The 57,671-nt window shown below is 36.5% G+C and carries 44 protein-coding genes and 3 pseudogenes (2 of these 47 only partly in view); 9 read left to right on the top strand and 38 right to left on the bottom strand.

All coding sequences use genetic code 11. From position 1 onward, the window contains the following. From JFU24_RS28880 to JFU24_RS28865, 4 genes are all read right to left on the bottom strand, one after another. A protein-coding gene (locus tag JFU24_RS28880; protein WP_201250841.1) for a purine-cytosine permease family protein crosses the window boundary here: on the bottom strand, window positions 1-284 show its beginning. Its footprint begins 1,108 nt before the window's first position; 284 of the gene's 1,392 nt are visible here — the first part of the coding sequence; the start codon lies at window positions 282-284; its stop codon lies off the left edge, out of view. 130 nt (window positions 285-414) lie between these two features. Continuing rightward, window positions 415-1,401 carry an agmatinase gene (gene speB / locus JFU24_RS28875; protein ID WP_201224306.1) on the bottom strand — a complete coding sequence of 329 codons (987 nt, stop codon included), beginning with the start codon at window positions 1,399-1,401 and terminating at the stop codon, window positions 415-417. A gap of 99 nt (window positions 1,402-1,500) precedes the next feature. Beyond that, entirely contained in the window at window positions 1,501-2,865 is a 1,365-nt protein-coding gene (locus JFU24_RS28870) for a sigma-54 interaction domain-containing protein (protein ID WP_201250840.1), read from the bottom strand. A gap of 208 nt (window positions 2,866-3,073) precedes the next feature. Further along, window positions 3,074-3,214: a hypothetical protein gene (locus tag JFU24_RS28865; protein WP_201250839.1), complete on the bottom strand. Its 141-nt coding sequence runs from the start codon at window positions 3,212-3,214 to the stop codon at window positions 3,074-3,076. Window positions 3,215-3,332: 118 nt separating this feature from the next. Here JFU24_RS28865 and JFU24_RS28860 point away from each other — a divergent pair. Beyond that, window positions 3,333-3,446 (top strand): annotated as a pseudogene (locus JFU24_RS28860) (YjcZ family sporulation protein); the annotation flags it as partial. A 1,080-nt stretch (window positions 3,447-4,526) separates the two neighbouring features. Here the strand turns inward: JFU24_RS28860 and JFU24_RS28855 are convergent. The 8 genes from JFU24_RS28855 to JFU24_RS28820 all read right to left on the bottom strand — a co-directional run bounded on the left by JFU24_RS28855 (window position 4,527) and on the right by JFU24_RS28820 (window position 12,958). Next, window positions 4,527-5,486 carry a D-2-hydroxyacid dehydrogenase gene (locus JFU24_RS28855; protein WP_201250837.1) on the bottom strand — a complete coding sequence of 320 codons (960 nt, stop codon included), beginning with the start codon at window positions 5,484-5,486 and terminating at the stop codon, window positions 4,527-4,529. Window positions 5,487-5,582: 96 nt separating this feature from the next. Next, window positions 5,583-6,209: a fumarylacetoacetate hydrolase family protein gene (locus tag JFU24_RS28850; protein ID WP_201224291.1), complete on the bottom strand. Its 627-nt coding sequence runs from the start codon at window positions 6,207-6,209 to the stop codon at window positions 5,583-5,585. Between the two features lie 958 nt (window positions 6,210-7,167). Next, a complete protein-coding gene (locus JFU24_RS28845; protein WP_201224289.1) occupies window positions 7,168-8,661 on the bottom strand; it encodes an aldehyde dehydrogenase family protein in 1,494 nt (497 codons plus the stop codon). 52 nt (window positions 8,662-8,713) lie between these two features. Then, complete coding sequence (locus JFU24_RS28840; protein ID WP_242485412.1) at window positions 8,714-9,679, bottom strand: PDR/VanB family oxidoreductase; 966 nt, start codon at window positions 9,677-9,679, stop codon at window positions 8,714-8,716. A 5-nt stretch (window positions 9,680-9,684) separates the two neighbouring features. Next, on the bottom strand, window positions 9,685-10,206 hold the full coding sequence (locus tag JFU24_RS28835) for a hypothetical protein (protein ID WP_201250836.1): 522 nt from the start codon (window positions 10,204-10,206) through the stop codon (window positions 9,685-9,687). 13 nt (window positions 10,207-10,219) lie between these two features. Continuing rightward, window positions 10,220-11,209, bottom strand: a complete 990-nt coding sequence (locus tag JFU24_RS28830) for a heme-dependent oxidative N-demethylase family protein (protein WP_201250835.1) — start codon at window positions 11,207-11,209, stop codon at window positions 10,220-10,222. Between the two features lie 47 nt (window positions 11,210-11,256). Next, entirely contained in the window at window positions 11,257-12,669 is a 1,413-nt protein-coding gene (locus JFU24_RS28825) for a cytosine permease (protein WP_201250834.1), read from the bottom strand. Between the two features lie 85 nt (window positions 12,670-12,754). Continuing rightward, entirely contained in the window at window positions 12,755-12,958 is a 204-nt protein-coding gene (locus JFU24_RS28820) for a hypothetical protein (protein ID WP_141521338.1), read from the bottom strand. Window positions 12,959-13,152: 194 nt separating this feature from the next. On the opposite strand from JFU24_RS28820, the gene JFU24_RS28815 reads away from it, so the two are divergent. Next, entirely contained in the window at window positions 13,153-14,985 is a 1,833-nt protein-coding gene (locus JFU24_RS28815; RefSeq protein WP_201250833.1) for a sigma 54-interacting transcriptional regulator, read from the top strand. 315 nt (window positions 14,986-15,300) lie between these two features. Here the strand turns inward: JFU24_RS28815 and JFU24_RS28810 are convergent, their stop codons facing one another. Both JFU24_RS28810 and JFU24_RS28805 read right to left on the bottom strand, forming a co-directional pair. Then, window positions 15,301-15,546 carry an AbrB/MazE/SpoVT family DNA-binding domain-containing protein gene (locus JFU24_RS28810; protein WP_201185035.1) on the bottom strand — a complete coding sequence of 82 codons (246 nt, stop codon included), beginning with the start codon at window positions 15,544-15,546 and terminating at the stop codon, window positions 15,301-15,303. 150 nt (window positions 15,547-15,696) lie between these two features. Next, the gene (locus JFU24_RS28805) at window positions 15,697-17,214 is read right to left on the bottom strand and encodes a LysM peptidoglycan-binding domain-containing protein (RefSeq protein WP_342214733.1); all 1,518 of its coding nucleotides are present in this window, start codon (window positions 17,212-17,214) and stop codon (window positions 15,697-15,699) included. 1,245 nt (window positions 17,215-18,459) lie between these two features. Here JFU24_RS28805 and JFU24_RS28800 point away from each other — a divergent pair. Then, window positions 18,460-19,110, top strand: a complete 651-nt coding sequence (locus tag JFU24_RS28800; protein ID WP_201185038.1) for a 2OG-Fe(II) oxygenase — start codon at window positions 18,460-18,462, stop codon at window positions 19,108-19,110. A gap of 1,118 nt (window positions 19,111-20,228) precedes the next feature. Here JFU24_RS28800 and JFU24_RS28795 read toward each other — a convergent pair. The 8 genes from JFU24_RS28795 to JFU24_RS28765 form a co-directional block, all read right to left on the bottom strand. Continuing rightward, window positions 20,229-20,798 (bottom strand): hypothetical protein, encoded by a 570-nt coding sequence (locus JFU24_RS28795; protein ID WP_201250832.1) that lies wholly within the window; start codon window positions 20,796-20,798, stop codon window positions 20,229-20,231. Window positions 20,799-20,987: 189 nt separating this feature from the next. Next, window positions 20,988-21,188 (bottom strand): cytochrome P450, encoded by a 201-nt coding sequence (locus JFU24_RS31080; RefSeq protein ID WP_313888834.1) that lies wholly within the window; start codon window positions 21,186-21,188, stop codon window positions 20,988-20,990. 534 nt (window positions 21,189-21,722) lie between these two features. After that, the gene (locus JFU24_RS31430; protein WP_446728310.1) at window positions 21,723-21,878 is read right to left on the bottom strand and encodes a hypothetical protein; all 156 of its coding nucleotides are present in this window, start codon (window positions 21,876-21,878) and stop codon (window positions 21,723-21,725) included. A gap of 92 nt (window positions 21,879-21,970) precedes the next feature. Then, window positions 21,971-22,900, bottom strand: coding sequence for a nucleoside hydrolase (locus tag JFU24_RS28785; protein ID WP_053346272.1), 930 nt, complete (start codon window positions 22,898-22,900; stop codon window positions 21,971-21,973). Between the two features lie 23 nt (window positions 22,901-22,923). Further along, window positions 22,924-24,105, bottom strand: a complete 1,182-nt coding sequence (locus JFU24_RS28780) for a NupC/NupG family nucleoside CNT transporter (RefSeq protein WP_201224272.1) — start codon at window positions 24,103-24,105, stop codon at window positions 22,924-22,926. 128 nt (window positions 24,106-24,233) lie between these two features. Next, on the bottom strand, window positions 24,234-25,163 hold the full coding sequence (locus JFU24_RS28775; protein ID WP_201224271.1) for a pseudouridine-5'-phosphate glycosidase: 930 nt from the start codon (window positions 25,161-25,163) through the stop codon (window positions 24,234-24,236). Continuing rightward, window positions 25,164-26,258 carry a carbohydrate kinase gene (locus JFU24_RS28770; RefSeq protein WP_309559281.1) on the bottom strand — a complete coding sequence of 365 codons (1,095 nt, stop codon included), beginning with the start codon at window positions 26,256-26,258 and terminating at the stop codon, window positions 25,164-25,166. Window positions 26,259-26,416: 158 nt separating this feature from the next. Next, a complete protein-coding gene (locus JFU24_RS28765; RefSeq protein WP_201250985.1) occupies window positions 26,417-27,316 on the bottom strand; it encodes an EamA family transporter in 900 nt (299 codons plus the stop codon). Between the two features lie 412 nt (window positions 27,317-27,728). On the opposite strand from JFU24_RS28765, the gene JFU24_RS28760 reads away from it, so the two are divergent. After that, window positions 27,729-28,820: a carbohydrate kinase gene (locus tag JFU24_RS28760; protein WP_201185052.1), complete on the top strand. Its 1,092-nt coding sequence runs from the start codon at window positions 27,729-27,731 to the stop codon at window positions 28,818-28,820. A gap of 956 nt (window positions 28,821-29,776) precedes the next feature. On the opposite strand, the gene JFU24_RS28755 is transcribed toward JFU24_RS28760, so the two are convergent. The 11 genes and pseudogenes from JFU24_RS28755 to JFU24_RS28705 form a co-directional block, all read right to left on the bottom strand. Continuing rightward, a complete protein-coding gene (locus JFU24_RS28755; RefSeq protein WP_201250830.1) occupies window positions 29,777-31,051 on the bottom strand; it encodes an MFS transporter in 1,275 nt (424 codons plus the stop codon). Window positions 31,052-31,117: 66 nt separating this feature from the next. Beyond that, on the bottom strand, window positions 31,118-32,593 hold the full coding sequence (locus tag JFU24_RS28750) for an aldehyde dehydrogenase family protein (protein ID WP_201224268.1): 1,476 nt from the start codon (window positions 32,591-32,593) through the stop codon (window positions 31,118-31,120). 35 nt (window positions 32,594-32,628) lie between these two features. Continuing rightward, entirely contained in the window at window positions 32,629-33,795 is a 1,167-nt protein-coding gene (locus JFU24_RS28745; protein ID WP_201224267.1) for an acyl-CoA dehydrogenase family protein, read from the bottom strand. 22 nt (window positions 33,796-33,817) lie between these two features. Beyond that, entirely contained in the window at window positions 33,818-35,014 is a 1,197-nt protein-coding gene (locus tag JFU24_RS28740; RefSeq protein WP_201185060.1) for an acyl-CoA dehydrogenase family protein, read from the bottom strand. Window positions 35,015-35,053: 39 nt separating this feature from the next. After that, window positions 35,054-35,470, bottom strand: a complete 417-nt coding sequence (locus JFU24_RS28735; protein ID WP_056523585.1) for a Zn-ribbon domain-containing OB-fold protein — start codon at window positions 35,468-35,470, stop codon at window positions 35,054-35,056. Window positions 35,471-35,481: 11 nt separating this feature from the next. Next, on the bottom strand, window positions 35,482-36,645 hold the full coding sequence (locus tag JFU24_RS28730; protein WP_201224266.1) for a thiolase C-terminal domain-containing protein: 1,164 nt from the start codon (window positions 36,643-36,645) through the stop codon (window positions 35,482-35,484). 35 nt (window positions 36,646-36,680) lie between these two features. Continuing rightward, window positions 36,681-37,097: a MaoC/PaaZ C-terminal domain-containing protein gene (locus JFU24_RS28725; RefSeq protein ID WP_201185069.1), complete on the bottom strand. Its 417-nt coding sequence runs from the start codon at window positions 37,095-37,097 to the stop codon at window positions 36,681-36,683. A 95-nt stretch (window positions 37,098-37,192) separates the two neighbouring features. Next, a complete protein-coding gene (locus JFU24_RS28720; protein ID WP_201250829.1) occupies window positions 37,193-37,651 on the bottom strand; it encodes a MaoC family dehydratase N-terminal domain-containing protein in 459 nt (152 codons plus the stop codon). 7 nt (window positions 37,652-37,658) lie between these two features. Then, window positions 37,659-39,842 (bottom strand): acetate--CoA ligase family protein, encoded by a 2,184-nt coding sequence (locus JFU24_RS28715; RefSeq protein WP_201253587.1) that lies wholly within the window; start codon window positions 39,840-39,842, stop codon window positions 37,659-37,661. Window positions 39,843-40,355: 513 nt separating this feature from the next. Then, window positions 40,356-41,623 (bottom strand): annotated as a pseudogene (locus tag JFU24_RS28710) (transposase). A gap of 316 nt (window positions 41,624-41,939) precedes the next feature. Continuing rightward, the gene (locus JFU24_RS28705) at window positions 41,940-44,018 is read right to left on the bottom strand and encodes a helix-turn-helix domain-containing protein (RefSeq protein ID WP_201250827.1); all 2,079 of its coding nucleotides are present in this window, start codon (window positions 44,016-44,018) and stop codon (window positions 41,940-41,942) included. Between the two features lie 558 nt (window positions 44,019-44,576). Here JFU24_RS28705 and rocF point away from each other — a divergent pair. Together rocF and JFU24_RS28695 are read left to right on the top strand one after the other, a co-directional pair. Further along, on the top strand, window positions 44,577-45,530 hold the full coding sequence (gene rocF, locus JFU24_RS28700) for an arginase (protein WP_201250826.1): 954 nt from the start codon (window positions 44,577-44,579) through the stop codon (window positions 45,528-45,530). 397 nt (window positions 45,531-45,927) lie between these two features. Next, window positions 45,928-47,364, top strand: coding sequence for an amino acid permease (locus tag JFU24_RS28695; RefSeq protein WP_201250825.1), 1,437 nt, complete (start codon window positions 45,928-45,930; stop codon window positions 47,362-47,364). Window positions 47,365-47,834: 470 nt separating this feature from the next. On the opposite strand, the gene JFU24_RS30915 is transcribed toward JFU24_RS28695, so the two are convergent. After that, window positions 47,835-47,969, bottom strand: a complete 135-nt coding sequence (locus tag JFU24_RS30915; RefSeq protein WP_274606979.1) for a hypothetical protein — start codon at window positions 47,967-47,969, stop codon at window positions 47,835-47,837. Window positions 47,970-48,310: 341 nt separating this feature from the next. Here JFU24_RS30915 and JFU24_RS28690 point away from each other — a divergent pair, with 341 nt between their 5' ends. Continuing rightward, window positions 48,311-49,675, top strand: coding sequence for a C40 family peptidase (locus JFU24_RS28690; RefSeq protein WP_201185079.1), 1,365 nt, complete (start codon window positions 48,311-48,313; stop codon window positions 49,673-49,675). A gap of 398 nt (window positions 49,676-50,073) precedes the next feature. Here JFU24_RS28690 and JFU24_RS28685 read toward each other — a convergent pair whose 3' ends face one another. Continuing rightward, the gene (locus tag JFU24_RS28685; protein WP_201185081.1) at window positions 50,074-50,340 is read right to left on the bottom strand and encodes a hypothetical protein; all 267 of its coding nucleotides are present in this window, start codon (window positions 50,338-50,340) and stop codon (window positions 50,074-50,076) included. A 453-nt stretch (window positions 50,341-50,793) separates the two neighbouring features. Here JFU24_RS28685 and JFU24_RS28680 point away from each other — a divergent pair, with 453 nt between their 5' ends. After that, window positions 50,794-51,258, top strand: coding sequence for a GNAT family N-acetyltransferase (locus JFU24_RS28680; protein ID WP_201224258.1), 465 nt, complete (start codon window positions 50,794-50,796; stop codon window positions 51,256-51,258). 493 nt (window positions 51,259-51,751) lie between these two features. Next, window positions 51,752-53,083, top strand: a complete 1,332-nt coding sequence (locus tag JFU24_RS28675; RefSeq protein WP_201185083.1) for an oligosaccharide flippase family protein — start codon at window positions 51,752-51,754, stop codon at window positions 53,081-53,083. An 808-nt stretch (window positions 53,084-53,891) separates the two neighbouring features. On the opposite strand, the gene JFU24_RS28670 is transcribed toward JFU24_RS28675, so the two are convergent. The 3 genes and pseudogenes from JFU24_RS28670 to JFU24_RS28660 all read right to left on the bottom strand — a co-directional run. Continuing rightward, window positions 53,892-55,517 (bottom strand): acyl-CoA synthetase, encoded by a 1,626-nt coding sequence (locus tag JFU24_RS28670; RefSeq protein WP_201224257.1) that lies wholly within the window; start codon window positions 55,515-55,517, stop codon window positions 53,892-53,894. A 307-nt stretch (window positions 55,518-55,824) separates the two neighbouring features. After that, window positions 55,825-57,057 (bottom strand): acyl-CoA dehydrogenase family protein, encoded by a 1,233-nt coding sequence (locus JFU24_RS28665; RefSeq protein WP_201224256.1) that lies wholly within the window; start codon window positions 57,055-57,057, stop codon window positions 55,825-55,827. Window positions 57,058-57,300: 243 nt separating this feature from the next. Continuing rightward, a pseudogene (locus JFU24_RS28660) lies at window positions 57,301-57,671 on the bottom strand (MFS transporter) (it continues 945 nt past the right edge of the window).

Below are 57,671 nucleotides of genomic sequence, written 5' to 3'. Positions count from 1 at the left end.
GCACCAATAACACCAAATTGCGCCCGGCTTTGTATCATTTGAGGAATACCAAGTTTTGGTCCTTGCGCGGAGTGCGAGGCCATAAAAATGGCTCCGAGTAAATTTCCAGTAATAATTGCCATTACACTCCAGAAAAGATTTAATCCAAAACTAATGCATAAGGCTCCTGTAACTAGAGTGGTCAAATGCATTTGGGCACCAAACCAAACTGGGAATAGCCCTCTTGCTTTCCCATGCCGTTCATTTTCGGGAATATACTCAATGCTCCTTGTCTCTACTTTCATAGACACCCCTCCGGTTCTTTTTTGTAGGTTCCCTGTGATACGTCCGTCGAATCGATTGAAAAGATTTACATAGAAAGTCGTTTTCTATGTAAATCTAAGAGCCAAATAAACCAATGACATATTTTCTAAGTCATAAGGAAATTTTTTCTGTTTTAGTAGCACTCACTATTTCTCTTTCTTTTAAAATAAAACTCATTAAGTCTAAAGTAAGCCGTGTCGCTACTTGTCCAGTCATACCCGCATGGTCATATGGAGGTGCTACTTCGACCATATCAAACCCAATGACCTGCCCCCTTTTCGCAATCCCTTCGAGTAATTCATTTACTTCATCATAAATGAGACCGCCTGGAGAAGGGGTTCCCGTTGCAGGAGCTATCGAAGGATCCAAACCATCAATATCAATGGTAATGAAATAGCGTTCCCCGGCTGGAATTTGTTCTAAAACGCTTTCTATTCCCATTTTTCTCATTTGACGCGGTGATAATATAACACTTCCATATTCTCTTGCAGCATCGACATCTTCCTTTTTGCTGCTACTGATTCCTCGAATACCAAACTGAAAAATCTTATCCACATGATCCATTTCAGACAAACGACGTATGCAGCTTCCATGACCATACCGTTGCCCTGAGCGATGATCTGCCCAATCCAAATGAGCATCTATTTGAATAACATGGAAAGGTCCCGCTTCAGCTAATCCCTTTCCTACTGGAATCGTAATAGAGTGATCGCCACCTAAAATAACCGGCATCGCCCCTTTTGAAACGATTTTTTTTATTGCTTCTTCTGTATTCTCCATACACTGCAGTAAATCTCCATGTACCATATCCACATCGCCACAATCAACAACTTTCCAATCAGGACCTAAATACATAATATCTTTTTCGATATCATAGGCACCATCTAATCCGAAGCTATATAATGTAGATCCTTCACGTATTCCACGCGGCCCCATTCTCGCTCCTGATTTCCATTGTGTACCCATATCATTTGGAACACCAATGACAGCTACATCTGCATCAAGTTGATCGAGGTCAGTACAAATCGGGTATTTTCCAAACGTACAGATTCCTGTAAAGGGAAGATTAAGAAAATCTTTTTCTTTTCTATTAGACATGTTAATTGCCTCCTTCAAAATGTAATTACACTCAAATAAAAGCAATTTCCATGCCATTTTGAAAAGTCAGTATTCATGAGAGGATATAGTCAAAAGTGACTAGCGCTCTTCTATGTACTTTTGTATCTTTCTATTTGCTGTAGACTGGCTAATATTCAATTTTTCTGCAAGCTTAATACTACTTGGGTATTTTTGATACATGCGCATAATAAACTCCTTTTCGATAGATTCCATATACGTTTGCAAAGTGGTTTCTTTCATTCTCTTTTCTGAAAATTGTTCAAAATCTTCACCATCAATCTCGAGGTCAATCTCATCTTCGCCCGAGGTGATAACTGCTTTTTCAATAAAATTACGCAACTCTCTAATATTACCCTTCCATTCTTGTTGACCGAGCCAGGCAAGCATGGCTGGTGTAAACCGTTTATTCATGTCATATTTCTTATTCATTTCTTTCGTTATATCGAAAATCAAGGATAGGATTTCGTCCTTTCTCTCCCTAAGAGGAGGGATAATAATTTTAACAATATTTATACGATAATAAAGATCTTCCCTGAACTGCTTTGCATTTACAAGCTCTTCTAAATTTTGATTCGTGGCACAAATTATTCTGCAAGACAGCTGAACAGATTTATTCCCGCCTATTCTCATCAATGATTTGTTTTGTAAAACAGACAATAATTTCACTTGAAGGTTCATTGGGAGCTCTCCAATTTCATCTAAGATTAACGTCCCTTCCCCCGCAGCTTCAAAATACCCTTGTTTTCCACCCTTTTTTGCACCTGTAAAAGCACCTTCTTCGTATCCGAATAATTCAGACTCAATTAATGATTCCGGTATGGCGCCACAGTTTACTTCAATAAAAGGGTAAATGCTTCTTTTGGACATTTCATGAATCATTCGTGCGATTCGGTTTTTACCGACCCCCGACTCGCCAACTAACAAAACAGTTACATCCAAATCTGTTACTTTTGAAATGACATCAAGTACTTTTCCCATTTTTTCATTATTAGGAAAATATGTGTTAATAGCCTGTTTTTTTAATTTTTCAATTTCTTTTTTGTATAACTGCACAGCTTTTGCAACCTGTTCGTTTTCATTTTTTAAGTATTCAAATTCTGTTATGTCCCTTGAGAAACTAAGTGCTCCAATCAAAATTCCTTTGTCATCATAGATAGGATAGCCAGAGATGATAGTTTTCCTATTATGTATAGTTTCTTGAATAAGGGTTTCTTTTCTTGCGCTTCTCAATACATTCGCAATGACGGAGGGAGAAAACACGCCATCTTTTTCGAGGTCAAAGATATTTTGATGCATTTTTGGTTTACATGAAATTCCAAACATTTTTTCGGTGGTTTGACTTGTGTATAAAATATTACCCAATGCGTCAGCAATAAAGATTTCATCAAAAGAATGTTCCAAAATATGTTTTAAAAGTATAGAAACGTCTACTCTTAAATCCATGGTTTACCTCCTAGTCATTTCTGATTATCCATTATTCATAATTGACTGATAATTAAATCTATTCTTATACTAGCACAAAAATTAAATAAGCATTAATAACAGGTTACATCAGATAGTTCCCTACATTGCAAAGCAATAGAGTCGGTCTTTTATTAATGGAAAACCTTTTTTTAATGGGCTTCGGCGTCTCTGCATCGTAAGGGGGTTGTTAAGATCCACCAGTAGAGTGTGGGACATCTGAGATTGTGCCGAATGGGGGCGGATGTAGCTTTGAAACAAATACCTTCAAAAGGCCGCCTTTCCGATCTTCAGCTAACGCACCTGTAAGCTCATTAAGAGGTACCTCCAACATTTTATCCTATGAACAGAGATGGAGACCTTTGTGTCATTTTCCTAATTAGAGCATAAGGTGATTTAACCCATTTAATTAATTTCCTCCTTAAAAACAAATAGGGAGAGGTTTTTGTATGTCAGGTTGTGAATCAAGGTGTGACGACGGTATTGGATTTGGTGGAGGTTTCGCCTTTATAGTCGTTTTGTTTATACTCTTAATCATTGTTGGAGCTAGCTTTGTTGGTGGATGCGGCGGCGATTACGGATATGGAGCCTGTTGTTAAAAATAGTATGAAAAAAATTGAAGTTGGACAAAGGCTTCGTTTACTAAGCAGTAAATCGGTAACTGCTCGTTTCCATCTATATCGGAAGCTAATTCCGTCCAGATTTTGAAGTATTAATTGATTGCTTCGTATTTTTACTAGCGGAGGCCTAAGTTGAAGATCTGGCTACTATTGGCCGGAATTGTTCGTCTGGGGAAAAGCGTTTAAAAACTATGATGCGTACCTACGAGAAAAGGTAAAATCGCCCTTACTAGATGTTCATGAAGCGATGAATCAAGAATGTAGATTAGGCCGATGAAAAAATTTTTTAGAAATTTTCAGATAGGAAAAATAGTGTCTGAAGATGTAGATTAGTCTACAAATCTACTCGTCTACATGTAGATTGAAAAATTAGAAAACGAAAAAATCCTTTTTTAATAAAGATTTTAAGAGGTCTATAACCGTCAGTAATTATTGTTTCGCACAAATAAAAAAGCCATCCCCCTAATGTTTTAAGGGACAGGAATGGCTCTCAACAAAATATAGCTGCTCAATTGTCTAGTAAACAATAAAGCAATGGTAAAGTAAATGCCGTTCTACTAAAAAGTAGACAGACGTTGGTAATGTTGACCAAACTTCTATAAGGGGTCCCACCATCTTTTTGGCTAAAATGTACGCTAAGCGTTGAATTCTTGGAATAACAACAAAGTACCAATAACGTTCGTTTATAGTACTGTTCAAGATAAACTGAATTTAGTATGGAAATTAGTTCTAAAAGGCATTTCAAAATCAAAGTGCCTTTATGGAACTGCCTTAGCGTACGGAAATTTATCATTTTTATTGTCGAATAATGCTTTGCGTACAGTATAACTGCTAACAAAAATTAGCCCATTTGAGTCTAATTATTTCTATGGTAGTGAATTCAAAGCAAGTGAAGTTTTTAACTTTGTCCTAGAAGTCTTTCTCAACGGTTGTTTAACAAAAGGAAAATCTGAAGAGATAATAGACGACATGAATAAACCGTTTTGAATGAATTGATTCAAAGCGGTTTATTCATGCTTCTAGTTAATATCCTCGTTTCCGATCTACCAATCCATGTAACGGCTGTTCACTTAAAAATCGCTTTAAATTTCCAATAAAAAAACTGCTTACGCCTTCAATAGTACTCGGTCCTGACAGATGAGAAGTGACATATACATTCGGCATTGTCCAGAAGACATGGTCTTTAGGTAACGGTTCTGTCTCAAAAACATCAAGGATGGCTGTCTGAAGATGTCCTGATTGCATAACAGATATTAAATTCTCTTCATCAATTAATAATCCACGGCCAACATTGATAAGACAAGCTTTTGGTTTCATTGCTAAAAGGAGGTCCCTAGTCATAATATGATGTGTGGAATCCGTTAAAGGAAGGGTTAGGACCAAATAATCTAGATCTTTTACAAATTCACTCAATTGATCTGGAGTAAAGTGACAGTCCACTAATGATGCTTGTTTTCCGCTAAAGCTTAATCCATGTACATTCATATCAAACACTCGAGCTTTACGTACAATTTCGGCACCAATCGATCCGAGTCCGGCTACTCCGATTGTTTTCCCTTTCAGAGTTTCAGAAATGAAAGGATCCCATCTCCGTTCCATTTGTGATTGTCTCATACGGGGATTGTCTTTCACTATGTACAAGAGAAACGAAAATACATATTCAGAAATATAAGTACCAAATTGGTTGACAATTCGGGTTAATATAATGCTCTCAGGTATAGATTTGTCTTCAATTAAATCATTGACTCCGGCTCCCATTGACTGAAACCAGCGGACAGATGAGGCAATTGGTTTACTTAGTAGATGTGTGGGGAAGTTCCATCCCAAAATAACTTCAGTACCAGGTAAATATTTTTCAACTTCATCCAAAGTTGTAGCTGTCTTTACTGACATAAACCCATCATTGCGAATACTTTCAGCATAAGTCTCAACATCTGTTTGCATAGGGCTAAAGACAAGAATATTAGGTTGGATTATACTCATTAAATCGCTCCTTTTTAAATACAAATACGCCACACAGCGAGATCTAGAATCTCATATTATGATAAATTTAATAGTTAAAAATATAAGAAAACTGAATTAAGCTAATTTAATACAACATTCACCGAGAACTTTATTATCCCATACCAATGATAAATGATCTCCGTCTAAAACTGGTCCAACTCCTTCAGGTGTTCCCGTAAAGATTATGTCACCTTCACCCAATCCAAAGTGTAGGGCCGTGAAATCCACGATTGTCTGCAAATCAAAAATCATATTTTTAATATTTCCTTGCTGAACCTTCTCCCCATTTTTAATTAGCATGAAATCTACTTTTTTTATTTCTTCTATTCCTGGAAAAGCAACGAATTCACTCACAATAGCCGAATTAGGGAACCCTTTTGCAAGTAACCATGGATGCCCCTTTTTCTTAAGTTCACTTTGAACTTCCCGTAAAGTAAAATCGATCCCAATCCCCATACTTTCTATCACTTCATCTACCTTCATGCCTACTTCATGTTGTCTTCCAATCTTTATGACAAGTTCAGTTTCAAAATGGACAGAACCACGATTGCCAGGCAGGTAAATCTCTTGACCATTTGCTTCCATGTAGGCATGGGTAGGCTTAGAAAATAGAAATGGGGAAGTAGGTACCTCATTATTTAATTCCTTTGCATGTGCTACGTAGTTTCGACCAACGCAATAAATATTTCTAATCTCATTCATGTTCTTTTCCCCTTTCTATAAATGTAGTGTTATAGCTTTTAATTCTAAAATGTTACTCTTTATCTAAGTTTCTCGTTAGAAAATAAGAGACAGTGTATGCTAATGTCTTTATTGTAACACACAAAAAAATCTAATAATTATGTGTAAAGACTACGAATAAGCGAATAGAAAACATGCATTGTTAAAGTCTTGAGCTCTGGCTACATGTTTGAATTTTGCGATACCGACACCGACAAAAAGTGTTTCAGAAGTAATTTAAGAGATTTTTTTATTTTGGTTATACTTCATATTTGGCCTCCTGGTTTTGATGTATTTATCCGTTTCGCTGGCGAGCTTTGGGACACTTCCATCATATCAAGAGGTCTTTTTGTGTTCAAATCTCATTTTCATTCATAACAGGAAAACTGCCCCTTTAATTGAAGAAATAAATTGTTTAGATTTCTTTTATCAATCGCCTATCCAAAAAAGGACTACCCCAGCTATAAAAAGAAAAGGGAACATTATAGTTATCCCCCAAATGCTGTACTTCGATTTATTTGGTTTCTTGATACTTAGAAAAATAGCTATTATTATTCCAATTACTAAAATAATTACTGCGTATGTCATCTCTCATCCTCCTCCCTTAACGTGAATTACCACGAAATCCCAATAGATTGTCGAACTATCCTGCCCCGATAGTTATATAAAGAAGTTAATGCCTTAAAGACAGCTCTGATCTTCAGGCCCGTTTGTGGAATAATTATCTTCTTAATAAGCTTATGTATGATTTTAAACTGGATCTAAAATACATATAGTTGCCCTCAGTTATTAATAAGATTAAGAAATATTAAGAACATCTTTAACTTCCTTTTTGAGGGCTTTAAAAGGTTTATCGACAATTTGAAAAAAACCTAATCCGTATTTGGATTAGGTTTTTTGATTTGATTAAATTGATTGCTACTTCTCAAATTTTATATACTTAATTTGGAAACCATCCGACCGGCTTTACATCGAGATTAATGTTGATTTGTTTAATTTCTTGGTATTCGTCTAAGCCGTATTTTCCTAAACTGCGTCCAATCCCGCTCTGTTTGTAACCGCCCCATGGCGCCTCGACATATGTGGGATGATAATCATTTACCCATGTAATGCCTGCCCGTACTTTCTTGATCACACGAAGTCCTTTAGCCCCATCGTTAGAGAAAACGCCGCCTGCAAGACCGTAGTCTGTATCATTTGCAAGTTTAATAGCTTCTTCTTCATCTTTAAACTTTTGGATGACAACAACTGGACCAAAGATTTCCTCTTGTACGATGCGCATGTCAGGTGTTACATCGGTGAAGACAGTCGGTGCAATGAAGAATCCTTTGTCAAGGCCCTCATCAACAAGACGGTAACCGCCTGCTGCAAGTGTCGCACCTTCCTGTTTCCCGATTTCAATATAGTTCAAAATGCTATTCATTTGCGCTTCGCTGACAATTGCCCCCATATTGCTGTCTTCTGCAAGGCCAGGTCCAACTTTGATTTTATTTGCGCGTTCCACATAGCGTTTTACATATTCATCATAAATACTTTCTTCAACTAGAATTCGGCTACCTGATGAACATACTTGACCGGCACCGAAGAAGATGCCAAATAATCCGTAATCGACGGCTGTCTCTAAATCTGCATCTGCAAAAACGATGTTAGGCGATTTACCGCCAAGCTCAAGGGAAATTTTCTTTAAGTTGCCCGCGGCCGCTTTCATGATAGAGCGGCCAACATCCGTACTTCCTGTAAATGAAACAATGTCAACATCCTTACTTTCTGCAATGGTCTGACCGACAACAGTGCCGCGGCCCATCACCATATTAGCCACACCTTTAGGGATACCTACTTCCTCTAGGATTTCAAATAATTTCATTGCTGTTACAGGTGTCAATTCAGCCGGTTTATATACAATGGTGTTACCTGCCGCAAGGGCGGGTGCGATTTTCCAGACACTCATTAAAAGAGGGAAATTCCAAGGTACAATCAAACCGGCTACACCTACTGGCTCACGAACAACCATCGCTTGCACGGGACCGGGAACTTGGTAAGTTTCACCTTCTGGATGAAGGATTAAGCCAGCGTAGTAACGGAAACACGCGGCGGCATCGGCAATATCGAAGCCCGCCTCTGCTTTAAGTTTCCCGTTGTCCATTGTTTCAAGAATCGTTAACTCTTCCGCACGTTCATCAATTTTATCCGCAATTTTATATAGGTAGGAAGCACGCTCCTGTGCTGTTAGACCTGACCAGATTCCACTTTCAAAAGCTGCTTTCGCTACTGAGATTGCATTTTCTGTATCTTCCTTGGTAGCACGCGGAGCCCTTGCAATGACTTCCTGTGTTGCAGGATTAATTACCGGGATTACTTCATATGAAGATGAGGTCTGCCACTTACCGTCGATGTAATTTTTAAGCTCTAAAACTGCCGTTTCTAAAATTGTCATGTTTTATGCCTCCGGTTTTCATTATTTTTTAAATTTTACCTGTACGGAATCGTTAAAGTTTTAAGACAAGTCTGTCGTCCTTCGCACGTGAGCAGCAAGTCAGGATTGACTTGCGTGTTTGACGGTTTTCTTCGCTAAGGAAGTTATCCCGGTGATCCACTTCACCTTCTGCAACATCTATCTCACAACTTCCGCACCCGCCCACTTTACAAGAATAAGGTGCATCAATTCCTTCCCTTAAAAGCGCATCAAGCAGTGTTTCACCTTCATGAACGTGAATGGACCGATCGCTGTCTGTAAGATCGACAATGAAAGGTTCTTGCGGCCCATCATTTTTTGTCGCAAATAATTCGAAGTGGATCGCGTGTTCCGGATAACCATATGAACTGGCAGCTTTTCGATACTCTTGTACCATCTCGAGTGGTCCGCAAAAATATACATGTGTGCCAATGCGATGATCCATCATCGTCTCTGGTAACATTCTGCGTTTGTCTTCTGCCTGCGAAAAATAAAAGGTACATTGATCAGGATATTTGGCTTTCAGCAGATCATAAAAAGGACATAATTCCGGTGTGCGTGCTGCATAATGGAGTTCGAAGGTTTGCCCATCGGCAGCCATGTCTTCCATCATTGCCAGAAATGGGGTGATGCCAATTCCAGCTGCATAAAAAGCATGATGCTTAGCTCGAAAGCTGAGAGGGAAGTTGTTTTTAGGGAAACTGACTTCCAACCTGGAATCTACCTTTACATGTTCATGCCAGAAAGCAGAACCTCCGCGTGACGTCTCATCACGCCGAATGGAAATTGCATATTTTTTACGGTCCCTTGGGTTGCTGATAAGGGAATATTCTCTCTCGAAAATCGTATCCCTGGCCGGCATGAAAGTGGTCAAATGCGCACCGCCTGTAAATGCAGGCAACGGTTTTCCATCAACTGGAATTAACTCGAACTGTTTCACGAATGGAGTTTCTTGAATGATCTTATTTACTTTCATTTGAATATTTCCTACTACCCGCATGATGTTCAGCTCCCTACTTCTTCTTCTTTTCCGATTGGGATGAATGGGTAACCAATATAGCCTTCCCGTACGATTGAATAAAAAGGACCTATTTCAAGACTGGCTCTGCAATGGTCACATTCTGCAATCTCTGCTTCTTCTTCGACTTCCGACACTTCGAAACATTTCATGCAATATACGTAACGTCGTTTAGGCCCGATAATCACCGTCTGGATCTCAGCTTCAGATAGACCAGCTTCTACCCCCAGCGAGAAGACCATAACGGCATTGTTCCATGCAGCCGCAATATAAAATTGTGTGCCCATCTTTTGTGACAAGATGAATCTCTTAATCTCCTCTTTATCTTGCATTCCGTTAATAGAAAGATATTCGACAGGCACTGTACCTGCGATTTCAGAAGTGAAACTCTTAGCCCTTTCGTATCCGGCTTGATCTGAAATGACGACAAACTTTCTTCGTTCATTCCGAGGAGTAAATTGATTTACGATCGTAACAGATTTATCAAACAATACTGGACTATTGTACAAGGCCCTCTTCCTCCTACTTATTGTTTATTTTTGCTTTTTGTTCTTCATCAATGCGTCTCAAATATTCGACTGATTGCGGAAGAAACGGGGCGATCCCTTTGTATTCTGCCATAGGTTCTGGAATATCCTGCAGCACGCTATATGTCAGATCAAACCACTCCTTGCGCAATGTCAAATCTTCAAGTGGCAGGAACTGTGTGTTCAATACGAATAGAATGGCATTGCTTCGTGGCATGCGATAAAATTTTTGTTCTTCAACACGCAAACGAACCAGCTTTCCTGCATTTTCTGGTGTTATCTCAGAACGCTGCGGCTCCCACACATCCATCGTTTCATAGTTGACATCCCAACGGTTCGCCATCAGGTTCCAGTTGATGCGTGTCCATGGCTTTCCTGGCTCGATGGATAATAAAAACTTACGAACGCGATCTGCCAGTTCATCACCTTTCCGCGATACAAATGGAACAGGTGCATGGATTTCATCGAAAGACATGCCTTTATTCCAGTTAGCCGAGAAGAGTGCGGCGTATGAAACCTGCCCCACTTCCAAATAGAAATTACTATCGCGATGAACCATTAAAACAAAATCATTGTGGAAATGGCGGCCTATATAATCAAGCGGCTCATTTGGAAGTGTGCTGGCATCGCCATACACAAATGAATCGGATTCCCCGAAAATGTGGTTCTTGAAGGTCCAGTTGTCTCCATCTTTAATGACCTCGAAATGCTCCGGATAGCGATCAGTTGCCATGTCGATTAGCATTTCCAATACTTCCCATTGCATTTCTAATGTGTGTGAAAAAGATTGAAACCTTATATGCGGCTGTTCTTGAAGGAGACGACGCTTCGTTCCCACTTGGAGTTTGTATTCTGGTGTAACTTCAATACAGTTAATGTTTGAGAGTCTTTTCAGGTCGTTTGAATAACGATAGTTACCTGAAGTGAATGGAAATGGGAATGTATCTAAATCAGTTGTTTTGAAATCTAAACTTTGTGTAAACATTGAACAATCTCCTCTCGTTCCCTAGATTCTTTAAAGTGCGTTTTTTTCTATTTAGCTTCCTTTAATTCAACGGATGGACGCTCCATGTCAACTTCATAACGGAAAATGTATTTAGATGAAACATAGTAAGTGACTAAAGCGACAAAGTATGTTGGAATTCCGGCAGCCGTATAAAGGAAAAAGTCACTTGCTTCAAAAGTCAATGGATTATAGAGTGCCCAGTAAACGATCGTTCCTATGACCACCGTGAGAACGGCCGACGGGTTAATGCCCTTCCAATAGGTATAAGAGCCTTGCGTGTCATACAAATCCCTTATCGAAATGCGTTGGCGCTTTACAAAAAAGTAATCTGCAACGACAATGCCGCCAAGAACAGCCATAATAAAAGAAATGACAGCAATGAATGAACCAAATGCATCGTAGAACGTTGAGCTTAGAAGTAGGAATATAGTCGGTACCGTTGTACCCATCGCAATCATCCATGACTTTTTCGGGAATACAGTTTTAAAGCTGACAGCTTGTGAGTACATAAGGAAAATGGCTGCACCGACATTCCCTACCGAAAGTAAAATCAAGCCAATGAATCCGCCCCAACTTCCTGCAATTGAAAACATCCAGTCAGAAGGATTAAGTGATCCAGCGACTAATGTAGCAAGGGCCCCGACTAATGCAGCGATACAGACGATGATTCCAAAGCTGTAGAATCCTGCTTTAAATGCGCCTCCTTCTGTTTTAGATAAACGACTGTATTGGCCAAGGTACGGAAGCCATGAAAAGCCGAGACCGATATTTAATTCCAGGGCTGTAGCGAATGATCGAGAAGTCGTTTCAAACGGTTCAGAAGGAAGTATATTGGCAACTTTCGTGAATCCCTGTCCAAACAAGACTATTGCGAGAAGGCCAAACATGAGAACCATAAAAACCGGAACGGCTACTGCGGTATATTTTTGAATCGCTACCGGTCCCCTCACCGTTACAAGAAATGCACAGATAAAGAGTAAAATCGAGAAAAACGGCGCTCCCGTTGCTTGGCTTGAGAAAATGGCGGGCATCCCCATCCAATTAGCAGCCTCTACTAAAGCCTGTCCAGACATAAAAAGCGCAATGGAAATGTAGCCGAGAGTTAAAATAAGAAAAACAAAGAAAAAGATATTGGATCCTAGATACCCTAGTGAACTTCGAAACCCTACAAAAGTGTCTATGCCATAACGCGCAAAATAAAGGGTAATGGGAACAATCAACAGCATAGGGAAGGCGTTACCGAATAAAATCGCTGCGAGTGACTGCTTCGCATCAAGCATTGTACCTGTGTATCCACCAGTTAACAGCCCAAAAGATGAGAGGCCAATAACAACCTGAACTAAAATTAAATCCCGAAGATTAAAAATCCGGTCATTTTTACTTGCCGGTAAAAAGCCAAAGGCCACATCCTTTGAAATGGAGGAATTCTCTTTACTCACACGCTTCTCTCCCAACTATAAAATAATGATTGTATTGCTTGTAAATAAGGCTGTTATTGTTTTGGGTAATCTAAACAAAACTACTTTAAACAAGTGAATAGACGAGGTAAACGATGATTAAAATCATGAAAAAAATAGAACCTGTCGCATCCTTCCATTTCATTTTGTCGATTTTCACGGCATCTTCCTGCTCATACGCATTGATCCGCTCATTCAAATCTGAATATAGGTTTTTAATAAAGGGATCTTCAGAATTGATATTCTGTTGAAACTGATTCTCTTTATTCAAAATAGCTTCTCCCTCCTTTGCAAGCATGCATTTTAGTCCCTTCTCTTTACTTTATAGCAATTACCATGCCAATCAGAAACACTATGCTTACAGGGTTTTCAATAGGAAGAATATTCATTTTTGAAACTATTGAACAATTGTGAAATTTCTGTAATATAAAACTATGAAGTTTAATGAAAGGCAGGTAGACATAAATGGATCACTTCACCTCTGCACTCTTGTCTATTTACGATCAGCTTATTGTGACAGATAATAATGGCACCATACTGAAATCGATTGGAACAGGGAATTCATTATTCCATACAGTCAAATCCGCTAATGTCGGTGGTTCCATCAAGGATGTTGAACAAGATTTATTTTCTACAAGCTTGGCAGAAGAGGTAATGGGCAAAAATGAAAAAAGATCTTTCATGCAGCCCTCATGGCAGGGGCCAGAGATGCTGATGACGGCGTACCCGATTGAATCTGGGGCATGGGTCTGGGCCTACAAAGAAATTAAAGACTCTTATCCAGATACATCAATGAGGCAATCGGGGCCTTTGTTGGAATCAAAGAAGCCATCTTTTCCATTTGTGATCCGCAGTAAACCCATGCTTGATGTTCTTCATAAAATGCAAATGGTTTGTGATGTCAGCGCAACAGTCCTTTTATTGGGGGAATCCGGTGTAGGAAAGGAAATAGCCGCCAGGGCCATACATAATATGGGTAACAGAAGCGACGGTCCATTTATACCTGTCAATTGCGGCGCCATCCCGGAAAACCTGATTGAAAGCGAACTGTTTGGCTATGTAGAAGGGGCTTTTACCAGCGCACGGAAAGACGGCGCCAAAGGGAAATTCACACTGGCCCATAAGGGTATCTTATTCTTGGATGAAGTGGGCGAGTTACCGCTTAACGTACAGGTAAAACTGCTTCGCGTCCTTCAGGAACGCGTGGTCACACCAATAGGAAGTACGACCTCACACCCTGTTGATATTCAAGTGATTGCCGCAACAAATAAATCGCTCGAAAAAATGGTGAAAAAAGGTGAATTTCGAGAAGACTTATATTATCGTCTTCATGTCGTACCTATCCATCTTCCGCCGCTTAGGAATCGTGTAGATGAAATCCCTCACCTGGTTCAATTTTTTTTACAAAAGTACAATACACTGTACAATCGAAATGTAGCCGTCACCCCGGATGCAATCGACTTGCTATGTATCTATCAATGGCCCGGTAACGTGCGCGAACTTGAAAATACAGTTGAGAGGCTTGTGATTACAAGCCGAATACCGGAAGTGGATGTTGCTTTGGTTAAAGAGGTCCTCCCTTTTAAAGGGCCCAAACCCACTTCACTACCTGTTATCGATTTTCTAATGCCTTTGCAAGAAGCAGTCGAACTTGTGGAGGAACAACTGATCAACATGGCAATGGAACAATACAAATCATTAAAACTAGCGGCAAAGGTATTGGAAGTCAGCCAGCCGACGATGAGTAGGAAATATAAAAAATTACGTAATAAAATTGAAGAGGCACGCTTTTCACCAGTGAATAAACGGGCCATTTTGGAAGAACAAATAAATCAACGGCTTCGTTCCGTTGCCGCTGTAACCGCAGCTATCATTCCAGCTGAAGAGGTTATCAGTCTACAAAAAAATATGAACCGGCAAACTTCCTATTCCCAGAAATTAAAACAAAAGCTTACCATGATTCAAGAAAAGGAAGGCGTAATTGAATGGGTCTTTATATTTATCATGACGGAGGATGGACGTCTGATTCACCTCGTTGCAGACAAAGGCTTTGTAATTGAACCGGGGGAAGAATATATTGGTCCCCCGGAAATGGTTAATGTCGCTTACCAGGCGTTTAATGGTAAAGCGGGTGTTACTCCCATTTACGAAGACAGGTACGGTGAGTGGAAAACAAGCTTTGCGCCAATTATTGATGATGACGGCAATATCGTTGCTATTGTCGGATGTGATTACAGTAAAGCCTATTTTAATTCTGAAATGCAACGACTCCGTAAGCAACTCAATATACATGTTTGATTTCAGGATACAGTCATGTCGGAATTAATTCAAACTGGTTGGATGCTATAGCGAAAAAAGAAAAGCTGATTAAAGGAGCCGTCTTGACCGGGCTTTTGTAGTCAGCTTTTTCGTTATTAACATTCATATACAATATTAAGGGTATAAAGGAAATTAAGAGAGGTCTTAACAGTTTGTCTGGGTCTGCTCAATACAGAATCAAGGAAACCTGGATCTTTTACTCCGATTGATTCAGTAGGAGAATAAACTTTTATTGAATGGCATCGATAGCAATAATTTGATTAGTGGAAAAATAGATAATTATCCAACGTCATATTATCTATCCACCAATCCCTTGAATGCTTCGTCATGTCCTTTAATAACGTTTGGAAATATTTCCATAAATTCTACATCTACACCTTTAGGTAATTTCACATTTTTATTTTTCCTTAAAATGATTTCTTCACCCTTGAACTCAACTTCTAATTCGTCTCCAAAAGCTAAATTTGCAGTTTTCAACATTTCAACTGGAAACGTAATACCCAAGCTATTGGCGACTTTAGTTAATTTCCTAATGGCCATTATTCATTCCTCCTTCAAATTGTTTATACTACTTTTATCTGTAATTTGTTATTTTTAATTACACAAAAAAAGCTTGCAGATTTAGACCCTAAAAAGGACCGTATTCTACAAGCTGAACAGCCTCCATTATTCGAAGGTTTTTCTGTTACACTAATGATTAAAATGAAATACATCCCAAATGTCAGGTGTTTCTGATCCAATGTACCAAGCAGATACACCGCCTAAATGATTTTGTTTTACCAGATCAAGCCGAAGCTTCATCGATTTTTTATCTTCTATCCATATTTGATGCTTTTTCCCTTTGGAAGTATACTCCACGTAATTTTGTGATGTCTTTTTATCCCATACCTTTTTAAGTCCATGAGATGAAATGATTTTGTTGACCTCAGCCATGGTACGGTCATGACTTTTCACTTTATTGGTCGATAGATCGGTTACCCATTCTCTCGTATAAAATGGTACAGCCAATATTATCTTATGAGCAGGTACTTCTTTCATTAAAAGCTTAGTTCCTTCTTTGATCCATGGTAACGAGGAAACGGACCCGGCTACTGGGCTCCCTCCCCAATGCTCGTCATAACCCATTATGATTATATAGTCTGCTATTTTGCCAAGTTCTTTCCTATCTAGACTTTTTGACCAAAAAGGGTCGTCATTTTCTCGAGTGACATCCACCGATAGTTTAATACCATGTGGTTTTAGGGCCTTTTTTAGTTCGCCTATGAAAAGTACAAAGTCCTTCTTATTTTTTGGATCGATGTTTTCAAAATCTACATTTATTCCATCACTTTTAGTTTTAACAAGTGAATCACGTAAAGCTGAAACTAATTTTTGACGTTTTTTTGTACTGCCTAGTATAGAACCAGTTAAAACAGGGTCAAATTTATTACCGATAAGTTGCCAAACTTGTTTTCCTTGTTTATGAGCGTATTGAACGTATTTTGTATCGACAGAAGCGGATACGAAATTACCGGAATCCTTCAGCGTATAGGAACGAGGAGATACTACATTTAAATTGGGGTGTTTAAGTTGTTGGGTGTAGTTTTCTTTCGATCCATTATGCTTCCAGCCCATGACGATAAGGCTTTGCTTCTTTTTTTGAAGTAGAGATTTCTTTATCCATCCCTTTTTACCATCAAGCAGTTGAACCTGGTAGTAATAATCGGGAATCTTCAATTTTTGACCAACTTTAAGGGTAACTGTTCGTAAGTTATTTAATTTCGTCAAATCACTTGTGGTTACCTCATATTTAGTAGAAATCTTCCACAATGTATCTCCTGATACAACCTTATGGATCTTATACTTTTGGGGAATCTTCAGGTTTTGGCCAACATTAATTTCGGAAGAGGTTAATTTGTTTTCTTTCTGTAACTCACTTACTGAAACTCCATATTGATTTGCTACTTTCCATAATGTGTTTCCAGTCTTTACTTTATGTATAATAGGCTTCGTAGAATCTCCAACGACAGAAGAAATGATGGGAAACTCCTCAACTTTTTTTAAGGTCATTAGTATAGTGGAACCTAGTTTAGGAGAACTATAAACCTTTGTAGTACCCGCTTTAACAGAACCTATGTAAAGTGTATTACTTGATGCTTTACCACTGGTTGGAAAGAGACAAATACAAAGAAGGCAGAACATAATAAGACATCCAAAGAATTTTTTCACTATTATTTTATTCTCCTTAAATTTTGATAAATTTAACTTTACTAGTTTACTATGGAGAATAGTTATAAAATAGAGGTACTTTGTGGAAAAGTTATTTCCTATATTTTAAACTCTTTTTATTTACAATCCTGTACCGTTAGTACAAATAAAGAGCATTAACCGTTCTTGGATCAATGCCCCCATTTGTTTAAGATTCGAAGTTTCATAATCTATTACTATAAATTGGTCTACACATAATAAAAGCCACTATAGTACTTAACTCTATTTCTTTGAATTATGATTACTCTTTTAAAATTCGTATTTAAGGTTTTATAAATAAGGCAATTATTTTTCATAGAAGTATAGACTCCCCATTTTAAATTTCTTCGTGCATATGTTTACGGATAAAGAGTGAGAAAATTGTTGCAACAATAGCTAATCCAATTGTTACAAGTGAGGTATAGTTAATGGCATCCAGTAAAACTTGTTAGCCTGCTATTGCAGCATCCATTGTATGACTTAGTTCTGTCGTACGATCTGCAAGCATACGTTGTCATTAATGTAACAAAAATAGCTGTACCGATTGCACCTGCTACTTGTTGTACCGTACTGTATACTGCTATTATTCAAGTTTCGTTGCGTCTTAAATACAATAAATTCAATAAAATAATGCCTTAGAGAATTAGAGTTCCTCACCACTTGGCCGGATTATACAAACAAAAATAATAGATAATATTCGGAAAGCAATTTAGAGTTATTACAAAGTTTTTTCTTAACCAACTCTCCTTAAAAAACAAAGGATTTATGAGATTATTTACGAAACAATGGATTTCGAGATGCGGAGTCCATTATTTTTTTGCTAGTCTACTTTGCCCTGCTGTTAATCCGTCCTCTGAAGTGGGATATTCCTTTAATATCAATATATTCGTTACGATTTTCTGTTGTCTTGACAAATTCCGAAGGTCTAAAGGTGAATTTCTCTAATTTCATGAGGGTCAAAATCCTCTTTGTAATAAAGCACACACAAATTCGTAAACATCGCACGCACCCGTACGTCCTCCCCAGGATACTGATATCATAGAATCTATTAAAAAAAGGTCAACCAGTAATTTTTACTGGTCGACCTTATAATACGACGCACCCGTTAATTGAATAAGAAACAGTTATATAATGGGGTTCGTGATATAATTATCATAGATAATCTCTTACAGAAACAAAACAAATTAATCATTCTGAAAATTAAATCTTTTAAGGAGTCGATGAAAGTTGACAATTGATAGTAAAAAATCAATTAGTAAAGAACAAACTATTTTTAATCACATTGGAAATAAAATCAAAACAGAAGATAGAGAAATTAATATAATTGCTAGATTAGAAGAACCACTAATAGTAATTTTAGGAAATGTTTTGAGTGACGAAGAATGTGACGAACTAATTAGATTGTCAAAAGACAAAATGCATCGTTCTAAAATTGGAGTTACACACGAAGTAAATGAGATAAGAACAAGTAGTAGTATGTATTTTCAAGATAATGAAAATGACATCATTACCAAAATTGAAAAAAGAGTATCATCTATTATGAATATACCCATTGAACATGGGGATGGTATTCAAATTCTTAAATATACTCCTGGTCAAGAGTATAAAGCTCATTTTGATTTTTTTACATCTTCAAGTAAAGCAACAAAAAATAATAGAATTAGCACAATCGTCATGTACTTAAATGATGTGGAGCATGGAGGAGAAACTTTTTTTCCTAAACTAAATCTTTCAGTATCCCCACGAAAAGGAATGGCGGTGTATTTCGAATATTTCTATACTGATAAAAACATAAACGAACTAACATTACATGGTGGAGCGCCAGTTATAACTGGCGAAAAATGGGTTGCAACACAATGGATGAGAAGACAAAAATAGTATATTTTTTACCTGAATTCTTTCGTTCCAAGACAGACACATCCTTTCAAAAATCATTGTAAGGACTAACTAAAATGTGTCCATGAAACAATATTAACTCTAAGTTTGTTGGGTATACACGAAACGATGGAAGGAAAGCCATAACCTACGGCGTGTCCTAGAGAAGTAAGTAAAGGTAACTCTTTACCATCAATATTTTCATTGAACGAAATTACATAACACTAGTTTCCTACACCATGTTTATTAGTAACTTGGAAAATTTCAATATGGTTTGAATTAGGTTTTGAAGTTTCAATCATATATTCTTCACAAAGCGTTTCTTTGAAATTATGGTTAAGTCAAAACAACTCAATCGAGAAGTAATGCGACTATACATCTAGAAAACTGGGCTTATATCTAAAAACCACAACCAACTTCTAGGGCGGCTGGTTGTAGTCTTCAGTTTTTGTTATCCCCAGCTAGAACTGACTCTTTACTTTATAGAGTCTCTTACTTTACGTAAGAATTCAATATGTTGATCAACAATACTCGAGTGAAGTAACTGGCTCTCTTTTAATAAACGAAAAAAAGGGTTTCTGATGCGAATTCTTCTTCTCATAAATAACACTCCTTTCATCTTTTCTTTATTTTATTAATGAATGTCCTTACTTGTAACGGCTAGTCCCTCAAGATGAAAAAAAAGTTAGTAATCTAGTTAATATTCCCTTACTTGTCCAACATCCATTTGTTTTAAATAAGACAAAACAACGCAAACACCTGTGAAGCCATCCCTAAGTCATGTGTTTCCAGCTGGATGATTCCATACCGGGTGAATAGATCAAGAACATTTTCCATCCCTACTTTTAAAACTAGGAAAACAGTAACCGGGGTTTCATTTCTAATTGGTGCCGACCTTTATGGGTATGAAGATGGATATACCAGCATGAATAACTATATTGTGGATTATATTCAGAAGGGCTACAGAAGTCGTTAAGGCATTCTAGAGCGGAAGAGATTCCTATTCTGGGATTCCTGTCTTGGAAGCCCAATGGCTGTCATCTATGCTTCATTTGCTAATGAACCGATAAAAAATCTTATGCTGTCAGCAGCACCATTTGATTGGGTCATTCCCCCCATCGTCAATCGAACCAACGCAACACAGGGCTTTTGAGATCCATGGTGAATAGGCCGTAATCAATGACAACCATTTCATTATCCTCGGAAAATGCGACATTATCTAACCGCAAATCTATTGGAATAATGCCGTATCTTAGGAATTTTAATTCCAACTCGATTAGTTTCGTATATTCCATGATTGCAAGTGGCACTTTTGTGCCCATCTTCTTCATAATAATCCAGCCAGACCCAAACTCCTTAACCGGACATAGGTACTTTTGGGCTTCCTCATTGCAGTTATAATAAATGTATGCTTCATTTGCGTTGCCTATTAATCCTACTTCACACAGTGCAATTTTTAAGATATAGCCATTATTGAGATCATAGACAATTCTGTTATAACCATATCCAATCATTTTATACTTGAATTTTAGAGTTTTTTTAGCAGTAACCATTTTTTGTTTTGCCGTTTTAAAAAATTGGTATTTTCCCATTTGAGATATCCAGGATTCAATGGATTTTATCTCTTCACGGGACAACATAGAACTTTCATTAGACTGTATTCTTTCATTACCATTGTTAATTGGGCACATCCCCTAAACGTCTCCTTTTTTTAAAAATTTGTAACTATAGAATGATATTTCCAGGGATATTGAAAAACATATACTTAGAAGAGTCACTAAGTAAAAGATTGTGTTCTAGCTGTTTATATTGGAGCGTTGAGAAATTATTTATTTTGCTACTGGTTGATAGCCGACCGAATTCATTTCTTTTTTCTACGATCATGCGCAATCCTCGCTTGGCCTGAGGGTATTAGATGGATGGGGCTTTACTTCATGATGATTCGAAGCTACCCTTAGCTTGTACCGCTTTGCAATAGTCGCAAGCACAAGCACTGCTTTCATCAATGCAAAATTATTACCAATACAATCTCTCGGACCTTCGCAAAATGAAAAGTAGGCATATATCCGGATGGTTTCCACAAAATTAATTTCAATCGTTCAGGCTTAAAAGACTATATATTATAGAAATACTCGGGCTTTCGGTGCATTACATACTGGCTTACCAGGAACACATTCCTTTTTTTAATTGATACTTATTTATCTCCACCTCCTCTTCCACTTCACATCCAGTGACAAAGACAGGAGAAAAAAAAGCATCGATTCCTAGATGATTTTTTGAGTATAGGTAAATTTCATGAAATCCCCAGGCGAAAAAGGGCCGTAATATCGATCATATCCTGCCTTCTATACATGATATGACTTTTATATAAAATGGCTTGTATTGTAGTTGAGAAAAACTAGAGTTATTGACTAAAAAAATTCAACACTATAACTTTTTTTAATAGGTGTTTATAAACTTATTTAACAGAATACTCCCCTTATCCTCTAAAACAGCCTTTTACTCAAGGAGCAAAGGCTGTTATTTTAAACCTATTAGCGATAGTCTATTTTATAAAAAAAGCAACTGCCTAATCAACGCAGTTGCTTTTCATCTTGTTTCGGTAATAGAAAAAATTATTTTATATGAAAGATTCCCTTTCTATCGTTTGCAAAGGAATCCCGCAATGTTGTTTTTAGTATTTTCCCCGATGGGTTTCGTGGGAGCTCATGTACAAAGTCTACTGATTTTGGTTTCTTATAGCCGGCTAATTTTCCTTCGCAGTAACCAATGATATCTTTGGGTTTTTCTTTTGACTCTTATAATCTATCTAGGGTTTTATCATGAGATACTTCCGTTAATGTTTCAAGTACACCACTCAAATCTAGTATTTTTTAAGTGCTTCAATCATTAGCTTCCAAAAACCTTCTACATCAAGTTCTAATCCAAACTTAGCATTAACTTTTCTACCAGTGACCCCATGTAGATCAATTAACGTTGTTCCTGCAGTAAACTCTCCTTTAGTTTCCACTGTAATATTTACATCTTTCGTCTTAAACAATTCTGGTGCAACACAATATGCCACAGTTAATACATCGTGTACTGGTGCCCCATCAAAGTCGAACATCTCCTTATATGTTGATGCAAAAAACACTAATAATTCACCAACTATTTTAGCAACATTGTTATCAATTTTATTCACTTGATCGATAACTTCTCGTGTTGCTATGGCTTGATGTGTTATATCTAATCCCATAACTACTATTGGAATACCACTATCAAATACTTTTTTTGCAGCTTCTGGATCAACCCATATATTAAATTCAGCAGTTGGAGTCCAGTTACCAAATGTTCCACCACCCATAAGAACAATTTCTTCAATATTGTCCTTAATTTCTGGTGCTTTTGATAAAGCTAATGCAATATTTGTTAATGGTCCTGTTGGAAGAATTGTAACAGGCTCTTTTGACTCTTTTAACAGTCTTATGATTGTGTCAGCTCCATGCTCCTCACTCCAGCTACGAGAAGGTTCGGGCAATTCTGGACCATCCAGACCTGAATCTCCATGAATACCAGGTGCAGTTTCTCGTAATCGAATCAATGGCTCGCTTGCCCCTTTTGAAACAACAACATCCGTTAGTGAAACTAAATCACAAATTTTTAATGCATTCATAGTTGTTTTTTCAATTTCAGCATTCCCGGAAACTGTTGTAATCCCTAAAATCTCCAATTCTAGTTGTGCAGCAGCTAAAATAATTGCAATTGCGTCATCATGTCCTGGATCACAATCCATAATAATTCTTCTTTTAATCATCATATTTCACCTCTATCTAAAAATTACATGAAAATACCCATAATTGTAGCTGAAATTACAGATGCTAATGTCGCACCTAACAATAATTTCAATGAAAATTTTGCAACATAGCTCCCTTGTTTTTCACTGATTGATTTGATTGAACCTGAAACAATACCCACAGTTCCAAAATTTGCAAAACTAACTAAATAAACTGAAACAATAGCAACTGTTTTATCGGAAAGATGGTTTGAAATCTCACCAAAATTCAACATTGCAACAAATTCATTTGTAACTAGTTTTGTCGCCATTATTCCACCTGCTTGTACAGCTTCTGCCCAAGGAACACCTATTAAAAAAGCAATTGGTGCAAAAATATAACCAATAACCGTTTGGAAAGAAACATGAAATACACCTAGAAAAATCACATTGATCAATTCCATCAAGGAAATAAACCCTAATAGCATAGCAGCAACGATAATAACAATTTTAAATCCATCCATTACACTTTCTCCAACCATTTGGAAGAAAGGAACTCTTTCATTTTCTTCAATTTGAATTAAATCCTCATTATCGTCTAAATCATATGGGTTAATAATATTAGCAACTATGAGTGCACTAAAAATATTCAATACAACAGCAGTTACAACATATTTTGGCTCTAACATTGTCATATAAGCCCCAACCATCGCCATACTTACTGCACTCATTGCTGATGTACAAATTGTGTAAAGTCTTTTTGGAGATAAGAGTGGTATTTGCTTGATAATGGTTAAGAACACTTCTGGTTGTCCCAGAGCAGCTGTAGATACAGCAAAATAGCTTTCTAGTTTACCCATTCCTGTTATTTTACTTAAAACCAAACCGATATATTTGATTACGAATGGTAATACTTTTATATAATTAAGTATTCCTATTAATACTGACATAAAAACCAGAGGTAATAACGCTACAAAGAAAAACGTTATTGCACCTTCATTCACCATTCCACCGAATACAAATTGAATTCCTGAATCAGCAATCGCCATTAATTTTTCAAAAAACACTCCTATTTTAGTAATCGCAATTAGCCCTATACTAGTATTCATCATGAAGTAAACTAAAATGATTTGCACAGCTAACATAATCAGAATACGTTTATATTGTATTTGTTTTCTATTGTTACTTACTAAAAAAGCAACAACAAAAACAAGTAAAATTCCTGTTATTAAGAAGATAAAATTCATTTTCAGGCTCTCCTTTTAAATGGAAACGTTTACATATGTTATAAAAAACAACTTCTATAAAGTCTAGTTGTTAACAATAATCTGAGACATTTAACTTTATAGAAGTTGAGTTTATGCTAATTACGAACTCAGTTTAGTATTAGTTTAGTTTTGTTGTTGAAACTAACTGCTATTTCGGCTCCTACTTTAGCATTATGTTTTACTAATTCTATATTGGCATCAAGGCTTTTACCGCCGGTTAATTCTTTTATTTTTCCGAGCAGGAATGGTGTACTATCCTTACCAATAATATGATTTTCTTCTGCTTGCTTAATTGCTTGACTGATAATTTCATTGATATAATCTTCATCCATAGCAAATCTTTCAGGAATAGGATTAGCGATAACTGCTCCACCATTAAGATTTAATTCCCATTTCGTTTTTAATGTTTCAGCAATTTCATCGATTGAATCAGTGGAGAAGTTTAATAGATATTCACTATTTCTTGTGTAGAATGCTGGTAGGCACTCCGTTTCATATCCAATTACAGGCACCCCTTTTGTTTCAAGGTATTCTAGTGTAAGCGATAAATCTAGGATTGATTTAGCACCAGCACAAATTACCGCTACATTAGTTTGGGCTAATTCTTCAAGGTCAGCTGAGATATCCATAGTAGTTTCTGCACCTTTATGAACCCCACCAATACCACCTGTTACAAAGATTTTGATTTCTGCCAAATCAGCGCAAATCATCGTTGTAGCAACAGTCGTTGCTCCTAGTTGTTTTGTAGCAATAATTTGAGCTAAATCACGTCTTGATACTTTAGCAACATCTGAACTTTTACCAAATAATTCTAATTCATCTTCTGTTAAACCAATTTTAATTTTTCCATCAATGATAGCCATTGTTGCTGGAACAGCACCGTTATCACGAACAATTTGTTCAACTTCACGAGCCATTTTGACATTTTGAGGATAAGGCATACCATGTGAAATAATAGTAGATTCTAATGCAACGATTGCTTTTCCTTCCTCTTTTGCTTGTTGTACCTCTGCAGATAATTCAATATATTTTTTCATTTAAATTGCCTCCATATCTAACATTAATTGTTTTTTTGATAATTCTTGTCTAACTGTATACTTCGACATAATTGTTTTATGGGAATTGACCAAGCCAGCTTTTATTATGTAATCAATTTCTTTTTTTTGTAACCAGGAATAAATAACGCCTGAACAAAATGAATCTCCAGCACCTGTAACATCAACAACAATTGGTGTTTCTATGGCAGGAAAATAATGAATCTCACCATTTTCACTACCTGTCATTACACCTTTTGAACCATTCGTTACAATAACATTTTTGACTCCTAAATCTATCCACTCTTTAACTGAATTTCCCCAATCTTCTTCATCATTGATTTTAATATTCATAAAAGTTTCTGTTTCATCTTTATTTACGATGAGCCAACTAACTGCATTCAAGGTTTTTGGAAGTCTATTCATTTTGGGAGACGAAACAGGAATAATGACTAATGGAATATTATGTTTAGATGTGAAAAAACAAAGAAAATCAATTGTTTCACTAGGACAATTTAAATCCACTACTATACATTTGGCTCTTCTAAGAATATTACTGTTTTTAATCAACAACTCAGGTGTAATATTCTCAAAAACGTCCATGTCTGCTAATGCAATTGATAAATCCCCATTCATATCTAAAACTGCTGTATAAGATCCTGTTGTCAAATTTTCATTTTGAGAGACATGTTCTAAATTCATAAAAGGTGACGATAATTCATAAATCTCTTTCCACTCTGAATCGAGACCACTTGCTGAAATTAATGTAACATCCTCACCTAATCTACCTAAATTTTCAGCAATATTTCTTGCTACTCCTCCAACCGATCTAGAAGATCTTACTGGATTAGATGTTTCATTAGTAATTTTATATTTTGTATAAAATTTCTTATCTACGTTAGCACCTCCTATGCAAACAATAGGAGCTATTTCATTTAAAACATAAGCCTTGCCAAAGACATACTCTTTCTTGATTAATCCAGAAATAATATTAGCAATAGACGACTTTGATATACCCACAATTTCCGATAACTCCTGTTGAGAAATAAAGGGATTTTCTCGAATCATATCTAATATCAACTCTTCTTTTTCATTAATATCATTAGCCATTTTTACACCTCACTTCTTTAAACAATTGTTTATTCTATGAACATACGTTTAGTACACGCTTACATTTTTAATTGTCAATAATATTTTAAATAATTATTCAATTACAAATGACACCATGTTATTTTATTGAAAATTTTATTTTGCGCCTAATGTTGTACTACTTTCTTTTTAATTAACAATATATTTCTATTAAGCATTGTTGGTAAGCTCATGCCTAGAAGAATGGTTACAATACCTACTATTTGCAGTGAAGTAACATTTTCACTTAACAATATGACTGACACCATCACTGCGATTGGCAATTCAATAGCACCCAATATTGATGACATACTCAATCCAACTTTAGGAACTGCAATAGTGAATAAGAAAACCGGAATAATCATCCCAAATAACCCCAATATCAAACCATAAATCCAAAGTCCTTCGCTAAACAAGGTTCCATTCCAAATAACTTCTGGAGACTGAAAAACAACCGACATCATAAAAGCAAAGAATGAAACCAATACTAAGCGATTAGTGGTATTCATATTTGTAGTTGCTCTACCGTTTACAAATAAAAATAGGGAATAACAAAGAGCAGCTGCTAAACCCCATAACCAACCTTGAAAAGGTATTTGAGATAAATCAACATCTATCAAACCCGCAGCTGGTATGGTCCCTGCAACCAATATTATTAGAGATATCAATTCAATTCGACTGGGAAATTTTCGTTTTGTTATACAAGAAATCAACATGCCTATCCATGTAAATTGAAACAATAGTACAACGGCCAAGGATGCAGGTAAATAGTTCAAAGAAAGACCATAAAAAATATTTGTCAACCCTGTAAATACTCCAGCTAAGAAAAGAATTTTAACTCCATTAAAGCTAAATTTTGTTCGGTTTGTCAGAATGAAAATACATACTGCAATACAAAAACCGAAAAAAAATTGACTTGTAACAGCTTCAGATGCCGAAAAACCACTACTCATTGCTAGTTTTATGATAGTTGAAACTAAACCATAACTACTAGCTGCTATTACTACCAACAAGGGGTACAGATAAATCTTCATTATTCTAATTCCTCCTATCATTTTTTAATATTCATTGAATTTTAAATATGATTTTTGAAAATCCAACAAAAAATCATAATCTTCAATATAGATCAAAGATAAACATTTTTACAATCTATTTTTTGTTTATTATTGATTGGCCAATCATTTGTCTGTAATATTTAGATAGCGTATAATTTATTTGTCGCTAGAAATGAGAATACTAAAAAATTTTAATATCTTTCAAAAAAATGAATTAATCCTATTGTTTTACTTTGGTTCGAAAAAAGGGTATTTTGTATACTAAGAAATTTCGGCTATCTTGTAAACAAACAGAAGTTAAAGTTATTATGATTAATCTATTTAAACGTTTACAAACTTTTGTTTATATAATAAACTATCGTTTAATGAGAAGTGAGGCTACTTCATGGATAAAGAGAAACAAATTTTAGATTACATAAAAATAAATCCTTTCATATCACAGCAAGAATTAGCAAGTAAAGTTGGTTTATCACGACCTGCAGTTGCCAATTATATTGCTAACTTGACGAAACGTGGTGAAATAAAAGGACGCGCCTATATTCTCCGAGAAGAATCATCGATTGTCTGTATTGGAGGGGCAAACACAGACCGGAAAGCCCGATCAAATCAGGAGGTGCGTTTATATTCATCTAATCCAGTAAAAATTACTGAAGCTTGTGGCGGTATAGCACGCAACTTTGCCGAAAATTTAAGTCGACTCGGCTGTAGCACTACTCTAATGGCTTGTGTAGGGGACGACAAAGAAGGTAACTGGATACTGAATGAAACGAAAAGACAAGGAGTGGATGTTAGTCAAGTATGGGTTTTACCAACAGAGCGAACAGGGACTTTTACCACCTTATTAGATATTAATGGTGAAAGCATTGTCTCCATGGCTGATATGAATATATACGAAAAAATAACAACATCTATGTTTGAGGAAAAATGGTCCTATATCATTTCCTCCCAAGCTGTTTTTTTGGATACGAATATTCCTAAGGAATGTCTCAGTTATTTAATTAACCGCTGCCGTGATGAAAACATTCCTATGTACATTGACCCTGTATCTACAGCCAAAGCACGAAAACTTCCATTTCGTCTTGACGGTGTAGAACTGCTGATGCCTAACCGAGAAGAAGCAGAGATACTTGCTGAAATAAAAATCGAATCAATCAAGGATTGCCAATTAGCCTGTGAAAAAATTAGACAGCGTGGCGTTCAAAAAGTTATTATCACACTTGGTGATCAGGGGGTTTATTATTTTTCTACAGAGGAATCTGGACACTTGCCTCCTTTCAAAACTGACGTAGTTGATGTCACAGGGGCTGGTGAAGCATTTTCTTCATGTGCAATCTACGGAATCCTGAACGAAGAATCGCTATTTAGTGCTTGCAAATTAGGTCTTGCTGGTGCTGCTCTTACCATTCAAACTGAAGAATCTATATCATCATTTTTGAAACCTGAAAAAATTCATGAAATAGTAAAGAATTTTTCGTGATGAAATCATATTCTCACCTTAGAAATACTCCATTTCGTTACTTAAGGATGATTATTTCGTTGTGAATGTCATATCCACAAAAAATTAGTCCCCTTTTCTTGAAAGAGCATCTGCCTTTTCCTTAGCAGATGCTCTTTTTAGACGAGTTTCTTCTATATATAATCATCCTTTTTACATCTCTTTCGTATTCTTATGCCAACTTATAAAATGTCAGCTTTTTAACGTCTAATTCTCCCATCGCTTTAAGTTATTCAACCCTCCTGTTTTCCAACAATCAACATATTTTGAGTTCGATTACGGATATTAATATAGATATTGATACTGCGATGACGATTTTTGTGTTCGATATGCCTATTCAGCCTTAGTCTTTAGCTATACTAAAATAAATTAGGAGGTATAATCCATCGTTACAAGGATAATCAACCTTTACATAGAAAAAGCAGCCCGGCATACTTATGGTATTGTTCACAAATCCATGTTCGATAAAGATTTGTGTATGTATTTCCCATACAGATTCTCTTTTACTACTTCCACCTAAAAGTTTGATGATAAGGACGAACGACCTGATACTTTTTTCAGAATTGTTGGCGGATAATCGGACCTCCACGCTCTTTGGACATCAAGGTAATCGCTGTCACCTGCCACTGTGATACTCTCTGGATCCATGCCCTGTAATTGGATCCGATATTAAGGGACAAAAATCCCCTTCACAAATAATCCTAAACAGACACATGAATATTCTTAATATTTCTTGGATATTCTCATAAATGATGAATTTGATTACTAATTGACAAAATAGAGAATAACTCACCTTGGTTATGGATAAGAAAAAAGACACTACTCGTAAAGTTAGTGTCTTTTTTTAGAAAACATTCATTTAATAGGAATGGTACATTTTAAGTTGAAATGTCGTAGCAGTGATATTTCTTAGGATCTATTAACATGATTCAACAACTTTATATAATTTTTTGATTGGAAGTGTTTTTGAATTTTTCTTTCGTTGTTTTTTTCATACTGTTTGCTACTAACACACAGACCATACTGAAGATGAATAAACAAAGGAAGAAAATCCAAGCTACACGGTAGCTTTGAGTCACATCATAGATTAAACCAGAAACTATTACCCCAAAGGAACCTGCCGCTACAAAGAAAACTTGCACTATACCAAAAATAGATCCAAAATCTTTCTTTCCAAAGATATCATTAGTCATAAAAGGCGGACCTAATGTGGAAATGACAATACTAAAGCCAAATGCAATTGCAAATAAGAAAGCGAATGCTTGTGTCTTAGCTAACAGAAGCGCTACCATAGCAGTCGTCATACAAAATCCAACATAAATTGCACCACCTGCAGTACCGAACTTATCAAATACTGCACCTAAAATCAACTTCCCTACCGTATTTGCAAGGGAAAGAATACCAAAAATTGTGCCGGCAAAGATGGCTGGATGTCCGATATCCATTAGATAGGCTGGAATATGCATTTGAACGCCGCCTGCAACTAATGCAAAGCAAACGATTCCTAGGACAAAAATCCAAAACATAGCTGTCTTCTTTGCTTCTCCCATGGTTAGGCCACTCTGTTCAGACTCTAAATTCTCCGCAGATTCCATCTTGTCTGCTCCCAGTGGAACTAGTCCTTTTTCTGCAGGACTTTTCTTGGCAAATAGTAGTACTAAAGGCAACGTTAAAACAATGATAAGTGCACCAGCAATAACGTAGGCTGTTCTCCAACCGTAATTTGAGATTAATGTAGTTAAAATTGGACTTAACACTGCAGCTCCAATACCTGAACCCGCAAAGGCTAAACCCATTGCTTTTCCTTTTTTCTCATAAAACCAGTTGGTTACCATAATTGAAATTGGGATATTGGAGAATCCTGCCACACAGATACCTATCATAAATCCTACAATGCTAAAATATAGCGCTGAGTTTGCTAGTGAATATGACATAAATCCTACTCCGGCCATAATTACGCAAATTGACATAATCAATTTCATATTTCCTTTTGCTAACAGTTTACCCATGAATGGAGAAGCAACAGCCACTCCAAGGCCGGCAATCGAAAGTGCGATTGAAAAAGCGGTTCTGCTTATCCCTAAATCATCTGTAACAGGGACCATGAATAAACTATGTAAAGAATTTATTATAGAGAAGCCGGCGAACATAATAAAGAAGCCACACAACACAACATACCATCCATAAAAAACACCTTTAGACCCTTGTGCCATTTATTGAACCTCCAGTTTCTCTATTTACAACAAGTTCTTTACTAGCTAGATTACATAATGTGAGGTTCATCCGATTTCAATATAACAGGTCTTCTCACGGGTATATTCAAGGATGGAATCCGTTCCAAATCCACTGTCTTTTTGTCCTCCAAATGGAAGCTCTGGTCCAACTCTACGGAACAAGTTCACCCAGACATTTCCTGATTCTAATTGACGAATCATCCGGTGAGCTCGATCCAAATTCGATGTCCAAACGCCAGCTCCTAAACCAAATGCACTATCATTTGCAATGGCTATTGCTTCCTCTTCCGTATCGAATGGTATCACGGTTGCTACAGGACCAAAGATTTCCTCTTGGCAGATTCGAAGAGAATTACTATTGACCTTAATTAACGTAGGCTCAACCCAATAACCATCCGCTAATTGGGGATCGTCAGGTAATAGAGCGGCACCCCCATGACGACCGCCTATGATAACTTCTCCCCCCTCTTTTTTTCCTAATTCTATATACGAGCATACCTTGTCATATTGTGAGGAGTTAGCAATTGGTCCCATTGAGATTTTTGGATTCATTGGATCTCCTAGTTGAATTTGCTGAGCTATTACTTCTTTCATTTTGATAATCATCTCATCAAAAATCGGCCTTTGAATAAGAATCCGTGATCCACCTACACAGAGTTGACCTGCGTTACCACTAAAGATTCCATAAATTGTAACTCCTTGTGCAGCTTTATCCAGATCAGCATCTGCAAAGACTATGTTTGGTGACTTCCCACCCAGTTCTAAAATCATCGGCTTTGGTTTCCGAGCTATTGATTGCGCAATCGCCCTAGCCGTTCCTCCAGATCCAGTTAGACTAATCTTATTTACTCTAGGATGACTGACTAATGTATCTCCTACTTCCACTCCATTTCCTGATACAACATTTAGAATTCCAGGTGGAAGGATCTTATTAATTAGTTCACCATATCGCAATGAAGCAATAGATGCCATTTCTGATGGTTTGATAATCACCGTATTTCCAGCAGCAAGCGCATAAGCTGCTTTAATAGAAAAAGTAAAAAGCGGGGAGTTCCATGGAAGAACGCCTACTACGACCCCTAATGGTTCCCTCAATGTATATCCAACGCTTGTTGGACCCAATTGAACAGTTTCCCCCTTACTTCCAACAGCCGTTGCTCCTGCTGCATCATACCAAAGACTTGCTAAACTAGGGATTAGACCATAGCTCGTTTCTTTAATTACCCATCCATTATCTCTTGTTTCTAGTTCAGCTAACTCTTCACCATGTTGAATGATTAAGTCACCTATTTGTCTTAAAAAAGCAGCACGCTCCATAGCCGGTCGAGACGACCACTCCTCAAAAGCTGCTCGAGCTGCTTCTACTGCCGATTCAGCATCTTGGCTTGTGCTACAAGGAAATGTAGCCCAGACCTTTCCTGTTGAAGGATCAATACTCTCTATTCGGGTTCCCGAAGAAGAAGTAATCAGGTTTCCATTAATGATATTATGAAACTCTCTTATTTCATTTGCAGTTTTCAATGAAAATCTCCGCCCTTTCAAAATAAGTAAGCCTTTTAAACAGAAATAATAGCTTCATCTTTGTTAGACCAACCTAATGCTGTAGCCGCTTGATTATAATAATGCTCTGTACTGCCTAAATAATTTTCATAGAACCTAGCACGCTTGACAAAAAGATGGCAATCAATTTCTTCTGTAAATCCAATGCCGCCATGAATCTGAATATTATCGGAAGAAATACGGGTAAATGCGTCAGTTGCAAATAATCGAGCGCAAGAAATAGCCTGAACACGATCTTCTGCATTACTTTCCAAAGCCCAGTTTGCATAATAAGCTAAGGACCGAGCTGTCTCAAGATCCATTTTCATATCTACTATTCTATGTTTAATGGCTTGAAATCTTCCGATAGGCTGACCAAACTGTTCCCGAATTTTTGCATACTCTGCAGCCATCTCTACCACTTTCTCCATACTACCGACAATTACTGCGGAAAGAGCCGCATTGAAAGAGAGTAACCCTTCTTGAAGAGTTTTCCAGCCATGATGGAGAGGTCCAAGTATTTGATTCATTGGAATTTCAACATTAGTGAATGTTAGTTCTGCTAATCTTCGCGTTTCATCAATGTTTTTTTGGCTTTGGATAGTCATGTTTGTTGCTGTTCGATCAATAATAATTAATGAAATCCCTTCTTTACCATTACCTGTACTGGTGCGACCTAGTACGATATAATGATCAGCTAACTCCGCATCGGGAACTAATGATTTCACACCATTTAATACCAAATGGTTATTTTCTTCTTTTACTGCTAGATTAATACCAGATGGGTTATAACTTCCACCTGGTTCCAACCAAGCTAGAGAAAATGATTTTGTCCCATTCGAAATTTCAGACAAATATCTTTCTTTTTGTTCTTCCGTACCGAATTTCTCTAGTAATGGAACTGCAAGTGCATTCGTTTCTAAATATAAGCCTGGCAATAAAGAACGACCAGTTTCTTCAAGAACAGGTATTAAATCTAGAGGACCTAAACCCATTCCTCCGTAATTTTCCGAAATATTAATACTTGTACAACCTAATTCGGCCATACCAGTTAATATTGATTGTAATGATTCTGTTTCACCTTTTATAAATTCACGGGCAGTTTTTGTTTGCCCGGCATCATCTAAATACTTTCGGACATATCCTCGAAACATCTCTTGCTCTTGATTTAAAGAAAAATCCATCTTTAATCACCCCTTTTTAGTCTTAACGTCCCATATCTTTCGGCAAACCTAGAATTCTTTCTCCAATTGTGTTTTTTTGTATTTCGCTCGTTCCTCCGCCAATTGTCTGGCCGAAGGAATAAAGATAATTATCTTGCCAGTATGAATTGGCAGTGATTGCATCTTCTTTCCATAAAACGCCTTGATGACCCTGTAGAGATATCGATTGAGAAAGAAGCTCTTTGGTGAGTTCACTTACCATCAATTTATCCATTGAGCCTTCCGCTCCCGGGTGACCGTTTTTTAATGTTTTCGTTAAATTCCGATAATAATTTAATAGCGAACCACGGGTACGAGTATATAAATCTAGCATTTCTTTACGAACAAGCGGGTTAGCCATTAATGGCTGATCATCCTCTTTTAACTCTTTAGTCAAAGACACAAGCTCATTAAACTGCTGCTCTAGTGTAAAAACCTGTCCGCCGATTCCTGTTCTCTCGTGCATAAGCAGGGCGATTGTAACCTTCCAACCTTCATCCACTTCACCAACAATTTCAGCATCATACGCAATCGCATCATTTAAATACACTTCATTAAAATCATGCTGACCATCCATTTGAATGATAGGTCTAGTTTCTACTCCTGGTTGATTCATATCTAAAAGAAACACCGTTATTCCTTTATGCTTCTTATCGAAACGATTAGTTCGAGCTAGTAAAAAGCATCGATCCGCTAAATGACCAAAACTGGTCCATACCTTTTGACCATTTATTATCCAACGATCTCCATCTTTCACTGCGCTTGTTTGAATAGCTGATAAATCGGATCCTGCGTTTGGTTCGGAATATCCTTGACACCATACCTCTTCACCTGTGAGAATCTTTTGGATATACTTTGATTTTTGTTCTTCTGTCCCAATTTGCATTAGAGTCGGTGCTACCATATGAATGCCTACATAATTCACAAGTGCAGGCGCCTTAACACGAACCATTTCCTGTTGATAAACAATTTCCTCCATCAACGTTGCTTCTCGACCTCCATATTTTTCCGGCCAAGCAATCGCTGCCCAACCACCTTCATATAATTTTCTTTGCCAGTTTCTCAAGAAAATAGCATACTCACCTTCATTTTTAGATATTTTGCTAGTTCCATCTAACCAACCTTCAGGTAAATTTTCTTCAAGCCAGGTTCTCAATTCATGTCGGAATTCTTCTTCTTTTGTTGTAAATGAAAAATCCATAGTTTTCTTTCCTCCTTTTAGCTAAACAAAATTATTTTTCTACACTTGAGTCCATTGCGGAAGTGAGCGGTCTTCCGTAATTTCTTTCCAAACCATCTTAACAGGCATTCCTATTTCAATATCATCAGGTGAACATTGAAGAATATTTCCGATTAATTTGACCTGTGGTAACTTATTTAATTCAACAATCGCAATAATGAGCGGTAAATCATCTTGAAACCCTGGAAGAAAAGGACGATAAGAAACAATATACGAATAGACTTTTCCATTTATATCACTGCCTTGGCTTTCCCAGCTTAGTTCAGTACTGCCGCATTTTGCACAACTCGGACCTGGAGGATGTGAATATTCATTACAACTTTTACATTTTTGTAGAATCAGTTCATGACGGTCTGCTCCATCCCAATACGGACTATTATCTTGTGTTTTCAGCGGAATTGGTTTTTGGAATTCCATTTTGTCCCCTCCTAATTTCTAAGAATCATAGCTCCAGCCATATCAGGACCAGCCCAGCCAGTACATATGCCTATTTCGCAATTTTCTACTTGACGATCTGATCCTTTATATTCGTGCCGAACTTGCCTAACAATTTCCAATACGTTATTCATCCCATGTGTATAGCCTTCTGACAGCATTCCTCCTGCTGTATTTGAAGGTAATTCCCCACCCATACGCAAGTTTCCTTCGGCTACAAAATTCCCTACTTCACCTCGTGGAGCAAATCCATATGCCTCTAACTGACGAAGGACAACCCAGCTATAACAGTCATAAATAGAAGCAACATTAATATCTTCAGGTTTTACATCAGCCATTTTATATACTTCAGGGGCAACATAGTCTGCTGCCACTTCAGATAAATCATTCCAATAATGTGCATGTGACACACACTGTCTAGCTGATAAACCCATGATGTATACTGGTTTGGATTTGCAATCTTTAGCTCGGTCTGCTGATGTAACAATAATCGCATTTGCTTCATCAGATTCCAGACAGAAGTCATGTTTTTTAAACGGATAACTTAAATATGGTGTTTTCTGATATTCCTCCATCGTTAAAGGTTTACCGTAAAAGTAAGCTTTAGGATTCCGTTGAGCATGTTCATAAAAACTTAAGCAAACATGTCCAAGATGCTCCTGGGTAAGCCCAGTTTCATGCATATGACGAGTTGCAAAAAGTCCGAACCATTGAGCTGGACTACCAGCTCCGTAAGGAATGATAAAGCTTCCACCTTCAATGGCTGATTGAAGCATATTTACATCCCATCCGCCTCCGCCCATGCGCACACCAGAACGACCATTCATAGAACGATAAATCAACACTGTATTTAATTGGCCTGTTTCAATAAGTCCAACGGCATCAGCAATCAACATTTCCGTACTGCTTCCTCCACCCATAATATCTTTTACATATTTCGGACGGACCCCTAAATATGTTGCTAACTGATGTGATGTACAAGAATCATTTTCTGAATAACTCATAAAACCATCAATATCTTTCGCTTGAAGGCCAGCATCATTCAATGCAGCTCGTGCTGCATCCAATGCCAAATGTAACGGAGTTGTGCCCGAATTCTTGGAACGCTCGCTTTCTCCTACACCAACTATGGCATAGCGATCTTTCATGCTTCCCATAAAAAATACCTCCCCTTTGATTGCTTAAAAACTACTTACTGAAACTGTAAAACTACTTGGCCTGAGCCTACTACCTGCTCTGGTTCCTTTTCAGCAATAAGGTCAAGTCTGACAAACCGCTGACCTTTTTCTTCATACACATTATTTACAAACGCAGAACAAGTAATTTGGTCTCCTGGTATAGTTACAGCGCCAAATCTCATTCTAAAGTTAGACGGCACCGCTGTATCACCAGCTAGTTTCATTACATATTCACCTAAAAATCCCATTACCAGCATTCCGTGAGCAATCACACCTTGCATTCCGATTTCCTTTGCGAAGGCATCATCTGTATGTAGCGGGTTAAAATCTCCTGAAGCACCTGCATATTTGACTAGTTGCACCTTTGTTACTGCCGGCTTGATGAGGGACATAAGCTTTTGACCTTCATATAAACCTTCATAAATCAACATTTTCAATTCCTCCTTTCAGTGGCAAATTATCCTTCTGTCTTGGATGATTATTCCTCTCTTATTAATTTGCTTCTCACTTATAATTGATGATGTTTTCAAACAGGCGAATTACTGCCCCTTAAAGGACGGTAAATAATATTCGTTCTGCTAATAACAACCAACTCTCCAGATTCATCTTTCATTTCTGTATCAAGTACCAAGAACTGCATAGGTCCTTTTCTGCCTTCACGTTCGTACACATCAGATACTTTCATCTGGCAATATAAGATATCCCCGGGTCGAATTGGACGATTATAAATAAACTCCTGTTCCCCATGCAGCATTCTTTTTTGATTGAGACCCAAGTCAAGGCTTTCTCCACTATCTTGTCCAATTGCTATAGGGAAGGTTGGTGGTGCAATAATGCCGCCATATGACGTTTTTGCAGCATACTCTTCATCCACGTATAAAGGATTAAGGTCGCCTATCGCTTCTGCGAATTGACGTATATGCCTTTTTTCGACTTCAAATATAAATTCTGAGCCCGTTAAACCGTTTAAATTTTCCAAATCCATTTGCTTTCTACCCCCTAATGGTTGCTTTTTCATCGACTTTGTTTCCTACTACAATCATGGCATCTGCCGCTTTGATCCCATTTTCGTAAACTATTAAAGGATTAATATCCAACTCTTCGATGGAGTCTTTATAATCAGTAACCAGAGCAGAAACCTTTAATAACACATCAATGATGGCTTCAATATCAATTGAAGATTTTCCGCGCGCCCCTTTTAGAATGGCATTTCCTTTAATATCTTCAATCATTTCAAGCGCATCTTTTCTCGTTAGAGGGGCTATTCTAAACGAAATATCTTTGTAAATCTCAACAAATATTCCGCCTAAACCAAACATAATAACTGGTCCAAATACAGGATCGTTACTCGCACCAACAATAACTTCAACTCCATCAGGTAACATTTCCTGAACAGAAATTCCATTGATTTTTGCATCTGGTTTATAATTTAGTGCATTACGTTTTATCTCATTAAATGCTTTCTTTACTTCTTGATCATTTTTTAGATTCAATCGAATGGCATCTGCCTCCGTTTTATGAGGAATATCTGGAGAATCAACCTTTAGCACAACCGGGTAACCGATTTTGTTTGCATGTTGGGAAGCTTTTTCTGCATTTTCAGCTATTACCCGCTTTGTAGTCGGAATCTGATAGCGTTCTAAAATATCACTTGCTTGAGATTCACTTAATGTAGTACCGGGTTTCAACAAGCTTTGTAATCTTTGTTTCTCTATTTTCTTTGAGGAATTGAAAACGTTTGCTTCCTGATTTTTCCGATAGTATTCACTGTACTCCACTAATTTAGCTAATCCTCTAATTGGATTTAGATTACCTGGTATAACTGGAATACCATTTTTTACAAGCTCTGGAGTTCCCGGAGGAAGGGACATACCATCTAACGGGAATGTTGTAATAAATACAAATTTATTTGAACGGCTACAAATATCTATAAACTCTTGCAATAATGGATTTTCAGCGGTCCAACTGAACGGAAATTCTGTGAAAATGATGTTATCGACATCTGGATCCTCAATAAGTGCTCGTAATGGAGCTATAAATAATTCTGGATTTGAAACTGATGCAGCAGCTGTTAAATCAACAGGGTTGGAAGCGCTTGCAAAGTTAGGTAAAAAGCGCTTAATCTCTGTTGTTGTCTTCGAACTTAGTGGTATGATATTAAGACCATAGACCTCACAACGATCTGCTTCATTTATACCCCTGCCACCAGAACTAGTGATTATTACCGTATTCCTCCCATTTGGAAGTTTATTGGAAAGGAAAAGCTTAGAAAAAGATATGATATCTTCATAATCGTCGGCTCTAACCATGCCTGATTGTTTAAAAAAGGCATCATATACCTTATCTGATCCGGCAAGTGATCCTGTATGAGATGCAGCAGCTCTGCTACCGGCTATACTTCGTCCTGTTTTCATGACAACAATTGGTTTATTCATATCCAACGCTTCTTTAGCTAAGCTTCTTAATTTATCTGGGTTTTTAGCTCCTTCTAAATAGCCACTTATTACACTTGTTTTTGGATCATGAATCATATATTCAATAATATCTGAGAATTCAGTTTCCATTTCATTTCCTACACTCACGAAGTAATTAAAGCTTAGCCCATTCTGCGCTGCTGCCATATAAGTTAATACACCAAACGCTCCACTTTGTGAAACATACCCCACACCTCTTTGATCATTTAAAGGTACAGATAGAATAGCAGGTGAAAAAGTACCTATTAAACCATTAGACAAATTCACTAAACCAACGCAGTTAGGTCCCACTATCCGTATGCCATTCTTTCTAGCAAGTTCAGTAAGTGTCTCCTGTTGTTTGACACCTTCTTCCCCGGTTTCAGAAAAACCTGCAGCAAAAATGATCGCTGCTTTTACTTTCTTTTGCGCACAGTCCTCTAAAGCTTGCTGTACCTGTTCAGCACCTAGGCAAAAAATAGCTAAATCAATATCGTTTGGGATACCTGATAAAGATGGGTAACATTTTAAACCCTCGATTTCTTTTGCTTTACGATTGATTGGATATATCTCTCCACTAAACTGGCCATCTAAAAGAGCTTTAACTTGTAAATATCCGATTTTGTATTTACTCTCAGAAGCACCTAGGATTGCGACAGATTTTGGATTAAATAATGGCTCAAGAGTTTCATAAGAATTATTTAACTTATTATCTTTTGTCAAAAATCTTCCCCCCCACATATACAGAAAATATCTTTGTTGTAATCTTACATGGAAGGCAATAAAATTCTTAAAAATCACATTTGTTAAATTCATTTAAACATTAGGGTGTTAATAATTAAAAAAGGTCAGCAAAAAACTATATGCGACAAGGTTTTCGAGAATCCTATTAAAAATAAATGTTCTCGATTACCCCGACTTTACGCACCGATAACCCCGACATTGGAACAAGATAAGCGCCGAACTATTTTTCAGAAAACCATATATGGGAAATTTCTTAAAATTAAAAAGTATAACAAAATATGAAAAATACATTCAGGATTTTTCCTTATCAAGAATTCATGAATCTTGAAGAAACATTCACATTTAATAACGAAAAAACCTCTTCCATATAGATGAAGAGGTTTCAGTTTGTAGACAAAAGGGGTTCGGAATGCTTTAATTCCGGACCCCTTTTGAATTTCCCTTTGAATTTTGCTCAAGATTAAGAGATTGGGCCTCTACGAGCCCACTTTATTAAGCCATTCTTGGACCTTGCCATGTCCAATTGGCTATCTTCTTTAAATTCATGGCAGCGAAAGTAAGCATCGCCTGCATCGACAATTTTTTAAGTCCCCTTAAAGTAGTCCAACGCATACCATGCTTTTCTTTTGCATCTGCGAATACACGCTCTATTGTTTCTTTACGTTTCGCATATATAGGTTTTACATCCTTGTGATGACGCAGATGATCTGCTTCTTCCATATAATTTTGCCAGATATGGCGTGTCACCACTTTTTGATGGTCTTTGCTTACTGTACACTGTGATAAAAATGAGCATGTCGCACAAGTGTGTTTGGGTGATTTGTACTCGCGATAGCCCTCTTTATTTGTTGTTGAGTACTTTAAAATCTCGCCCGATGGGCAGAGGTAACTATCAAAATGTTCATCGTAAACATAGTCATGCTTGCGAAAGAACCCTTCTTTTGTTCGTGGACGTGTATAGGGTAAAGCTGGTGTGATTTCTTTCCCAAAAAGGTAGCTTGTAATAGCTGGTGTTTTGTAAGCTGCATCTGCGGCAACAGCTTCAGGTTTTCCAACTTTCTCAATCACTTGTTCAACAAGAGGCTCTAAGATATGACTATCATGCGTATTTCCCGGTGTTACAATCGTCCCCAGCACAAAACCGTTGCGGTCCGCAGCCGCATGAAATGAATAGGCAAACTGTTTTGTTCGTTCATCTTTTACATAGTAGCCACTCTCAGGGTCAGTTGTACTTTCTTTAATTTCTTTGGTTTCTTCTTTATCAAATTTATCCGGTGGAAAAGGCTTCTTTCCCTTGTTTTCACGATCTTGATTTATTTCTTCTTGAAGGCGTCCGTGCTCTGCACTTATTAACTTTTCTTTCTGAAGCTGTCATTAAGATACGATAAAAAATCTGTTCAAACAGGTCTGTATCTTTAAAGCGACGCTCATAATTTTTCCCGGGCGTTGAGAAGTGAGGTACTTTATCATGGAAACCGTAACCTAAAAAACAACGGTAAGCCATATTCGTTTCAATTTCTTCAATCGTTTTACGCATCGAACGAATACCGAAGGTATATTGAATGAATGTCAAATTTAACTATAACTGGATCAATACTTGGGCGCCCTATCTCTGAATACATATCTTTCACCAAGTCATAAATGAAAGTGAAGTCAATGGCCCCCTCAATTTTACGAACTAAATGGTTCACGGGCTCCAGTTGATCCGAAGTAATCATTTCAAGTTGATCTCGCTGAATAGAATTATGTTTCGAAAGCATCGTCATCACCTCAAGTTTTAATACTCCTATATTAAAACAAAAAAGACTGTAGACAAAAGTGGTTATATCTAATTGTTAGAACAAAGTTGATTGGAACGGAAGGTGCGAGACTCCTGCGGGAAAAGCGTGTCCAAGGGAGACCCCACAAGGCGCCGAGGAGGCTCCCTGACCGCCCGCGGAAAGCGAGTGCCCTACGTTCCAATCAACGTTCGAATTTTTACAACCCCTCAAAAAAACTGTAGACAAACTCGATTTTCATCGAGTTTGTCTACAGTCTGAAACCTCTTCCATATAGATGAAGAGGTTTAGTATAATGCTATGATTTATTTTTATGTTCCTGTTTTTCCAGCCATTTTATCATTTTCGTTCGAATTTTATGTGATGGCCTTTTGATTCCTCTCTCAATGTTACTCACGTAAGGAGCAGATATTTCTAGTTCTTCTGCTAATTGATATAAAGAAAGATTAAGAATTTTTCTAGTGATTCTTATTTGCTCACCAATATTTTCACTTCTCTTTTGACTATTAGATTCCTGTTGTGAATGCCGAATATCACTTCGAACTTTTTGTTTTTTTTCAATTGAACGATATTGGTCCTTAATAATCTCCGGTGGCTCAATTAAAATCATAGAATTCAACCAAATACTTGCCCATCCTTTATAATCCGCAATAGATTCATCCCATTTTTCATAATGCCATGACGCAATGACACCATCTTCTAGTAATGTATCCAAAGCTTTTTCAAACCGCTCTCTAGTACGAGAAGGTGTGCGATTATTCATTTTTTCGCCGATTGATTCCAATAGTGTACTTGTTTTATTTGGCTGTAAAAAGTCTCCTTTTCTAGCTTGAGTCCTCCAACGCCAGCTTAAATACCTTGTAAGTCTTTTCTCCCAAATTTGTCTATAAGGATTATATTGCAATGCCTTAATTGAAAGAAGAGCAACTTGCCTTGCAGAACCATTTAGATACTTAGCAAACACTTTATCAATTGTAAACGTTATCTTTTTTCTACATGTTTCTTCTGAAATACCATATTCTTCTCCCATATAATCTTTAAAAATGAACGTCCGCCCCTGGAGTGTTGTCTGAACAGGTTTACCTTTTTCATAGATGACAGCTTTGTTAATGTTAATCCATATGCTCTGAATATTTGTAAGCGATTTCAAAATTTGTTCGCGTTGTCTTGCTTCATATCCACCTCGACGCCCGTCTCCTCCAAGTTTAGGCTTTAACCCTCTAATTGATAGTAGGTCATTCAAATAGATTTCTACTATTTCTTCATTATGCCTTGCCTTGGATAAAAAAAGGCTGCAAAGTGCATCAAAAACATCCACATCCACATCAGACAATAATTGTACTCGGTTCCATGCTTCTTTAACAATTGCATGCTCAATAATTGATGTGTGATCGTACTCTATAGGGATAATTTGTATAAAACCTTCTGTATTACCTTTTTGAATAGGTGTTGCAGGCCAAGGGATATCCCCATCATTTCCGAAATTTTTTTTATAGATTGCGTCTCTAACTGATTGGTACGGGGCGCTATTCATCACAAGCAAATGGTCTTGAATAGTTAAGTTGAAAGAAAAATCTCTTATTGTGGATAATAATAAATCTGATGTTTGAAAAGAATCTTTTTTAAAACAAAGAAGATTTTCTATTTTTTCAATCGTACTGGTTTCTAAATTAAATTCAAAAATAATTTTATCAACCCACTCTTGGGTATACCCATTTACTATATATGTTATTTTCGAAACAAATTCTTTGTTTTCAGCAAAATTTTTAGTGAGAAAATGATAAAATAATTTATTCAATTCTTGAACATCAAGTCTTTCCATTTCATTAAAGCCAATTGATATGGCTATTTCTTCAAGGATACATTCTTTTATTTGAAGTCTAAACCAGCTATTGAATTCATCCCAAACAGGTTTTTCAGCCAAAAATGTATCCTTTTTCAAAATTTTCTCCATTTGATATATTGAATCTTCTATTAACTGTTTTTCTTTTAAAATAGCATGACTTTTAGAAGAAATTCTTTCATATTCACATAAAAGGTAAAACACAACATTTTGAGCTATTTGTGATATCGTTTCGTTTCTCGCCGTTAGCCTCAACTTGGCAAACAGCTCTTCATTTTCTTTATATGCATTCTCCCAAATAACAAAGCTTTTATTATTTAATCCATCTTTAAACGTTAGAAAACCTGTCGAACCCTCCAGCTTATGTGATTTGAATACCTTATTGAAATCATGATATTGATTGTTTTGTTCATAAATGCAGAGTACCAAAAAATTATTAATTTTACTTGACCAACGATTCGATAGATACTCAATACTATCATTCGCTTCGCTACGATCCATTGTTTCACTGTGTTTATTATTACTTTTCTGCATAAATACCTCCTAGACAATACCTAAATCGATATACAAAAACACTCAATGTTTTAGATGATATATATGTAGTGAAATATGATTATTTTAACTATGTGAAATAAAAATCAGAATAATATACTATTAGAAATTTTTCTTATGCTGAAAAAAACTGTCTACCTAATATATTCAATATGAAGATATAAAATCCTTCCTTGGTTTATATTAGTAACTGCTCTAATTCCTGCTTGTATATTGATTTGCTCAAGGTATTTATTACTCCAGAAATCAATCATCTCTTCACTAGGAAGTCTAATTTGAAAGAACTGCCCCCTCTCATTAATGAGGTTTGCAGCTCTGTAAGCATCGTGATTATGTACTAATTTAAAACACTGTATTTAAACATAACATATAACCTCGTTAGAAAAGGTTTTGCATGCTTCACGGATTGTCAATAGGTGTTTTTTACCATGCCTTTCTCTCTATTCTCAATCGTATAAATATTCAAAAAAATGTCGAGTTGAGTCATCTATCCTTTTACCCTTATACTAGGGAAGAAAAATTGAAGGGGGAGAATTATACATGAAGAAAGAAATTTCAATTATTGGTGTTCCAATGGATCTTGGTCAAACTAGAAGAGGAGTAGATATGGGTCCAAGTGCTATCAGATATGCAGGTTTGAGTGAAAGACTTGAAAACATTGGCTATACTGTCCATGATGAAGGTGATATTAAAGTAGAGATACGAGAGAGAGCACAAAGTGATGCAGATACTAATTTAAAGAATTTACAGGATGTAGCAGAAGGCAATGAAAAATTAAGTCAAAAAGTTGCTGAAGTCACTCAATTAAATCGATTTCCTTTAGTTTTAGGTGGAGATCATAGTATAGCTATCGGAACATTATCAGGTTTAGCACAGCAATCTGAGAACTTAGGGGTAATTTGGTATGATGCGCATGGCGATTTAAACACAGCCGAAACTTCTCCTTCAGGAAATATACATGGTATGTCTCTAGCAGTAAGTTTGGGACTTGGCCACCCTGCACTGACTAACATTGGTGGATATACACCAAAAATCAAACCAGAGAATATTGTTATTATTGGTGCCCGTTCCTTGGACCAAGGTGAGAAAGAGTTAATTAGAGAAAAGGGTATTAAAGTATATACAATGCATGAGATTGATAGATTAGGAATGACAAGAGTAATGGATGAATCGATTGCCTATCTTAAAGAACATACAGATCTTGTTCATTTATCCCTTGACCTTGATGGTCTTGATCCAGACGATGCACCGGGAGTAGGAACGCCTGTCATGGGAGGTATTAGTTACCGTGAGAGCCATCTTGCAATGGAAATGCTAGCTGAAGCCAATATCATTACATCCGCAGAGTTTGTAGAGATAAATCCAATTTTGGACGAGCATAATAAAACAGCTGAAGTTGCTGTCGCATTAATGGGCTCTTTGCTTGGAGAAAAATTACTTTATGGAGCGGACGATCACCTTATCACTCCTAATTTACTGGCTGATGTTAAATAGTCGAACTTTTTTTGAGATAACTGTTATTGATAGAAATATAGAGCGATTTTATTAATCTCAAATTTTCAAAAAGATGGTCCATTGAAAAAAGCCCATATTGTCATCTGCGGGCTTCTTCCCCATTGACGGATGGCCCACATGAATCAATTTATATCCATAGTTTCCAGACGTTTGGCTTCTTTGTCTTTCTTAAGCGACGTCATCGAAATTATTTTTGCATTGGTACCTATGTTAACTCCTGTTTCTCTACATGCAGAAGCAATCTCTTATTCAAGGGATAATATCACCTAAGATTGAAATCAAAGCATAAAACTTGTTAATGGAGAAACATTAATTCCCTAAAAACGTCCTAACATAAATGAAACCGTTTGCACCCATCAGGTAAAGGAGTTTTTCAATGAAAACAGTAGATAATCAACCAAATGAATTAAAACGGAGCATGAAAGCAAGACATTTATTTATGATTTCAATAGGGGGATGTATTGGTACAGGCTTTTTCATTGGTTCAGGCTACACCATTCATGAAGCAGGGGCCATCGGTGCTATTCTCTCTTACATAGTTGGCGGTTTTATCATGTATTTAACGATGCTTTGTCTCGGTGAACTATCGGTTGCCATGCCTGTTTCCGGTTCGTTTCAGACATATGCGACAAAATTCATTGGTCCTGGAACCGGCTTTGCCATTGGATGGCTATACTGGTTAGGGTGGGCAGTTACAGTTGCCTTAGAGTTTTTGGCAGCGGGACAACTTATGCAAAGATGGTTTCCTGAATCACCCGTTTGGATGTGGTGTGCAATCTTTGCTTTTCTCATCTTTTTACTAAACGCTTTATCAGCAAAGGCATTTGGCGAATCGGAGTTTGTGTTTTCAAGCATTAAAGTATTGGCCATTATACTGTTTATCGTAGTTGGCGGTGCTGCTATGTTTGGTATTATTGATATGAAAGGCGGACAGGAGGCACCGTTTTTCTCCAACTTTTTCAGTGAAGGCCTCTTTCCGAATGGGATATCGGCCCTACTTATAACAATGATTACAGTGAACTTTTCATTCCAGGGCACAGAGTTAATCGGAATTGCAGCAGGAGAAAGTGAAAACCCAGAAAAGGTCATACCTAAATCTATCAAACAAACAGTTTGGCGAACTCTTTTCTTCTTTGTGCTTTCAGTCTCTGTACTCTCAGCATTGATTCCAAGGGAAAAAGCAGGAATCGCTGAAAGTCCATTCGTTGTTGTACTAGATAGCATAGGAGTGCCTTATGCGGCGGACATTATGAACTTTATCATTCTCACGGCTTTGTTGTCAGTTGCAAACTCCGGCCTTTATGCGGCGACACGAATGCTGTACTCGCTTTCTAGAGAAGGAATGGCAAGTCCAAAGCTCGGTATGGTAAATAAGAGAGGAATTCCACTAAATGCATTACTTATCACTCTTGCAATAGCCGGGTTGTCTTTACTTTCAAGTGTAGTAGCTGCAAAAACAGTGTTTGTTTTTCTTCTCTCCCTTGCAGGATTAGGAGCACAAATTGGCTGGATTGCCATTGCGGCCTCTCTTCTTGCTTTTAGAAGATCATATATCCGTAAGGGTGGAAAGGTAGAAAATTTAAAATTCAAAGTACCACTATATCCATTCATTCCCATTCTTGCCTTAATAGCAAACTGCATCGTCATGATTAGTCTAGCATTTGTTCCTGAACAGCGGATGGCCCTTTATTGCGGCGGATCGTTCTTCCTTGGTTGTTATGCTGTTTATCACTTTAAGGTGAAGAAAAACAAGCAAGTAAATACACCTCAACAGGAAGTGGAATTAAATTCTGGTAAAAAAATGGTCATTTAATCTTGTCCAGATTATCTAGAGAAGAAAGTAAAGTAATGAAAAGCAATCTTTGTTAAATAAGATTGCTTTTCATACTGGGCATTACATAAAATCAACGCGAGAGTATTTACATAAAGAAAAAATACTCTGGAGATATCTCATTTCCAGAGTATTTTTACACTAAACAACTATTAAACAACTTCTTTTTTCCTTACCTGCTTTAAAAGCAGGAAATTTGTGGTTAAAATGAGAACCGATGATTCATACTACCTTTACTATGGTAACCCAGGTGTCTGAAAGATTGTCCTTTGCTGCAGTCATTACTGAGCGACTATAAATTCTCTTCGCCAAATTCTTTTTATCCATAAACGAAATACATAACTACGGCGTATAACATGACTGTCCATGCAAGATTAAATCTGCAGATCTTTTCCTTCCTCGAATAACAAGAGACTTTCACCCCATGAGTGTCCTTCCGCAAAATAGAGTTTCTATCCCAGCTTTGCGAATAGTGAAATCCCATCAGATGCAGAGGTGGTTGAAAAAGTTATCCCCAGGACCATTGTGAATACTACCAAACCAGTAAGTAATTTCTTCATTGTTCCATCTCCCTCTTTTTTGAGCATCCAAACCACCTTACTAGTTCCCCTCAGATTTTATATTCTCTATGCTTTATACCTCTTTTTAAAAGGTATTATTATCAACTTTCTTTCTAAAACCCTTCAACAGGATCTATCTCTACCGAAAATTACTATATTATCAATAGAAGAAACCTATAGATAACTATCATTGATACACACCAATTGTCCTAAAACACGACATCTAGCAACGAAACTGTAACATTAGAAATTATTTTGTAATCTTAGAAACACTTTTTTATTCTATTTGTCATGGTTTTTATATATTTCATAGCCCTATAATATAAAGGTTAAATATTTTTTTACCACATCAGGAGGAACTTTCCTATATGAAGAATTCGAAAAACTCTTTTATTCTCGCGGGAACTATTATAGGTACCCTATTTGCCAGCACTTCTGCTTATGCAAGTTCTTATCAAGTTAAATCGGGTGACACCCTAGACGAAATTTCTAAAGCGCATAATACAACTGTCCAAAAATTAAAATCTGAAAACAATTTGACTAGTAATCTTATTTTGCCAGGTCAAGTTTTAAAGATTAATGAATTCAACTATAATAAAAGTACAGATACAAAGGAAAAATATGTAGTTAAACTTGGGGATTCTTTATCTACAATTGCTAAAAGATATAATCTTTCTCTTAGTACATTGATTAAATTAAACCCTGAGATTTCTAATTCAGATCGTATTCATATTGGACAATCTATCCGTGTATCTGGACAAGCCCCTACATCTAGTTCAACGGCTAGCAAAGGTAGTTCAAGTGATACCTATAAAGTCAAATCAGGTGACACCCTAGACAAAATTGCTAAAACACATAATACGACTGTCCAAAAATTAAAATCTAAAAACAATTTGACTAGTAATCTTATTTTTCCAGGTCAAGTTTTAAAGATTAATGAATTCAACAAATATACGAATAACACTACTAATACAACAGAAAAATATGTGGTTAAACTTGGGGATTCTTTATCTACAATTGCTAAAAGATATAATCTATCTCTTAGTGCATTAATTAAATTAAATCCTAATATTTCTAATTCAGATCGTATTCGTATTGGCCAATCTATCCGTGTATCTGGACAAGCCTCTACATCTAGTTCAACGGCTAGCAAAAGTAGTTCAAGTAAAACCTATACAGTCAAATCAGGTGACACCCTAGACAAAATTGCTAAAGCACATAATACAACTGTAAATTCTTTACTTTCTTTAAATCCAAGCATTTCAAATGCAAATACTCTTCATATTGGTCAGTCTATTAAACTTTCTGGAAAAGCTACATCATCTGTAGCTAAAAAAGAGTCCATATCAACTAATTCAGCACAAGCTGATAAAATATTAGCTGCTGGTGCGAAATATTTAGGGGCTAGGTATGTTTATGGTGCAAGCACATCACGTACAGATATATTTGATTGCTCTTCATTCACATTGAAAGCATTCCAAGCTGTAGGTATTTCCTTACCACGAACTTCATCGGCTCAATCCCAGGTTGGGAAACTTGTATCTTCGAACACCCTGCAAAAAGGAGATTTAGTATTTTTTGATACCAATAATGATGGAGTAATTAATCACGTAGGAATTTATGCCGGTAACGGTCAAATGCTTAATGCTTCAACATCTAAAGGTGTATCTTATGCAAACATTAACAGTTCTTACTGGGAACCTCGCTTTGTAAAAGCAGTTCGTGTTCTTTAACTAAATTCATATGTATCAAATAATAATTGTTAGCTACACTAAGTCCCCATTTTGATTTTAAATGGGGACTTAGTGTAAGATTCCAATTTAATTTGTAAGAGTCAATGGATGTTCGGAAACAGCTAGCCTTATCGAGTCAGTAAAGCAACAAGGCTAATAGTATTGTATTGTCCAAAAGAAACAAACTCTTAGTTTCAGATAAAAAAACTTCAAATCAGTAGCTAAAGGTTTAACTCGTTTACTAAAAGTTGAAAATTCGTTTGCTTCCAGCAATTGTAGACTTTGCATTAAAACGGAATCCCTTTACCATTTCACCCTCAAAAATAACAGCAGACTTTTAATTTAGGATAACAAATATGTAATTAATCAAAAAAATAAAATCATCTTAAACGATGATTTTATTTTTTTGCATATTCTTTTAACCGAGGTAGGATTGGCTCCAAAATTTCCTTGGCTATGTAATCTGTTTCTAATCCAATAAACTGTTTGCCTTCTAAATCGACTGATCTAGCCTTTTCCGGATCATTGCAAAAAATAAACGAGATTATTCCGTTATCTTCTGTCATATCTACATATTTGAATGTAATATCATGTTGTGTTAAACAACTTTCAAACGCAATGCATAATTCATCAATGTCTGACTTACTAATAGATGTAAATTTCATTTTGATCATCTCCTCTGAATACAGAATAGCAAAATATAGGCTGAATTACAAAGTGAATATATCCTCTAGTAGAAGGCCTTTACTATTTATCCGGCATTTCTAATCTAGTGGAAAATTGAAAAATCACTAAATTTTTTTAACTAAGTTCATCTGGTTTAGCCAAAACTTTTAATAATAAAACAAAGGTCACTTTAAGAGTGGACATCATGAGAATGAAATAATCAGCAAATATAGATAAAGCTTTGGTTTTTCCGCAAAATATGCGATGACTTGAATTAGAATTAATTTTTAAAAAAACTATGTTCTCTAAGCGTCTATTGTGGCTTTTGGATAAAGTCTCATCATTTATAAAAAAAGAGGAATTAACATTATTAAGCTAACAGGTATGCGATAGTTTTTTTAAAATATATTATGTTTAATAGAAGAATTATCAATATATTAGGAGGGAATTAAATGGTTACATTAAAACCTATTAAACAAGAGGATTTTAAGCAATATATTATTCATGCAATTGATGACTATGCAAAAGACAAAGTTGCTTCTGGAAATTGGAGTGAAGATGAAGCAATGGATCTTTCTAGGAAAGAATTTACTCAACTTTTACCAAAAGGTGAAAAATCCGAGTTTAATTATATATTCTCTATCTTTCACGACCAACACATAGTCGGAACGATTTGGATTGCACAAAAATCACCTAAAAATAATGACGAAGGCTTTATTTATGATTTTATTATCTTTGAGCAATATCAAGGGCTGGGATATGGTAAGAATGCAATGAAAGAAATTGAAATTATCGCTAAAGAATTAGGAATGAAGAAGATTTCACTTCACGTTTTTGGCCATAACAAAATTGCACGTGGATTATATGAAAAGTCGGGCTATGAAATTACGAATATCACGATGACAAAATCAATTTAAATAAACTATTGCATAGTGCATAAAGGTAACTTCCTATATAACGGAGAGTATTCGTCGTACTTAAACCCTGAAAATGATCAAACTTTATTCTAAAGTAACATCTATCTATACGCTCACCATACGATAATGTGCCATTAGCTGAAAAGAAAAATCTATGGATTAAATCAATGTGCCCCAAATAAAACAAAGAGGATTATCAACGATAAAAATGAAAATTCTTAGCAAAATCCAACAGGGTTTTGTTATTTTTATTTCCGTACTTTTTTCTGAACGATTTAAGGGGAAAAATATTAGTATGAAAAGATTAATGTGAAGGTTAAACTATGCTCACTTTCCATTAAGGTAGTTCTTAAAAAACTTATATTCTTAATCTATATTTTTTTAGTAAAACCATGATAAGTCAATAAGTACCTCCGCTTTATGTCCTTCCTTATGAATATTCCATGGCATGTCTCATATCTTATACAAACACCTTTGTTAGGAGTGTGCCAACATGAAATCTTTCTATAAAGGAACGCTCATTTTGATTGTCGCAGCGTTTTTTGGTGAATGTATCGAATTTTTAGTGAACATGATCCTAGCCAGGGAATTACAAGAAGAAGGCATGGGGCTCTATATGTCTATATTGCCGATTTTCTTTTTGATATATGTGATTGCCAGTCTTGAATTACATATTTCCATTTCAAAATTCGTGGCAGAAAATAAACACACATTGCATTATAATCTTGTGATACATGCACTTAAAATGGCTATGGTTGTAGTGCTGGTTATGTGTGTCGTCATGCCTTTTATTCTTACCTTTTCATCCATAATGGACAGATACCACCCATATATAAAATGGCTGCTTATTACCTTAATCCCTATAGTCGCCTTTTCGTCGATTGCAAGAGGATATTTTATGGGCGTTCAGCAGATGGGAAAGATTGCATTTTCCAACTTTTTAAAAGATATTATTCAATTTGGCTTGCTGTTCTTCATCTTTACCTTATTTAATTTTAACCAGGAAAAGTCCCTGCTGATGGCCTTCTTTGTTTTAATAGGCAGTGAGTTCCTCGTCTTCTTATACCTGATTAGCCTATTGATTCTTCAAATGCGTATTATGAAGCGTGGTACAAACTCGCGTACCTCTGGTAGATATGCACGTCAAAAGTTGCTGGAGGTTTCACTACCTACTATGGGACTAAGAATCTTTCACGCAATAACAAATGCGATTCAACCTTTTCTGATTCATGCTGCCCTTCTCTCAGCAGGATTCGGCGCGGTAATGGCTACTGAACATTTTGGGATGCTCACAGGAGTTGCGATGACTATCGGCTTCTTCCCTGCTTTTATTGCTCATTCACTAATGATAATGCTTATCCCTAATGTATCGAATGCTTACAAGAGACAGGATGAGGAAAAATTGAGAGTTTTATTACAAAAATCGATGTCTTTTACAATCTTGTATGGGGTTCCTGCAGTGGTCTTTATTTATCTCTTTGCGGAACCTTTGACCTCACTCTTTTTTTCCTCCACTTCAGCTGCTTATTATTTAAAATTATTATGTCCTTATTTTCTTTTTCACTTTTTTGTTATTCCGATGCAAGCCTATCTTATTGGCTTAGGCTTAGTTAAAGAGGCTTTTTTCCATACTGTGTGGTCACATATCGTCGCCTTTGTGATGATGTATATTCTCGGCTCCCAAGCCTCTCTTAACATGGGAGGCATCATCTTAGGCATGAATACAGGTGCTGTATTATTAACCCTTATGCATTACTTAACTATATGTAAAAAAATAGGGATAAGCATCTGGTTAACAAAATCGAGATCTATAATAATGAAGTAACCTGTACTTATCTAGATAGTTAGTGAGTTTTCAACCTAATTTGATTTTAGTCAAGAATATTCTTTAAAATATCATACAATATTAATGAAGTGATATCATAAATAAAGCTAAGGCTAAGACCGGATAAACGTACGGGCAAGAAAGGTAAAAAAACCGAACGATCAACATAACATATGTAGTTAGACGTTAAACACTCGAATGATTCAAAATGTCAGCAATAATAACGGTGACAAAACTCAAAACCTTTTTAAAATATTCAAATAAAATGTGAAGAAAAAGACACTCCTCAATCAGGCTGTGTCTTTTCAATTCTTATGAGGTTAATTAATGTAGACTGCAACTTAAGGTAATTTATTGGATTGATTCTCGTTGTCGTTATATCTGTATTAAGGTCATTAGGTGCTTTTTAACCGTGCCTGTTACTCAATGAAAAATCACATACCAACAATTACACAAATCAAAAGCTTGATTTAGGGCAGTTCATCATTATTTTACCTTCTCTCCAATAAAAAGGAGGAATACTTATATTTACTTTTCGATATTCAGGAGGTAATACTAGGCCTTTTAATCTCTTCAAGACTTGGTTTTAGATTACTCATTAAAATACAAGGTGATTATTAAACTAGATGTGTCCACTCTACCGGTCTGTCCAATTTATAGTAACGCATGGTCTATGTGAAGCACCTCAGCTCCCCCTTGACATTAGCGAGCTCATTACTGTTTAAAAAATTATGTTAATATATGCTACGACTACGGAAACAACATTCACTATCATCATCATTATTATTAGAATTATTAATTCATAATATTATTCATCCTTAGGGACAGTTTGAGTTTTTATGTTTTCTATTTGTTTTCTTTGTTTTTCTAACTGACGTAATTTCCCTCTTTGAATCTTACCTGAGACGGTTTTGGGTAGTTCTGAAACAAATTCAATTTCTCTTGGATATTTATAAGGAGCTGTAATTGTTTTTACATAATTCTGTAATTCCTTTACTAGGTTATCTGACGGTATAACTTTTTTATCTATGACAACAAAAGCTTTTACAACGGCTCCTCTAACTGCATCAGGACTTGGTACAACAGCACATTCTTTCACATTTTCATAACTTAGCAGAGCCTCTTCTATTTCAGATGGTCCAATGGTGTAGCCAGAGCTTATTATGAGATCATCTGAACGACCTTCAAACCAAAAATATCCGTCTTGATCCATCTTCGCAAGATCACCAGTCATATACCAATCACCATGGAATACTGATTTCGTGCGTTCCGGATCATTATGATACTCTTTGAATAAACCTCGAACACTTCGGTGTACTGCAATCACTCCCACTTCCCCAAATGGTAATGGATTCCCATTATCATCATTAACTCTTACCAGATCACCCAGAGTTGATCTTCCTAGTGACCCTGGTTTTACATTCATGTCATTTAATGATGTAATTAGTAGAGTGTTTTCTGTTTGTCCATAACCATCTCCAACCTTCACGTTGAAGTGTCTCTTAAACTTATCGATAACTTGGTTATTAAGAGGTTCCCCTGCACTTAAAGCATTTTTTAGACTAGAAATTTTAAAACGATCTAATTGATCGACATTAGAAATTTTGCGATATTCAGTTGCGGTAGCACATAAAAAGTTTACATTGTATTTTTCTATCATTTGTAAATATTTCTCCCCATCAAGATGACCGTTATAAGCTAATCCTGTAGCACCAGACCCTAACGTGTTAATAAAGGCATTGTGTACCCACTTTATCCATGCTGGACTAACAGTGCTCCAAATCAGAGTATCCGGTCCACAGTTAAACCCAATTTTTACGGATAACGCTCGATGTGCATAAACCCATCCATGATCATGTATTACTCCCTTTGGATTCCCCGTCGCACCAGATGTATAGCAAAGGAAAGCGCTATCATCAGAACGGGTTGCAACAGGGTCAAATTTTGATGGCATTCCTTTGATTAAATTCTCGTAGTTTTGCCATCCTTCCACTTCGCCGCCAACCGTGAGATAATATCTAAGGCTCACCGTTTCTGAACTAATTTTATGGACCCGATCTGTTAAGGTATGATAACAAATGATTGCTTTAGCTTGTGATTGATTAATTCTATATAAAAGATCCTTAGGCATAAGCATATCTGAACCGGGAGATATAACTAACCCTAACTTTAAAGCAGCAATATAAGCAATATATGTCTCAGGAATTCTTGGAAGGACAATTAAAATCTTATCCCCTTTTGTTAAACCAATGTTTTTTAAGACATTAGCAAATTTATTTGATAAATGGCGGAGCTCTTGGTAGGTTAAGGTCTTTGTGATTCCTATTGCATCTTCCCAATAAATAGCTACTTGGGGCTCCCCATCAGCATAGCCATCAATGTCCCAAGCAATGTTATAGTATTCTGGGACAATTAGATCAAAATCTGTACCCATTTCATACCTCCCCCTAAAAAAATTAATGATATATACCTTAACTATTCGATTTGAAACTAAGAGGGCATTTCATTAGGGGATGCCCTCTCCAAAAAATACTGATATAGTATCTTACTGCTTAGTATGAAGCAATAATTGAAAGACAGTCTGACACTTATGTTCACACCACCCACCTTGAAGAGGAAGTAGACTAAAGGTATATCTTGTATTTCAACTCACTCTCATTTAGGATTTTATTTCAATAAATTTTATTACTCTCTTAAATGTAAACGCTTACTAATTTTCGGATCTTTTTCTAAAAATAGAGTTAATTCAAAACAAATTCACTACCTGCTTTCATCAATTCACCGACTTTTACTTTTTCTTTCAGTAAATTAGTAGCGATTGAACGGCGGAGCATTTCATCTGAACCTTCAAAAATACGCCAAATTCTTACCTCACGATACCAGCGCTCTACAGGCGATTCTTTTGTATAACCTAAACCTCCATGAATTTGTAAAACGCGGTCAACTACTCGACTTATCATATTAGTCGAATATAACTTTGAGATTGAGGACTGATGGCGGAATTGAATGCTATCTTGCCCAGTTTTCCATGATCCTTCTTGTTCAGCCATCCACGCAGAACGGAGAAAAATCCATTTTGCTGCTTCAATTTCGGTAGCAGAATCAGCGATCATCCATTGAATTGCTTGACGTTCAGCAAGTGGCTCTCCGAATGAAACACGATTATTTGCCCATTCTATTGCCATATTTAATAAACGTTCAGCACCACCAATAGCCCAAGAAGGAATAACCCATCCACGATTATGGTTAATGAACACCATTGCATATTTAAAGCCATCTCCCACTTCTCCAATAACATTTTCTTCAGGAACACGTACATTATCAAAAACTAGCGTTGCAGGTTCATGATGACTTCCAGACATCACCGGAATTGGCTCAGAACGGTACCCCAGTTCGCGGTCAACTAGGAAACAAGTGATTCCCCCATTCATACCTTTCTGTCTATCTGTTACTGCAAATACGATGGCAAAGTCTGATTCACTACCATGAGTAATAAATATCTTTTCCCCATTAATAATCCACTCATTTCCTTGTTTCACAGCAGTTGTTTCCATATTTGAAGCATCTGAACCAGAACTTGATTCTGTCAATGCAAAGCAAGCAATTTTCTCTCCATCAACAACTGGCAATAAATACTTCTTTTTTTGTTCTTCATTAAGTGCTATATATAAAAGATTTGGTGCATGTCCTCCAAAATCAAAAGGAACAATCGTTCTACCTAATTCCATTTGTATTAAACTACTCATTACAGGACCCAAGTCGGCTCCTCCATATTCCTCTGGAGAGTTAATTCCCCAAAAACCTATGTCCTTAGCTTTTAATTGAAGTTTACGTAATTCCTCCCTAGTAATTCCAGGTTTACCTTCACGTTCATTTCTTAACACTTGATTTTCGAGTGGCGCTAATTCTTTTTCAACAAAATCTCGAACTGTTTCTTGTACCATTCTTTGCTCATCAGTTAATCTAAAATCCATGTCTCTTCCCCTTTTCCATTTTAATTTTGGTGGCTTTTATATTTATCTGAATATTCTAAATTTATTCTATCTTAGGTGATTTTAAGTGTAAATCACTTAAATTTTAAGGTTACTTCAATTTTTCCTAAAGAAAGAGTGAAGCGTTCAAGATTACCTAAATCAAAACATATATTTTTTACACTTTTAAATTTTAAGTAACATTAGCAATTTGAATCGAATAGTTTTCAATTATACGAGCAATATTTACATACGAGCATTATTTACTATGACTTCTGATTGATTATTTTTTATTCCTGGTTTAACAAAAATCATCAGGATGAATCCAATTAAGCAAACCACTACTGCTGCAATAAACATCGCTGGATAACCATTAGTCATGACAAGATAACCAGTTAAGGTCGGAGCGACTATAGCAGCTGCGTTAATTATGAAATGGTTAACCCCTGTATATGCTCCAACTCTTGTAGGTGCAGTGTCCTGAATGACTACCCAAAACAAAGCACCACCTAAAAATGAAGAACCAGTCCCCAATGACATTAAGAGTAAAATGACTAATGGAGAATTAACAGTAAGAATGAGTGTAAAGAACAAACCTGTTAGGATAAATGAAATCA

This window comes from Peribacillus sp. TH27, assembly GCF_016650915.1.
Lineage (GTDB): Bacteria > Bacillota > Bacilli > Bacillales > DSM-1321 > Peribacillus > Peribacillus butanolivorans.
Note: the sequence above shows the minus strand (reverse complement) of the source record. Positions and strands in the feature narration are given on the sequence as shown.

Coding starts and splice junctions, on each gene's coding strand:
- speB (WP_201224306.1), bottom strand. CDS start 1,401: ATGTCTAATAGAAAAGAAAAAGATTTTCTTAATCTTCCCTTTACAGGA.
- JFU24_RS28870 (WP_201250840.1), bottom strand. CDS start 2,865: ATGGATTTAAGAGTAGACGTTTCTATACTTTTAAAACATATTTTGGAA.
- JFU24_RS28855 (WP_201250837.1), bottom strand. CDS start 5,486: ATGAGTATAATCCAACCTAATATTCTTGTCTTTAGCCCTATGCAAACA.
- JFU24_RS28850 (WP_201224291.1), bottom strand. CDS start 6,209: ATGAATGAGATTAGAAATATTTATTGCGTTGGTCGAAACTACGTAGCA.
- JFU24_RS28845 (WP_201224289.1), bottom strand. CDS start 8,661: ATGACAATTTTAGAAACGGCAGTTTTAGAGCTTAAAAATTACATCGAC.
- JFU24_RS28840 (WP_242485412.1), bottom strand. CDS start 9,679: ATGCGGGTAGTAGGAAATATTCAAATGAAAGTAAATAAGATCATTCAA.
- JFU24_RS28830 (WP_201250835.1), bottom strand. CDS start 11,209: ATGTTTACACAAAGTTTAGATTTCAAAACAACTGATTTAGATACATTC.
- JFU24_RS28815 (WP_201250833.1), top strand. CDS start 13,153: ATGGATCACTTCACCTCTGCACTCTTGTCTATTTACGATCAGCTTATT.
- JFU24_RS28810 (WP_201185035.1), bottom strand. CDS start 15,546: ATGGCCATTAGGAAATTAACTAAAGTCGCCAATAGCTTGGGTATTACG.
- JFU24_RS28795 (WP_201250832.1), bottom strand. CDS start 20,798: ATGTGCCCAATTAACAATGGTAATGAAAGAATACAGTCTAATGAAAGT.
- JFU24_RS28785 (WP_053346272.1), bottom strand. CDS start 22,900: ATGATTAAAAGAAGAATTATTATGGATTGTGATCCAGGACATGATGAC.
- JFU24_RS28780 (WP_201224272.1), bottom strand. CDS start 24,105: ATGAATTTTATCTTCTTAATAACAGGAATTTTACTTGTTTTTGTTGTT.
- JFU24_RS28775 (WP_201224271.1), bottom strand. CDS start 25,163: ATGAAAAAATATATTGAATTATCTGCAGAGGTACAACAAGCAAAAGAG.
- JFU24_RS28760 (WP_201185052.1), top strand. CDS start 27,729: ATGGATAAAGAGAAACAAATTTTAGATTACATAAAAATAAATCCTTTC.
- JFU24_RS28755 (WP_201250830.1), bottom strand. CDS start 31,051: ATGGCACAAGGGTCTAAAGGTGTTTTTTATGGATGGTATGTTGTGTTG.
- JFU24_RS28745 (WP_201224267.1), bottom strand. CDS start 33,795: ATGGATTTTTCTTTAAATCAAGAGCAAGAGATGTTTCGAGGATATGTC.
- JFU24_RS28740 (WP_201185060.1), bottom strand. CDS start 35,014: ATGGATTTTTCATTTACAACAAAAGAAGAAGAATTCCGACATGAATTG.
- JFU24_RS28735 (WP_056523585.1), bottom strand. CDS start 35,470: ATGGAATTCCAAAAACCAATTCCGCTGAAAACACAAGATAATAGTCCG.
- JFU24_RS28730 (WP_201224266.1), bottom strand. CDS start 36,645: ATGGGAAGCATGAAAGATCGCTATGCCATAGTTGGTGTAGGAGAAAGC.
- JFU24_RS28725 (WP_201185069.1), bottom strand. CDS start 37,097: ATGTTGATTTATGAAGGTTTATATGAAGGTCAAAAGCTTATGTCCCTC.
- JFU24_RS28720 (WP_201250829.1), bottom strand. CDS start 37,651: ATGGATTTGGAAAATTTAAACGGTTTAACGGGCTCAGAATTTATATTT.
- JFU24_RS28705 (WP_201250827.1), bottom strand. CDS start 44,018: ATGCAGAAAAGTAATAATAAACACAGTGAAACAATGGATCGTAGCGAA.
- rocF (WP_201250826.1), top strand. CDS start 44,577: ATGAAGAAAGAAATTTCAATTATTGGTGTTCCAATGGATCTTGGTCAA.
- JFU24_RS28695 (WP_201250825.1), top strand. CDS start 45,928: ATGAAAACAGTAGATAATCAACCAAATGAATTAAAACGGAGCATGAAA.
- JFU24_RS30915 (WP_274606979.1), bottom strand. CDS start 47,969: ATGCTCAAAAAAGAGGGAGATGGAACAATGAAGAAATTACTTACTGGT.
- JFU24_RS28690 (WP_201185079.1), top strand. CDS start 48,311: ATGAAGAATTCGAAAAACTCTTTTATTCTCGCGGGAACTATTATAGGT.
- JFU24_RS28685 (WP_201185081.1), bottom strand. CDS start 50,340: ATGAAATTTACATCTATTAGTAAGTCAGACATTGATGAATTATGCATT.
- JFU24_RS28680 (WP_201224258.1), top strand. CDS start 50,794: ATGGTTACATTAAAACCTATTAAACAAGAGGATTTTAAGCAATATATT.
- JFU24_RS28675 (WP_201185083.1), top strand. CDS start 51,752: ATGAAATCTTTCTATAAAGGAACGCTCATTTTGATTGTCGCAGCGTTT.
- JFU24_RS28670 (WP_201224257.1), bottom strand. CDS start 55,517: ATGGGTACAGATTTTGATCTAATTGTCCCAGAATACTATAACATTGCT.
- JFU24_RS28665 (WP_201224256.1), bottom strand. CDS start 57,057: ATGGATTTTAGATTAACTGATGAGCAAAGAATGGTACAAGAAACAGTT.